This window comes from Streptomyces sp. NPDC045678 (assembly GCF_056432085.1).
Window position 1 is genome coordinate 767874 of the sequence record NZ_JBWKJS010000004.1, and the last position, 42560, is coordinate 810433.

Annotated in this window: 43 protein-coding genes (1 of these 43 only partly in view); 29 read left to right on the forward strand and 14 right to left on the reverse strand. The window is 70.5% G+C overall.

The window, feature by feature from the left end; genetic code table 11:
• Window positions 1–1611 carry the 3' portion of a beta-xylosidase/alpha-l-arabinosidase gene (locus AC07DO_RS17905; RefSeq protein WP_479060620.1) on the forward strand. Its footprint begins 867 nt before the window's first position, so the window shows 1611 of its 2478 coding nt (coding positions 868–2478); its start codon lies off the left edge, out of view; the stop codon is at window positions 1609–1611.
• A gap of 85 nt (window positions 1612–1696) precedes the next feature.
• On the opposite strand, the gene AC07DO_RS17910 is transcribed toward AC07DO_RS17905, so the two are convergent.
• The 4 genes from AC07DO_RS17910 to AC07DO_RS17925 form a co-directional block, all read right to left on the reverse strand.
• Entirely contained in the window at window positions 1697–3082 is a 1386-nt protein-coding gene (locus AC07DO_RS17910) for a glycoside hydrolase family 10 protein (RefSeq protein WP_479060622.1), read from the reverse strand.
• A 295-nt stretch (window positions 3083–3377) separates the two neighbouring features.
• Window positions 3378–3605: a hypothetical protein gene (locus tag AC07DO_RS17915; protein ID WP_479060624.1), complete on the reverse strand. Its 228-nt coding sequence runs from the start codon at window positions 3603–3605 to the stop codon at window positions 3378–3380.
• Between the two features lie 64 nt (window positions 3606–3669).
• Window positions 3670–3978, reverse strand: coding sequence for a hypothetical protein (locus AC07DO_RS17920; protein WP_123985553.1), 309 nt, complete (start codon window positions 3976–3978; stop codon window positions 3670–3672).
• Window positions 3978–4670: a hypothetical protein gene (locus AC07DO_RS17925; protein WP_479060625.1), complete on the reverse strand. Its 693-nt coding sequence runs from the start codon at window positions 4668–4670 to the stop codon at window positions 3978–3980. Before AC07DO_RS17925 ends, AC07DO_RS17920 begins: the two co-directional genes overlap by 1 nt.
• A 708-nt stretch (window positions 4671–5378) precedes the next feature.
• Between AC07DO_RS17925 and AC07DO_RS17930 the strand changes: the two genes are divergently transcribed.
• From AC07DO_RS17930 to AC07DO_RS17945, 4 genes are all read left to right on the forward strand, one after another.
• Window positions 5379–5990, forward strand: a complete 612-nt coding sequence (locus tag AC07DO_RS17930) for a hypothetical protein (protein WP_479060627.1) — start codon at window positions 5379–5381, stop codon at window positions 5988–5990.
• Window positions 5991–6466: 476 nt separating this feature from the next.
• Window positions 6467–7774, forward strand: coding sequence for a bifunctional 3-oxoadipate enol-lactonase/4-carboxymuconolactone decarboxylase PcaDC (gene pcaDC / locus AC07DO_RS17935; RefSeq protein WP_479060629.1), 1308 nt, complete (start codon window positions 6467–6469; stop codon window positions 7772–7774).
• A 55-nt stretch (window positions 7775–7829) separates the two neighbouring features.
• Window positions 7830–8462 carry an MBL fold metallo-hydrolase gene (locus tag AC07DO_RS17940; protein WP_479060747.1) on the forward strand — a complete coding sequence of 211 codons (633 nt, stop codon included), beginning with the start codon at window positions 7830–7832 and terminating at the stop codon, window positions 8460–8462.
• Between the two features lie 30 nt (window positions 8463–8492).
• A complete protein-coding gene (locus tag AC07DO_RS17945) occupies window positions 8493–9272 on the forward strand; it encodes an exodeoxyribonuclease III (RefSeq protein WP_479060631.1) in 780 nt (259 codons plus the stop codon).
• 4 nt (window positions 9273–9276) lie between these two features.
• Here AC07DO_RS17945 and AC07DO_RS17950 read toward each other — a convergent pair whose 3' ends face one another.
• From AC07DO_RS17950 to AC07DO_RS17980, 7 genes are all read right to left on the reverse strand, one after another.
• Complete coding sequence (locus AC07DO_RS17950; RefSeq protein WP_479060633.1) at window positions 9277–11082, reverse strand: SGNH/GDSL hydrolase family protein; 1806 nt, start codon at window positions 11080–11082, stop codon at window positions 9277–9279.
• 118 nt (window positions 11083–11200) lie between these two features.
• Window positions 11201–11323: a hypothetical protein gene (locus AC07DO_RS17955; RefSeq protein WP_479060635.1), complete on the reverse strand. Its 123-nt coding sequence runs from the start codon at window positions 11321–11323 to the stop codon at window positions 11201–11203.
• A gap of 218 nt (window positions 11324–11541) precedes the next feature.
• Window positions 11542–11967, reverse strand: a complete 426-nt coding sequence (locus tag AC07DO_RS17960; RefSeq protein ID WP_479060637.1) for a PRC-barrel domain-containing protein — start codon at window positions 11965–11967, stop codon at window positions 11542–11544.
• Window positions 11964–12575 carry a PRC-barrel domain-containing protein gene (locus AC07DO_RS17965; protein WP_479060638.1) on the reverse strand — a complete coding sequence of 204 codons (612 nt, stop codon included), beginning with the start codon at window positions 12573–12575 and terminating at the stop codon, window positions 11964–11966. Before AC07DO_RS17965 ends, AC07DO_RS17960 begins: the two co-directional genes overlap by 4 nt.
• The gene (locus tag AC07DO_RS17970) at window positions 12572–12718 is read right to left on the reverse strand and encodes a hypothetical protein (RefSeq protein ID WP_479060640.1); all 147 of its coding nucleotides are present in this window, start codon (window positions 12716–12718) and stop codon (window positions 12572–12574) included. Before AC07DO_RS17970 ends, AC07DO_RS17965 begins: the two co-directional genes overlap by 4 nt.
• A gap of 112 nt (window positions 12719–12830) precedes the next feature.
• Complete coding sequence (locus tag AC07DO_RS17975; protein WP_479060642.1) at window positions 12831–13241, reverse strand: ATP-binding protein; 411 nt, start codon at window positions 13239–13241, stop codon at window positions 12831–12833.
• A gap of 106 nt (window positions 13242–13347) precedes the next feature.
• Window positions 13348–14514, reverse strand: a complete 1167-nt coding sequence (locus tag AC07DO_RS17980; protein ID WP_479060644.1) for a PP2C family protein-serine/threonine phosphatase — start codon at window positions 14512–14514, stop codon at window positions 13348–13350.
• Between the two features lie 109 nt (window positions 14515–14623).
• Between AC07DO_RS17980 and AC07DO_RS17985 the strand changes: the two genes are divergently transcribed.
• The 11 genes from AC07DO_RS17985 (at window position 14624) to AC07DO_RS18035 (ending at window position 23209) form a co-directional block, all read left to right on the forward strand.
• Window positions 14624–15127, forward strand: coding sequence for a MarR family winged helix-turn-helix transcriptional regulator (locus tag AC07DO_RS17985; protein ID WP_479060645.1), 504 nt, complete (start codon window positions 14624–14626; stop codon window positions 15125–15127).
• Window positions 15128–15306: 179 nt separating this feature from the next.
• Window positions 15307–16188: an STAS domain-containing protein gene (locus AC07DO_RS17990; RefSeq protein WP_479060647.1), complete on the forward strand. Its 882-nt coding sequence runs from the start codon at window positions 15307–15309 to the stop codon at window positions 16186–16188.
• Complete coding sequence (locus AC07DO_RS17995; protein WP_479060649.1) at window positions 16185–16592, forward strand: STAS domain-containing protein; 408 nt, start codon at window positions 16185–16187, stop codon at window positions 16590–16592. The genes AC07DO_RS17990 and AC07DO_RS17995 overlap by 4 nt, the downstream gene beginning before the upstream one ends.
• Entirely contained in the window at window positions 16576–17055 is a 480-nt protein-coding gene (locus tag AC07DO_RS18000) for an anti-sigma regulatory factor (protein ID WP_479060651.1), read from the forward strand. The genes AC07DO_RS17995 and AC07DO_RS18000 overlap by 17 nt, the downstream gene beginning before the upstream one ends.
• The gene (locus AC07DO_RS18005) at window positions 17052–18062 is read left to right on the forward strand and encodes a SpoIIE family protein phosphatase (RefSeq protein WP_479060653.1); all 1011 of its coding nucleotides are present in this window, start codon (window positions 17052–17054) and stop codon (window positions 18060–18062) included. The genes AC07DO_RS18000 and AC07DO_RS18005 overlap by 4 nt, the downstream gene beginning before the upstream one ends.
• Window positions 18059–19363, forward strand: coding sequence for a PP2C family protein-serine/threonine phosphatase (locus AC07DO_RS18010; RefSeq protein ID WP_479060655.1), 1305 nt, complete (start codon window positions 18059–18061; stop codon window positions 19361–19363). The genes AC07DO_RS18005 and AC07DO_RS18010 overlap by 4 nt, the downstream gene beginning before the upstream one ends.
• Before the next feature lie 72 nt (window positions 19364–19435).
• Window positions 19436–19879, forward strand: coding sequence for a DUF6278 family protein (locus tag AC07DO_RS18015; RefSeq protein ID WP_479060656.1), 444 nt, complete (start codon window positions 19436–19438; stop codon window positions 19877–19879).
• Window positions 19880–19993: 114 nt separating this feature from the next.
• The gene (locus AC07DO_RS18020; protein ID WP_385935045.1) at window positions 19994–20737 is read left to right on the forward strand and encodes an amino acid ABC transporter ATP-binding protein; all 744 of its coding nucleotides are present in this window, start codon (window positions 19994–19996) and stop codon (window positions 20735–20737) included.
• Window positions 20738–20756: 19 nt separating this feature from the next.
• Window positions 20757–21689 (forward strand): glutamate ABC transporter substrate-binding protein, encoded by a 933-nt coding sequence (locus AC07DO_RS18025; protein WP_479060657.1) that lies wholly within the window; start codon window positions 20757–20759, stop codon window positions 21687–21689.
• A gap of 9 nt (window positions 21690–21698) precedes the next feature.
• On the forward strand, window positions 21699–22343 hold the full coding sequence (locus AC07DO_RS18030; protein ID WP_479060658.1) for an amino acid ABC transporter permease: 645 nt from the start codon (window positions 21699–21701) through the stop codon (window positions 22341–22343).
• Complete coding sequence (locus AC07DO_RS18035) at window positions 22340–23209, forward strand: amino acid ABC transporter permease (RefSeq protein ID WP_479060659.1); 870 nt, start codon at window positions 22340–22342, stop codon at window positions 23207–23209. Before AC07DO_RS18030 ends, AC07DO_RS18035 begins: the two co-directional genes overlap by 4 nt.
• A 38-nt stretch (window positions 23210–23247) precedes the next feature.
• Here the strand turns inward: AC07DO_RS18035 and AC07DO_RS18040 are convergent, their stop codons facing one another.
• From AC07DO_RS18040 to AC07DO_RS18050, 3 genes are all read right to left on the reverse strand, one after another.
• On the reverse strand, window positions 23248–24849 hold the full coding sequence (locus AC07DO_RS18040) for an alpha/beta fold hydrolase (protein ID WP_479060660.1): 1602 nt from the start codon (window positions 24847–24849) through the stop codon (window positions 23248–23250).
• A gap of 116 nt (window positions 24850–24965) precedes the next feature.
• Window positions 24966–26150, reverse strand: coding sequence for a L,D-transpeptidase (locus AC07DO_RS18045; protein WP_479060662.1), 1185 nt, complete (start codon window positions 26148–26150; stop codon window positions 24966–24968).
• Between the two features lie 134 nt (window positions 26151–26284).
• Window positions 26285–27040: a hypothetical protein gene (locus tag AC07DO_RS18050; RefSeq protein WP_479060664.1), complete on the reverse strand. Its 756-nt coding sequence runs from the start codon at window positions 27038–27040 to the stop codon at window positions 26285–26287.
• A 104-nt stretch (window positions 27041–27144) separates the two neighbouring features.
• On the opposite strand from AC07DO_RS18050, the gene ggt reads away from it, so the two are divergent.
• The 13 genes from ggt (at window position 27145) to AC07DO_RS18115 (ending at window position 42426) form a co-directional block, all read left to right on the forward strand.
• A complete protein-coding gene (gene ggt / locus AC07DO_RS18055) occupies window positions 27145–28980 on the forward strand; it encodes a gamma-glutamyltransferase (protein ID WP_479060666.1) in 1836 nt (611 codons plus the stop codon).
• A 135-nt stretch (window positions 28981–29115) separates the two neighbouring features.
• Window positions 29116–29367, forward strand: a complete 252-nt coding sequence (locus AC07DO_RS18060) for a helix-turn-helix domain-containing protein (RefSeq protein ID WP_479060668.1) — start codon at window positions 29116–29118, stop codon at window positions 29365–29367.
• Window positions 29368–29571: 204 nt separating this feature from the next.
• On the forward strand, window positions 29572–30816 hold the full coding sequence (locus AC07DO_RS18065) for a hypothetical protein (RefSeq protein WP_479060670.1): 1245 nt from the start codon (window positions 29572–29574) through the stop codon (window positions 30814–30816).
• 194 nt (window positions 30817–31010) lie between these two features.
• A complete protein-coding gene (locus AC07DO_RS18070) occupies window positions 31011–31853 on the forward strand; it encodes a nitrilase-related carbon-nitrogen hydrolase (protein WP_479060671.1) in 843 nt (280 codons plus the stop codon).
• Entirely contained in the window at window positions 31850–33133 is a 1284-nt protein-coding gene (locus AC07DO_RS18075) for an aspartate aminotransferase family protein (protein WP_479060672.1), read from the forward strand. Before AC07DO_RS18070 ends, AC07DO_RS18075 begins: the two co-directional genes overlap by 4 nt.
• Before the next feature lie 85 nt (window positions 33134–33218).
• A complete protein-coding gene (hydA, locus tag AC07DO_RS18080; RefSeq protein ID WP_479060673.1) occupies window positions 33219–34610 on the forward strand; it encodes a dihydropyrimidinase in 1392 nt (463 codons plus the stop codon).
• Window positions 34611–34907: 297 nt separating this feature from the next.
• Window positions 34908–35816, forward strand: coding sequence for an aromatic prenyltransferase (locus AC07DO_RS18085; protein WP_479060674.1), 909 nt, complete (start codon window positions 34908–34910; stop codon window positions 35814–35816).
• Window positions 35817–35909: 93 nt separating this feature from the next.
• Window positions 35910–36944: a mevalonate kinase gene (gene mvk, locus AC07DO_RS18090; protein ID WP_479060676.1), complete on the forward strand. Its 1035-nt coding sequence runs from the start codon at window positions 35910–35912 to the stop codon at window positions 36942–36944.
• Entirely contained in the window at window positions 36934–37989 is a 1056-nt protein-coding gene (mvaD, locus tag AC07DO_RS18095; RefSeq protein ID WP_479060678.1) for a diphosphomevalonate decarboxylase, read from the forward strand. The genes mvk and mvaD overlap by 11 nt, the downstream gene beginning before the upstream one ends.
• The gene (locus AC07DO_RS18100) at window positions 37986–39101 is read left to right on the forward strand and encodes a phosphomevalonate kinase (RefSeq protein ID WP_479060679.1); all 1116 of its coding nucleotides are present in this window, start codon (window positions 37986–37988) and stop codon (window positions 39099–39101) included. The genes mvaD and AC07DO_RS18100 overlap by 4 nt, the downstream gene beginning before the upstream one ends.
• A complete protein-coding gene (gene fni, locus AC07DO_RS18105; protein ID WP_479060680.1) occupies window positions 39098–40189 on the forward strand; it encodes a type 2 isopentenyl-diphosphate Delta-isomerase in 1092 nt (363 codons plus the stop codon). Before AC07DO_RS18100 ends, fni begins: the two co-directional genes overlap by 4 nt.
• Window positions 40186–41247, forward strand: coding sequence for a hydroxymethylglutaryl-CoA reductase (locus AC07DO_RS18110; RefSeq protein WP_479060682.1), 1062 nt, complete (start codon window positions 40186–40188; stop codon window positions 41245–41247). The genes fni and AC07DO_RS18110 overlap by 4 nt, the downstream gene beginning before the upstream one ends.
• A 3-nt stretch (window positions 41248–41250) precedes the next feature.
• Window positions 41251–42426, forward strand: a complete 1176-nt coding sequence (locus AC07DO_RS18115; protein WP_479060683.1) for a hydroxymethylglutaryl-CoA synthase — start codon at window positions 41251–41253, stop codon at window positions 42424–42426.
• Window positions 42427–42560: the final 134 nt, after the last annotated feature.

Below are 42560 nucleotides of genomic sequence, written 5' to 3' on the forward strand. Positions count from 1 at the left end.
TCCGCCGCCGACGGGCAGCTGCTGACCGGCCTGCTCCGTGACACCTGGGGCTTCGAGGGGACCGTGGTCACCGACTACTTCGGCATCGCCTTCCTGAAGACGTTGCACGGTGTGGCGGGGACCTTCGGCGAAGCGGCCGGTGCCGCACTCGAAGCGGGTGTGGACGTGGAACTGCCCACCGTCAAGGCGTTCGGCGGCCCGCTGACCGAAGCGGTCGCCGAGGGGCTCGTCCCCGAGGCGCTGGTGGACCGTGCGGTACGCCGAGTGCTGGCCCAGAAGGCCCAGTTGGGGCTGCTGGACGCGGACTGGCGGCCCACGCCGTCCGCGCTCGTGGAAGCCGCGGACTCCGCGGACCGCACCGCGGGCGGGAACTCGGCGGCGCTGCGCGGAACCGTCCGTCTCGACACCGACGAGAACCGCGCCCTCGCCCGCCGCGTCGCCGAACAGGCCGTCGTGCTCCTGCGCAACGACGGCACCCTGCCCCTGGCGGCGGGCCCGGCCCCCGGGGCCCCGGCCCGTATCGCACTCGTCGGGCCCAACGCCGACACCCCGACGGCCGTCCTCGGCGGCTACGCCTTCCCCGTCCACGTCGGGGGGCAGCACCCCGAGACCCCGCTCGGCATCGAACTGCCCACCCTGCGCGAGGCACTGGCGGCGGAGTTCCCGCTCAGCGAGATCGTCACCGCGCAGGGCGCGGACATCGACGGCCCCGCCACCGACGGGTTCGGCGCGGCCGCCGAACTGGCCGGGGGCGCCGACCTCGTGATCGTCGCCCTGGGCGACCGGGCCGGTCTCTTCGGGCGCGGCACGAGCGGGGAGGGCTGCGACGCGGAGGATCTGGCACTGCCCGGCGTCCAGGAGCAGTTGCTCGACACCCTCCTCGACACGGGCACCCCCGTCGTCGCCGTGCTGCTCGCCGGACGCCCCTATGCCCTCGGGCGCGCGGTGGAGGAGGCGGCGGCGATCGTGCAGTCGTTCTTCCCCGGCGAGGAGGGAACGAGAGCCATCGCCTCGGTGCTCAGCGGCCGCACCGAACCGTCCGGCCGCCTCCCCGTCAGCGTTCCGCGCCACCCCGGCTCCCAGCCCTCCACCTATCTGGCGGCGCGGCTCGGCCACTCCAGCGATGTGTCCAGTGTCGACCCGACCCCGGCGTTCGGGTTCGGCCACGGCCTGACCTACACCGCCTTCGAGTGGAGCGACCTCGTCGTGGAGCACGGACGAGCCTCCACCCAGGGGGAGTTCACGCTCTCCTGCACCGTGCGCAACACCGGCGATCGGGAGGGAACCGAAGTGGTACAGGTGTATCTCCACGACCCGGTCGCCTCGGTGGTCCAGCCGGTGCAGCGCCTCGTCGGCTACGTACGCCTCGGCCTGCGACCCGGACGGGCGGCCAGGGTGCGGATGACGGTCCCGGCGGACCTCGCGTCCTTCACGGGCCGCGACGGCCACCGGATCGTCGAACCGGGCGATCTCGAACTGCGGCTGAGCGCGTCGAGCACCGACCCGCGCCTCACGGCCCGCTTCACGTTGACCGGGCCGGTACGCACGGTCGACCACACGCGTCGGCTGCACATGGCTGTCGTGACGGAGCCCCTCACGGACGCGCCGTAGCCCGGCGCCCACCGACCCGAAGGGCCCTCGCGGAGGGGACGACCACCGCGAGGACCCTTCGTCCTTCTCCCCGTATCGCCGTTCGTCAGGACGCGGTGCAGGCGCCGATGGTGGGCGGCGCCGTATCACCGTTCGTCATGACGGTGAAGCCGAAGCTCGTCGTCCCGCCGGCCGCCAGGCTGCCGTTGCCGCTCGGGGCCATGGTCATCACCTTTCCGGTGCTGTCCCAGCTCGGTGTGCCGTTCCAGGTGGCCGAGATCCGCTGCGCCGAGGAGACCGTCACCCGCACGTTCCAGCCGCTGATCGCCGAAGTACCCGCCGTGATGGTCACCTTGCCGTTGTAGCGGTCACCCCACGTCTCCTGCTTCGCGTACGAGACGGTGCACGTGCGGGTGCCGTTTCCCCCGTCACCGCCGCCCGTACCGCCCAGGGCGGACAGCACCGAGGCGTAGGCCGGCTTCTTGTTGTAGTTGCCGTCGAAGAGCAGCGGGGTGCCGCTCGCGCGCCAGGAGTACTTGTCGGTGACGCCCCATACGGTGAGGCCCGTGCAGCGCGTCACCGCGAGGCACGCCTTCACCACGTCGGCGTAACTCGTGGCCTGCGAGGACCCGGACCCCTCGATGTCGAGCTCCGTGATCTGCACGTCGACGCCGAGGTCGGCGAAGCGCTGGAGGTTCTGCCGGAAGTCGGCGGGGACGGGGGACTGGCCGTTGAAGTGGCTCTGGAAGCCCACGCAGTCGACGGGCACACCGCGCTGTTTGAAGTCCTTCACCATGGCGTACACGGCGTTGGACTTCGCGTTCACCCCGTCGGTGTTGTAGTCGTTGTAACAGAGCTTGGCGGCGGGGTCGGCGGCCCGCGCGGTGCGGAACGCCTCCTCGATGAAGCCGTTGCCGAGCTTGTCCTGGAAGGGCGAGCTGCGGCGCGCTCCGCTGCCGCCGTCCTGGAACGCCTCGTTGACGACGTCCCACGAGTGGATCTTCCCCTGGTAGTGCCGCATGACCTGGGTGATGTGGTTGTTCATCGCCGTACGGAGGTCGCCGGCGCCCAGGGACCCCACCCAGCCGGGCAGCTGGGAGTGCCAGACCAGGGTGTGTCCCCGCACCTTCATGCCGCGGCCCTGCGCGTGGCTGACGATCCGGTCGGCCGCTGCGTAGGTGAATGATCCCCGGGAGGCCTCCACCGCGTCCCACTTCATCTCGTTCTCGGGGGTCACCGAGTTGAACTCGGTGTTCAGCGTGGCGGCGTAGGGCGCCTCACCGAGGTGGTTCGCGGCGACCGCCGTGCCGAAGTACCGGCCCTTCGCGGCCGCCGACTCGCCGAGGGTGGTTGCCGCCTGGGCGGTGCCGGACAGGGCGACGACACCGGTGGCCGCGAGGAGCCCGGTGACGGAGAGGGCCAGGGCTTTGCGGGCGTGGGCGCGGAGGGGGGTGCGGCCTTTCCCGAAGGCGCTCAAGGTTGTTCTGATCATGACAACTACATCCTTCCGTGAGGGGTTGGTGAGGTGTTCGGCGTTGATCCCTGCGTGATGTCCGCGAAAGCTTTCAGGGCCCGACTGGTCCACCCCTACCGGCTGCAGCGCGGAAAGGTGACTGCCCAACAGATCCTGAGTGATGCGCGTTGTCGAAACAATGGCGCGTCACGCCCGAAATAGTTTCGGTCCCCACGGCCTACGTGCAGCCGATCCGGCTCCGGTGTCCGAGGCCTACGGTGGGATCGCAGGTGAGACGTGTTTGACCGAGTTGGGAACTTGCAGTCCAGGTCCGTCAACGCTGTTGGTGACTCGGGCGTGACAGATGTTGACCCCTGTCGGCTTGTTTCGGTGGGGGTTTTAACTTGCCGTCAGGATCGGCGTGGATGAGCGGGTTGTTGTTGCCATACGTGTAGCCGTGCATCTGCTGGGGATCAGCCGTGTCGATGATGAGCCAGCGGCTGGGGCGGCCGTCGGCAGGCGCGACGGCCGCCGCGGTGTGCGCCATGGCGATGCTGTTCATCTGACGTCGCACACGCCGAGAGGCCGGGCCCGCCAGGGACCCGACCTCTCAGAAGGTGCCGCTCCTACCAGTAGGTGCGCGTGACCGCGTCGGGCAGCCGCCCCTGCCGCTCCTTCTCCATGAAGAGCACCGCCGCGATCTTCAGGAAAGCGGTCCGGACTCCCGGGTCCGGGTCGGGGTTCTGCACATTCCCGACCCTCTTGTCGAGCAGCGTGTCACCGAGAGGATCTCCCGCCGCCGTACAAGGACGGGCGATCACCCCTTCCGGGTCGATCAGGATGTTCCCGGTGATCCCCTCCACGGTCGTCCACGCGTAGACGCCCGCTCCGGTGTCCAGGGAAGCGATCATTTTGCAGCTGAAGGACGCTGTCATCACCGGAACCCTATCCCGTCGGCCGCGGGCGCGTTCTCGTCCCAGACATGGCCCGCGTCCAGGATCGCCTTGTGAGCCCGGCGGTAGTTCTGGTCGCCGTGCTCCCGCATCCAGCTGGACTCGTACAACCCGTGGGCCAGCAGGTCGAGGTCGCTGGGGTGCGGGTTTCCGTCCTGGAGCCATTCCAAGGCCCTGGCGATATAGGGGTTGGAGTAGAACCGCTGCACGCCGTCGTCGAGTTGGTGCGTCTCGATGAATAGGTGCCGGTAGATCTGGTTGATATCGGCGGCAGAGTAGCCGGACGCGGCGGACTGGGCGACCCGGTCGAGCCGGGCGTCGGCGCGGATCGCGTCGTAGGCGTGGTCCGCCCACTCCATCCAGAAGTCTGTCTCGCTGCGGGGCCCGCGAAAGGACGTGCCGCCGGACTGGAGTTCCCGCTCCGTGGCGACGGCGGTCCGCCGCCACCCCGTGAGGCCGCCGACACCGGAGAGGACGAGCTGCTGGACGAGTTCGTCGGCGGTGTCGGAGTACAGGTCGGCGAGGGCGTCGCAGCCCTGCTGGCGGAGCATGTTCTCGGCGCGGTAGAGCCGATACGCGGGACGGACGGGCAGGTACTTGTCGACGAACCCGCCCGCGCCGCCGTTCTCGCCGGTGGCGGCGTCCTTCAGGTCCTTCTCACGAAGAAGCGGCACCAAGTGTCGCCCATGCGGGACTACATGAACGCCCGCGAGCGGACGGCCAAGGGTGGCACGCCTCACCGCCTGCCCGAACCGGTGAGCGGCAGGCGTGAACACAACTATCCGGGGGGGCGGGGCGTCGACGTACAGCGGCCTGTGGCTCTACGTGATGGACGAGGCAGTTGATCGCAGGCCCTCCGGAGCTCGGCTCCCCCGAGCAGGAACGTTCCCCCTTCGCCCTCTCCGACCCGACGTCGAAATCCGGTCGCACCCGTATCCCCGCTTCGGCAGCTTCACCTGCCTTCCAGCGGCAGCTGGAGATCGCGGCTCTCGTTCATGGTGCCGGGGAAGCGCTCAGGGACTCCCCCCTCAGACACGTCCAGGACCCCTGGTTCCACATCACGCCGTTTATCAATAGGTGGCGCCGAAAAGTCCAGGTGAAGCGGCTCACGTGGCCTCTGGCGTGTGAGGCACCTGATCGTCGACGAGCTTGCTTCGGGTACACCCCCGTCCACAGCGCCCAGCAACTGCAGCGCTCGGAGCGCGACCTGCAAGTGCAGCTCCTGAACCGCTGTCGGTGCGGGCAACGGATGCGTATGACTGACTTCGGCACGTCCTCGCGAGACGAGGTTCCCGTGAATCGTATGCTCGTCTCCGGACTCCTCTATGGTGGCGGCAATGGGGCCCTGGAGCCCCAACCTCGCCTTGTAGGAGGGCACTTGCATGTTGTGGTCCGAGAGTCTGCCGGAGGTCCTCACCCGGTCCGACTTCGCCGGGATGGTGGGGCGCGAACCGCGCAGCATCGAGCTGATGGCCAGCCGCGGACTCATCGCGAGCCCGACGCACAGCAACCGCGGGAAGTTCGTCTGGGAGGAGGAGCTCGCGAGGGGATGGTTCCGGACGCTGCACGAGCACGCCGTGGTCGTGCCCGCGAACGACCTGGCCGAGGAGGAACTCGCCGAGTACGTCGCCTATCTCTGTCCGCTCAGCAGCAGCCACGTCGGACTTGCCCGCCCCCAGCTCCTGGTGATGTACCGGCCGGGCGGCCAGGGGCAGATCTTTGACGTCATCGCGGTGGAGACCATCCACCAACAGGTTCCCGGAACCCGGGATACCTCTGCGGCGACCCAGAGCATCGTGCGCGACGGTGAGACGTTGAACGACTCCGGGAAGCCGTGGACCGTCTTCTACCTCATCGAGCTCGGTCCGATCGAAAAGATCACGCCGGTGATCCAGCAGGGACGGTACCTGCCCGTCGACCTGGTCCGGAAGTCGCTGACGTCCGGCCACCTCGTCGTTCCTACGCTCAACGAGGCATTTCCCGCCAGGAAGTGACGCCACCCTGATCGGGCAGTGGAGTGTTTTCCACGAAGCCAGCTGCGCCGATCATGGAGAGGATCGTGGTCGAGTGGGTGGCGTGACGAGCTACTACTCCCGGTGGGAATGGATGTGGGTTCCCACCGCCTGGGAGGGCTTGCACGGGGTTGCGGCGGAGGAGCAAGCGTGATCCTCGTGGTGTCCACCAGCCGAGCGCTCTGCCTCGCCCTATGGTGAGTGGATTGAGGGGCACGCAAAGTCCGTCTTCTGGCTGTGGACCGACAGTAGAGACTGGGGGATCCAACCGGCTGTGGCCAAGTCTTCCAACCGGCCCAGGGCTGGCCTGGGAAGGTCTCCAGATGGTCCCGGTGAGCCTCGTCCGTGCCACTACACTCTCGTTCCGGCAGCGACTGGCCTGCCGTCGCGAGAACCCCAGTCCCGATAGGTTCACCCCGGCGATGTGACTTTTCGTGACTGATGAGAGGGTCGGGCGGGTGAGTGAGACACCGAAGAACACCCTGCAATACCGCTTTGACGGGCCAGAAGACGCTCCAGTCCTGATCCTGGGTGCCTCACTGGGTACCACATGGCACATGTGGGACCGGCAGATACCGGAGCTGGTCCGGCAGTGGCGGGTGTTCCGCTTCGACATGCCGGGGCACGGCGGCGCGCCCGCGCACCCGTGCGGGTCCGTCGGAGAGCTCGCCGACCGGCTGCTCGCCACGCTCGACGAGCTCGGCGTGCACCGCTTCGGCTACGCGGGCTGTGCCTTCGGCGGTGCCATAGGGGCCGAGCTCGCGCTGCGGCACCCGCACCGCGTCGCCTCGCTCGCGCTGATCGCCGCATCGCCGCGGTTCGGCACCGCCGACGAGTTCCGGCAGCGCGGCGTCATCGTGCGCAGCAACGGACTCGACCCCATCGCACGCTCCGCCCCCGACCGCTGGTTCACGCCCGGTTTCGCCGCCGCCCAGCCCGCGATCACCGACTGGGCCGTGCAGATGGTGCGCACCACCGACCCCGGCTGCTACATCGCCGCCTGCGAGGCCCTCGCCTCCTTCGACGTGCGCGCCGAGCTCGGCAGGATAGGCGTGCCCACGCTCGTGCTCGTCGGCTCCGAGGACCAGGTCACCGGGCAGGGCGAGGCCCGTACGCTCGTCGCCGGGATCCCGGACGCGCGGCTCGCCGTCGTACCCGGCGCCTCGCACCTCGCCCCCGTGGAGCAGCCGGCCGCCGTCACGGACCTCCTCGTACGGCACTTCTCGACGGCCTGGCAGCCCGCCCCCGACGCCACCATGGGCGGCCAGTCGGCGCTCGCCGCCGCGCCGCCCAAGCCCGTCCTCGGCCCGTCGCCCGCGCCCGTCTCGCCCGTCGCCGAGATCGGTCCGGTGGAGCAGCCGGAGGCCGTGCCGGGCAACGCGGCACCCGACGTGTACGACGCGGGGATGAAGGTGCGCCGCGAGGTGCTCGGCGACGCGCACGTCGACCGCGTGCTCGCCGCGGCCGACGACTTCTCCGGCGACTTCCAGGAACTCGTCACGCGCTACGCGTGGGGCGAGATCTGGAACCGCCCCGGCCTGGACCGCCGCTCCCGCAGCTGCGTCACGCTCACCGCGCTCGTCGCGGGCGGCCACCTGGACGAGCTGGCGTTCCACACCAGGGCGGCGCTGCGCAACGGCCTCACCCCGGCGGAGATCAAGGAGGTCCTGCTCCAGGCCGCCGTGTACTGCGGCGTCCCCGCGGCCAATTCCGCCTTCAAGGTCGCGCAGGCCGTGATCCGTGAGGAAACCACGCCGCAGGAGTAGCAGGATGGGAGACATGACGACATCTCCCGACAGCAGGACCGGGCGCACGCCGCGCATGACGTTCACGAAGAAGTCCCACGCGTGCGTGCGGCTCGAAAAGGACGGGCGCACGCTCGTCGTCGACCCCGGCGGCTTCAGCGAGGAGGACGCCGCGCTCGGCGCCGACGCCATCCTCGTCACGCACGAGCACCCGGACCACTTCAACGAGGACCGGCTGCGGGCCGCCATGGAGGCCCGCCCCGGAGCCGAGATCTGGACCCTCAAGTCGGTCGCGGACCAGATCTCGGCGGCCTTCCCCGGGCGCGTGCACACCGTCGGGCACGGCGACACGTTCACCGCCGCCGGATTCGACGTCCAGGTCCACGGCGAACTGCACGCCGTCATCCACCCGGACATCCCGCGCATCACCAACGTCGGCTACCTCGTCGACGGCTCCGTGTTCCACCCGGGCGACGCGCTCACCGTCCCCGACCAGCCCGTCGAGACGCTGATGCTGCCCGTCATGGCCCCCTGGAACAAGATCTCCGAAGTGATCGACTACGTGCGCGAGGTCAAGCCGCAGCGTGCCTACGACATCCACGACGCGCTCCTCACCGACCTCGCCCGGCCGATCTACGACAACCAGATCGGCGCTCTCGGCGGGGCCGAGCACGTGCGTCTGACGCCGGGGGAGTCGGCGGATCTGTGACTGTCAGTGCCGCCCGGTAGGTTGTGAGGCATGCGCATTGCGACCTGGAACGTGAACTCGATCACCGCTCGTCTGCCGAGGCTCCTGACCTGGCTGGAGGCCACTGGCACGGACGTGCTATGCATCCAGGAGACCAAGACGACGGCCGAGCAGTTCCCCGCCGAAGCGCTCCGCGAGCTGGGGTACGAGTCGGCGGTGAACGCGACGGGGCGGTGGAACGGCGTCGCGCTGGTCTCCAAGGCCGGCCTCGACGACGTGGTCAAGGGCCTGCCGGGCGGGCCGGGGTACGACGGGGCGGAGGAGCCCCGCGCGATCTCCGCGACCTGCGGCCCCCTCCGCCTCTGGTCGGTGTACGTGCCGAACGGCCGCGAGGTGGACCACGCCCACTACGCGTACAAGCTCCAGTGGTTCGAGGCCCTGAAGACGGCGGTCGCCGCCGACGCGGCGGGTCCCCGCCCCTTCGCCGTCCTCGGCGACTTCAACGTGGCACCGACCGACGACGACGTCTGGGACCCGGCGCTCTTCGTCGGTGCCACGCACGTCTCCGAGCCCGAGCGCGCCGCCCTCGCGGCCCTGCGCGAGACGGGTCTCACGGACGTCGTGCCCCGCCCCCTCAAGTACGCCCACCCGTTCACGTACTGGGACTACCGCCAGCTCGGCTTCCCCAAGAACAGGGGCATGCGCATCGACCTCGTCTACGGGAACGAGCCGTTCGCGAAGGCCGTCTCCGACTCGTACGTGGACCGGGAGGAGCGCAAGGGCAAGGGCGCGTCCGACCACGCGCCCGTCGTGGTCGACCTCGACGTCTGAGGCCTCACGGCACGAGCAGGCGCAGGTCCACCGAGTCCGCGAGCGCCGCGAGGCCCGTGTCGCCCGGATGCAGATGGTCCCCGCTGTCGTAGGCGGGGAGGATCCGCGCCGGGTGCGCGGGGTCCCGCAGCACCGCGTCGAAGTCGAGCACGGCGTCGAAGTCGTCGCTGCCCCGCAGATAGGCGTTGACGGCCTCCCGCTGCTGGTTCGCGGCGGCCGTGCACAGGGACTCGCCCTCGCACGGCGCGATCGTCGCCGCCACGGTCCGCAGCCCGCGCGCCCGCGCGCGGTCCGCGATCTCCCGGAGCCCCGCGATCACCTGGTCCGCCGAGGCGCCCCAGCGCACGTCGTTGACGCCCTCGAAGACGACGACGGTACGTGCCGACGTCTGGGCGAGGACGTCGCGGTCCAGGCGGTGCAGGGCGCTCACGCCGCCCGTGTCGGTGGAGACGCCGTCCCCGGGATAGCGGTCGGCGACCACGCGGTTCGCGGAGATGCCCTGGTTGAGGACGCCAAAGGACGGTACGTCGGACTGGTTCAGGAGCCGCGTCGCCAGGACGTTGGGCCAGCGCCGGTTGGCGTCCTGCGTCGACTTCACGCCGTCGGTGATCGAGTCGCCGAGCAGCACGACCGAACCGGGCCCGCCGCCGACGTCGACGCCCGTGAGCAGCGGCCACGTCGTGATCGTCGAGGTGTACGCCGCCGGGGAGCCGTCCGCCGTGTGGTCGCCGGGGCCGCTGACGTACGAGCGCTGAATGGCCTGGCTGTGCACGGGCGCCGCCGCGACGGGGCCGGGCAGATGGAAGCTGACCAGGAGGTTCGCGTCGGCCGGCACGTCGAAGTCGAGGGGGTCGCTGAACGCCTGCGCGCCCGCCGGGAGCTCCGTGCCCGGGACACCGCGGAACGACAGCGGCCGCGGTGCGCCCCGCGCCCCCGCCCCGGCCTCCTGCACCGCCACCGTCGCGCTGCCGATCCGCACCGGGGCCGCCGCGAAGGTGTTGTCGAGCCGGATGCGCACCCGCGGCCCGCCCGTACTCGTGTGGACGACGAGCCGCACGGTCCGGTCGGCCCACGGCCCCACCGCCGGGTAGCCCGCGGTCGACGCCGACCAGGTGCCCGTCCAGCCCTTCGTCGCGGCCCGCACCGACAGGGCGAACACGTGCAGGTCCGGGGCGCCCGGGTCGCGCGGCAGGCCGACCGACGCGACCTCGCGTCCGCGGGCGAGCGGCACCGTCACCATGTACACCCGTGCCTTCTCGGCGAGTTGACCGCCGGGCGTGTTGATGTGCGGCAGGGCGACGGACTTCGTGGCGAGCGGTCCCGCGCGCCAGTCCGGGGCGGTGAGCCGGTAGGTGCCGCGCGAGCCGTCCCGATAGCGGACCGTTCCCGTGCCGCTCGCCTCGCCGCCCGTGCCGGCGACCAGGAAGGCGAGGGCGTCGCCGCGCCCGCGCACCCGTACCGACTGGCCGTCGGCGCGCACGTTGTCCGGCCTGCCCGGCGCGGTCCGCGGCCAGGTCAGCCGGGCTCCTTCGATGCCGAGCGTCCGCCCGGGCGTCCAGCCCGCGGCCGTCAGGTCCCGTGCGGACAGGGAGCCGCCCGAGCCGTCGAAGTCCGCGGCGGCGGGACGGTCGTCGTCGCTGACCGCGCGGTTGTCGAAGAGCCGCTCCAGAGGGAGCGGCCCGGGTCTGTGCGGTGCCGCGGCCTGCGCCGACGTCACCGGCACGAGGCCCGTGAACAAGGCGAGCACGGCGGCTGTTCCCCAGATACGTCGGCGCACGACAGTCCCCTCCCGCGGTGGCAGATGCGCCATGAAGCTAAGGAGGCACGGGAGGCGAGTCAATGAGGGACGCGTGAACACGACGCGAACTCACCGGACCGGTCCGTCGGAGGCTCGGTCAGCGGTACGTCGGCGGCCCGGCCGCACTCCGTCAGGACGTGGCCGACACCAGCCCCTTCTCGTACGCGACGATGTCCGGGGCCTCGGTGATGACCATGCTCAGGGCGGTGCGGACCGGGGCCTGGTCGTCGACCAGCAGGACGCGGATCGTCATCGGGCACCCGCCGTGCAGCCCGGCCGGCGTCTCCCGCCCAGCCTTCTCCACCGCGATCATCTACGTCGCGACGTACGAGGAGACCGTCAGCAACCAGGAAACGGCCACCCACAGACCGGGCGGCGCATGCTTGAGCAGGGAAGTCGCACGGGGAATCGATCCACAGGTGTACGACCACGGTCGACAGCCGTCCCGGTACGTGTGGCGCCGACGCTCCGTCAGATGCGTATCACCACGGCGTACGAGCCGACGCCGAGCAGGTGACGGCCGGGGACGCGGTCGCCGCGCGAGGTGTGGAGGGTGTCTATGCGGCCGGACCCGGGGTCGAAGGCGACGTCGGTGAGGGTTCCGGCGGCGTCGCCCAGCTCCGTCAGGAGCCGCTTGCCGAGCAGGTCCTGGCTCCCGGACGATTCCGTGGACGCGAACCGTGCCGCCGAGGCGGCTCTGACGACCAGTGCGTCCGGTCCCACCGCGTGCACGTCCGCCCAGGCCACGACGTCGCCGCCGTCCTTGGCCCCGTCCAGCCGGACCGCGGTGATCAGGGCGTCCTCCGGAGCGAGGACGAGACCGGCCACCGTGCCGATCTGCGCGGCGTCCGACGAGCTCACGACGGGGCGGCCCACGGCCTGGCTCAGCAGCATCACGAGGTCCGCTCCTCACCGGTCACGCCACGCCCGCCGGGACCCGCGAGCCGCTTGCGCCACAACGCCGTGGCGAGTTCGCCGAGTTCCCCGACGGCGTGCTCCGTGTCCTGCGCGGGCACCACCAACGTGTCGCCGGTCAGGGCGGGGCGGTCGCCGAGCGGCAGGAAGACCTTGCGCCCGTGCCGGCCGAGCGCCTCCGTGGACGACATCTCCACGCCGACCACCCGGCCCTCGCGGCCCGCCTCGACCACCACGTCCAGGACGGTGCCCACCCGCACCCCCTGGTCCGTCAGGACGCGCGCCCCGCGGACGAGGCCGCCGGAGGCCTCCTGCCAGGAAGCGACGGCCGACTTGTCCTCCAGGGCCTCGGCCGAGGTGATCATCACGGCGTCCACCCCCAACGCGTGCACCGCCGCCCACGGCAGGCTCTTGCGCAGCGGGCCGGACAGCAACCCCCGCCCGGCCAGCGTGAATCCGGCGATCCGGCCGCCCGCGCCGTCGAGCACGACATCCTTGACCTGGGCGACCGCCTCGCCGCCCAAGGTGACCACCGGACGCTTGGTGAGGTCGCCGGCCGACATCAGTGCCGCGGGCACGGAGGACGTCATCGCACCCTCCCTCGCCCGGGCCGCCGGCCGCGCCGCACCACGATCACGCCACCGCTGCGCCGCCGGGCCTGCACGCCGACCACCGCGGCGCCCAGCAGACCCACCACGACGACCACGGCGATCAACCACGCCCACCACACCATCGTCCACCTCCCGGAGCGACCAGGACCGAACCCACGGGGACCGGATACCCCCAGCCGGGAAACAGTCACCCGGTCCCTGAAAGCGGCCCCCCGGCCCCCGGCGGCCGCCCGGCTACCGCGCCAGTTCCGCCCGTATCGTCTTGCTCGACGCGTCCAGGCTCACGGTCACCACCCGGGCCAGGCGCTGCACCATCGGCCAGCCGAACCCACCCGTATTGCCCTTGAGGTCGGGCGTGCGTTCCTGCGGGGGCCGCGGGTCCGCGTCGGAGACGGCGACCGTGACGCCGTCCCTGCGGGCCTGCAGACGCAGGGAGCACAGGGTGCCCCGGGCGTGCCGGACCACGTTGGTGACGAGTTCGGAGACGACGAGCTCGATGCTCGACGCGTGCCGGTCCTCCACCGCCGGGGACAGCCCGGCGACGAAGGCCCGGGTGATGTCCCGTGCGTCGGCGACCGCTTCGGGTCTCTTGTCGAAGGTGGCCGTTTCCGGCGGTCGGGTGAGCGGTGCGCGCTGCGTCCGCATGAGACTCCTCCTCCCTGGGGACGGCCGTCCCGTCCGGAAGGAACATCTGCCCGAGGAACGGCGTAATCAACGCCTCCGTTCCGGCCGATGTGCGCGGCTTCCCGCCTCAGGGGCGGCCCCGCCAGTCCAGGCAGAGAATCATGGCGTCGTCGTCCGCGGCGGTGGGGCCGCGGTGCCCGGCGAGCTCGTGGAGCACCGCGCGCGGGACCTGTGAGGGCGGCAGGAGGCGGGTGCTGGTCATCGCCCGGGTGAGGGCGCGCTCGCTGTAGCGCTCACCCGTCGGGGACGCCACGTCGTAGACACCGTCACTGACGAACAGCAGCCGGTCGCCGGGCTCGACGCGGAAGTGCTCCGCGCTGTAGGGCGTGTCCTCGGACATGCCGAGCGGCAGCTGCGCGTCCAGCTCCATGGGCTCGGCCCTGCCGCCGCGCACGCGCCACATCCGCGGGGAGCCCGCGTCGATGATCTCGATCTCGCCCGTGGCGAGATCGAAGCGCAGGAGCAGCATGGAGAGGTGGACGGCGCCTTGGTAGTGGCCGTAGACGGCCTGGTCGGCCAGGCAGGCCTGGTCGACCAGGGACAGTCCGGCCCGGCGGGCGTTGCGCAGCGCGTTGATGGCCAGGCTGGTGAGGAGCGCCGCCTCGATGCCCTCGCCCATGCCGTTGGTGACGGTGAGGGTGAGGTGGTCGGCGGAGGCCGACCAGTCGAAGTTGTCGCCGTGGATCGCGTACGCCGGTTCGAGCTGGGCGCCGATGTCGTACTCCGGACGGGAGCAGGAGCGGCCGGGCAGCAGTTCCCACTGCATCTCGGCGGCGAGGGTGAGCCGGTCGGCGCGCCGTGCCTGGAGGTAGAGGTCGGTGTCCCGTTCGGCCACGACGATCTCGTGCCCGAGGATCTCGGCGAGGTCGCGGAGCTCTTGCACGGTCTCGGCGTCGCAGGCCTCATCGGGGAGGCGGACGCTGAGGATTCCGGTGCGGTCGCCGCGCACGCTCACCGGCAGGTGGACGGTGACGGGCTCGCCGTCGGCGCCGGTCTCGATGTGCGGTTCCTGTGCGCCGAAGGCGCGTCCTGCGGGGCTGCCGTTGATCGCCACGGGCGCCGCCGTATGCGGCAGCGCGTCGACCGGTTGGAGTATGGTCATCGCGTAGTCGGCCATGAGCAGGTCGACCGAGCAGGCTGTGTAGCGGCCGATGAGCGCGTTCCGCACTGTTTCGAGAAGAGCGTGCGGTGCTGAGGTGCGCAGGGCTCGCTCCACAGCCATGAATCTGTCCACGTGTTGGGTACCACCTGTTCCGGTTCGGGTCGGGAGTGCGGGAAGGGGCCGGGTGTCCGCCGTGTCTCAGCGACTGACAGGGCCATTGCGAAGTGTCACAGTTGAGGCCATGGACTCCGAAACTTCCATCAGGGGCGGTCAGGATGCGGCCACGCATGCTGCCCGGGAAGTCATCGAACTGCTCGAGGTGCTGTGGAGCAGAGGCAGGGACATTGCCTCGACAGCACCCGTGTCGTCGTCGCAGCTACGTGTGCTGTACGTCCTGGACGGCGCGCAGGGCATCAACCTGCGGACGCTCGGTGAGTGCCTGGGGTCGGCGCCGTCTTCGGTGAGTCGTATGTGTGACCGCCTTCATGCCCTGGGCTTCATTGAGCGAGCTCTCAGTTCAGCCAGCCGTCGCGAACTCGAACTGCGCTTGTCGAGCCAGGGCAAAAATTACCTCAACGAACTGCGGGCCCGCCGGGAGAGTGCGTTGCTCGACGCCATTTCGGCGATGCGCCCCGCGGAGCGCTCCGCGCTGGTGCGCGGCCTGAGCGGCTTTCAGCGGGCGGTGGAGGACACCGCCCCCGGGCAGCGGCCCCCCGCGCGGGACGGCACCGCCGAGTCCGCCTGACACGAGGTCCGGTCGGAGGCGGAGGCGTGCCGTAACGGTTCGCCCGATCACGTGAGTTTACTCCTGGCGCATCCAGGTACTCGCGTACGTCCAGCAGTGACGTACCCGACTTCCGCCTTCGAAGATCGCATCCCTCGGCTAACATTTGCCGTGCGACAACAATTGCTAAGGTGGATGGAATGAACTCCAGTGAGTCCGAAGCCCGGTTGCGCGTCAGCGCCGCCCTGCGCGAGCAGGGCGAGAAGGTGGCCGACCGTTGGGTGGAGCTCCAGTCGGAACAGGCGGTCCTGGAGACCGGCGTCACAGAGGCGGAGCTGAACGAAGAAGCCGACTCCTTGGTCGAAGCGCTGCTCGCCGGCCTGGAGACCGACCTGCCGGTGCAGGACGTGGTGGCTTCCCACCCCCAGCTGCGCCAGTGCGTCACCGACCTGTCGCTGCGCCGCGCCAGAGGCGGAGCCACGCCCACGGCGACCTCGCAGGCCGTACTGACGCTCAAGGAAGCGTTGTTGGAGGCGGTCCAGCACGAGACGCGGGACGTGACCGCGCTGTACCACGCCGCGCTCTTCATCAACCGCCTGCTCGACACCGCGGGCGCCATGTCCTTCGACATCTACGTGGACGGGCGCGAGGAGATCATCCGGCGGCAGAGCCGTCAGCTCCTCGAGGTGTCCACCCCGGTGGTGCGCCTGTGGGACCACGTGCTCGCCGTACCGCTGATCGGGACGCTCGACACGACCCGTACGCAGGTCGTGATGGAGAACTTGCTGGAGGCGATCGAGCGGGACGAGGCGCAGGTCGCGATCATCGACATCACCGGTGTGCCCACCGTGGACACCGCCGTGGCGCACCACCTGATGCAGACGGTCAACGCGGTGCGGCTGATGGGCGCCGACTGTGTGATCAGCGGCATCCGCCCGCCGATCGCCCAGATCATCGCGCAGCTCGGCATCGACCTGTCGGCCATCCTGACGCGTTCGACGCTGGCCGACGCGCTCGCCGCCGCCATCCCGCTGCTCACGGACCAGCCGACGCAGCGGGCCTCTCTCGCGGATGCGCGGTGAGCGGCGATTTGAGCGGCGTTCCGATCCTGCGTCTCGGCGATGTGCTGGTCACCGGCCTCCTCAACGAACTCGACGACAAGGCGGCCATCGCCGTCACCGAGGAGCTGACCGAGCGCATCGTCGCCGACCGTGCGCGCGCGATCCTGATCGACATCTCACGGCTGGAGATCATCGATTCGTTCGTGGCCCGCACGCTGATGGAACTGACGACCACGGCCCGGCTGCTGGGAGCCCGGGTGATCGTGGCCGGCATGCGGCCGGCCGTCGCCATCACCCTGGTGGAACTCGGCCTGGAACTGTCCGGTGTGGAGACGACCCTCAACGCGGAGCAGGGCATGATCGCGTTGGGCTGGCAGCCCGCTCCTCGACCCCCAAAGGGGGCCCGCGTTGTCCCTCTACGGTGATCTCGACAAGGCGACCACCCTGCCCACCCCGATGCGCTCCGGCAGCACCCCGGAGGACGACGTCCGTACCGTCCACGCCATCCGCTCGGAGGAGGACCTCCTCGCCGTGCGGCACGCCGTGCGGGACGCGACGCAGCGCGCCGGCTTCGGGCTCGTGGACCAGACGCGCGTCGTCACCGCCGCCAGTGAACTGGCCCGCAACGCCTACGTGCACGGCGGGGGCGGCACCCTGGCCCTGCAGACCGTCGGGCAGGGCGACCGGCGCGGGCTCCGGCTCGAGGTGAGCGACCAGGGGCCGGGCATCGCCGACCTCGACCAGGCGTTCACCGACGGATACACGACCGGCGCCGGACTGGGGCACGGCCTGGGCGGCGCCCGCCGTCTCATGCACGAGTTCCACGTGGACACGTCGCCGGGCCTCGGCACCACCATCACGGCCCTGCGCTGGAACGAACGACGATGAACACCGGCTCGACCGTACGCACTCTGCACATCGCCATAGACCATCCGAGCGCCGTGCAGAGCGCGGCCGACCAGGCCCGCTCGCTCGCGACCGCCTGCGATATGCCGGGCGCGCTGCCCGACCAGGCGGCGGTCCTCGCGAGCGAGCTGGCCAGCAACATCATCAAGCACGCGCGCAACGGCTCCCTGTTCGTCCAGCGCTCGCCCCTCGTGGGCGGCATGGACGTCATCGCCGTCGACAGCGGACCCGGCATACGCGACATCGGACTGAGCCTCAGGGACGGGTACAGCACCACCAAGACGATGGGAGCCGGCCTGGGCGCCGCACGCCGCATCGCCACCGACTTCGCCATCCGCTCCACCAAGGAACTCGGCACGCTCGCCCACGCCCGCATCGCCCCGCCCGGCGCCGCACGGTCCGCGGGTGACACCGGAGCGCTGTGCCTGCCCGCCGACGGGGAGGACGCGAGCGGCGACGGATACGCCGTCGCCGAACAGGACGGCATACGCACCGCGTTGGTCGTCGACGGCCTCGGCCACGGGCCCGAGGCGGCCGCGGCGACCCAGCGGGCCGAGCGCACGTTCCTCGCCCACCCCCACGCCCCGCTGGCCGAGATCATGACCGCGCTGCACAGAGCACTGCGACACACCCGCGGCGCCGCGGTCGCCGTCCTCCGCGCCGCCCCCGGACGCGCCGAATACTGTGGTGTGGGCAACATCCGTGCCGTGACGCTGACCTCCGAAGGCGTCAACCACCAGCTCACCGGGCAGGCGGGCATCGTCGGATACACCCTGCCCACCCCGAGGAGCCGGTTCGTGGACCTGACCCCGCACACCAGTGTCGTCCTGCACACCGACGGCATCGACCACCGGTGGGCCTACGCCGCCACGGCCGCGCGCCTCACCCTGCCCCCGGCACTCATCGCGGCCTCGCTGGTCCACACGCACCGACGTCGCCGCGACGATGCCACCGTCCTCGCTCTTGGCCCCCACCTGGGAATGAGATGACCCGCGAAACCGTCCGTACGCTCGCGGCGCTGCGGCACACCGTACGAAGCATCGCCCTCGGACACCGCCTGCCCGCCGACGAGCGGGCCCGTCTGGTCCAGTCCCTCAGCGAAGTCGCCGCCCCCGTCCTCGGCGGCGGCCGCCCCGTCACCCTGCTGAGCGGGCGCGGCACCGACGAGGACGGCGAACGCCGGCTGACCCTCGCCCTGCGCCTGCCCCACCAGGCCTCCGGCACGGAGCCGGTGGTGGACCCCCTGCCGCACGGCGCGCAGGCGCGGCCCGACGGGACGGTCGTGTGGAACCTGCCGCTGCCCGACGGACAGTCCACGAGCCGCCCCGCGGCCCTGCGCGCGGCCGCGGTGCGGCACGACGACGCCGACGTCGCGCTCCTGGAGGAGGAGCTCCGCGCGGCGCTGGCCCGCGCCGACGCGCTCGCCGACGAGCACCGCAGGCTCAAGGACGAACTGGCCGAGACCAACAGCGGGGTCCTGGCCCTCTACGTACAGCTCGAAGAGCGCGACGAGCAGCTGCGCACGGCGCACGGACGCACCCTGCGCGCCCTGGAGGACGCCCTGCGTCCCAGGCCCCTGCACGTCGCGGGCCTCGAACTCGCGGTGCACTACGCGCCTGCCAGCGACGAGGCCCCGACCGGCGGGGACCTGTACGACTGGTTCACCCTCCCGGACGGCACCGTCCACATCACCGTCGTCGACGCGCTCGGGCACGGCATCGCCAGTACGCGCACCGCGCTGACCGTCACCCACGCGGTGCGCACCCTCGCGCTCGAAGGCCACCCGCTGGAGAGCATCGTGGCCCGCACCGACAGCATCCTGGCGCCCTTCGACCAGAGCGTCATGGCGACCCTGCAGCTGGCCCGCCTCAACCCGGCCGACGGCCGCCTCGACCTGGCCAACGGCAGCCACCCGCCGGCCCTCCTCGCCCACGGTGACGGCACCGCGACGTATCTGGAGGTGCGCGGGCGCGGCGTCGGCTTCCCCCTGCCCGGCAGCGAACGCGTCCTGTCCACGCGGCTCGGGCCCGACGACGTGCTGCTGCTCTACACCGACGGCCTCACCGAGAGCCGCAGGGACCCGTGCGAGGGTGAGGCCAGGCTCAAGGACTCGCTGTGCCGCCACCGTGCCGAGCCGACCGAGCGCATCCCGGGGCTGGTGGCCGAAGAGCTGGTCAGCGAGGTGCTCCATCAGGACGACACCCTCGCGATCGCCGTGCGGCGCACGGGACCGACGCCCCTGTTGAAGGAGGACCCGGAGCCTCCGTCGTCTCCGTCGCCTCCGGAGTAGGGTGATTCGCCCGATTCCGTGATCAACTGATGCAAGAGACATTCTTGGAAAAGGGACACGGAGAGGTCGATCATGAACATCCCGTTCCTCGACAAGTGGCGCAGGCGGCACCCCGTGACGGGCCGGGCCCAGGGGCTCGCGGCCGTGTTCGAAGAAGACCCGGACGGCGTGGCCGCCCTGCTGTCCGAGTGTGAACTGCTGCGGTCCCAGGCCAGTGGCGCGGGTCTCGAACTCGACGACTCACCGGCGTCGTTGGCCGCCCTCGACCAGCTCCTGCCGCGCTGGCGCGACGACCCCGAGCTGCTGCCGTGGCTCGGCAACGACGCGGGTCTCTATCTGGGCACCGTGGTGGTGCGGACGGTGCCGGGCGCGACCTGGCACGTGTGGCCCGGCGGCAGTCCCGTCGTACGACTGAAGACCGGGCGGGACATCCAGGTGGTCGAGGCGGGACTCGACTGGGCGGTGCACGGCGCTCCCGAGCTGTCGCAGGTCTACGGCGAGGCGTCGGAAACGTAACCCGAATTGCCTCAAATACGGTTAATGCCCATAAGTGCGTGTCGTCCAGTAAGTCCCGTTTCGACGTGGATAGTTTGCGCGGACGAACACAGCTGAGAGTGGGCAGGTCTTGCCATGGCCGTCGATCCTTTGATCGAGCTGCGTGATGTGAACAAGTACTACGGAGAGCTGCATGTCCTCCAGGACATCGACCTCACCGTCGGCAAGGGGGAGGTGGTCGTGGTCATCGGCCCTTCGGGGTCGGGCAAGTCGACGCTGTGCCGGACGATCAACCGGCTCGAGACCATCCAGTCCGGAGAGATCAGACTCGACGGGCGGCCGCTGCCCGACGAGGGGAAGGCGCTCGCGAGGCTCCGTGCCGAGGTCGGCATGGTCTTCCAGTCCTTCAACCTCTTCGCGCACAAGACGGTCCTCCAGAACGTCTCCCTCGCGCAGATCAAGGTGCGGGGCCGCAAGAAGGACGAGGCGGAGAAGCGTTCCCGCGAACTCCTGGAACGCGTGGGCCTCTCCGCGCACGCCGAGAAGTACCCGGCGCAGCTCTCCGGCGGCCAGCAGCAGCGCGTGGCCATCGCCCGCGCGCTCGCCATGGACCCCAAAGCGCTCCTCTTCGACGAGCCGACCTCGGCCCTCGACCCCGAGATGATCAACGAGGTCCTCGAAGTCATGCAGCAGCTCGCGCGGGAGGGGATGACGATGGTCGTCGTCACCCACGAGATGGGCTTCGCCCGCTCCGCGGCCAACCGGGTCGTCTTCATGGCCGACGGCCGCATCGTCGAGGACAGGACCCCCGAGGACTTCTTCACCCGCCCGGAGAGCGAGCGCGCCAAGGACTTCCTCTCCAAGATCCTCAAGCACTGACGGGGGAGGGGACGTGCTCGTGAAACGACACACCACGCGCGACACCGCGCGTACGACGCGCCTGCTCGCGGCGCTCGTGCTCGCCGCCTGCGCCGCCGCCGCGTGCGGCAAGGAGGGCAGCCCGCCCACCAAGGGCCCCTCCGCGGAGGAGCTGCCGAAGTACCGGATCGCCACCGGCTTCCGGCTGCCCGAGTCGGGGACCTGGAAGAAGGCGAAGAGCCGCGGCCGCTTCGTGGTCGGCGCCAAGGAGGACCAGCCCTACCTCGGCGAGAAGGACCCGGCGAGCGGCGCCTACTCGGGCTTCGACATCGAGATCGCCAAGATGATCTCGGCCTCGCTCGGCCTCGACCCGAAGAAGATCGAGTACAAGACCATCGCGTCGGCCAACCGCGAAACCGCCCTGCAGAACGGGCAGATCGATTTCTACGTCGGCACCTACACCATCAACGACAACCGCAAGAAGCTCGTCGGGTTCGGCGGCCCCTACTACATGGCGGGCCAGGGCCTGCTGGTCCGCACCGACGAGAAGGACATCAAGGGCCCCGGGGACCTGGCAGGCAAACGCGTCTGCTCGGCCGCCGGATCCACGCCGTACCAGCGGATCCAGAAGGACTACCCGAAGGCCACCCTCGTCGCCTACGACACGTACTCGATCTGTGTCGACAACCTGCTGACCTATCAGGTCGACGCCGTCACCACCGACGACGCGATCCTGATCGGCTACGCGGCGAAGGCGCCCGACGAGCTCAAGGTGGTCGGCAAGCCGTTCTCCGAGGAGCCGTACGGCGTCGGGGTTCCCCGGGGCGACAACGCCCTGCGGTTCGCCGTCGACGACGCCCTCGCCGCCCGCGAGAAGGACGGCGACTGGAAGAAGGCCTACGACGCCACCCTCGGCCTCTCCGGGGTCCCGGCGCCGAAGCCGCCCGCCATCGACCGCTACCCGGCGAACTGAGGAGGCGTCGTGGACGTACTGACAGACAACTTCTCCACGTTCGGCAGGGGATTCCTCGGCACCGTCGAACTCACCGTCTACGCCTCGCTCCTGGCCCTCGCGCTCGGCTTCGTCATGGCGTCGTTCCGCGTGGCACCCGTCGGGTCCTTCCGGGCCTTCGGCACGGTATGGGTGACGGTCCTGCGCAACACCCCGCTCACCCTGCTCTTCTTCGCGGTGCTGCTCGGACTGCCGCGCTTCGGCCTCGTGCTGCCCTTCAAGGTGTTCGCCGTGCTCGCCCTCGGCTGCTACACCTCCGCCTTCATCTGCGAGGCGCTCAGGTCGGGCATCAACACCGTGCCCAAGGGGCAGGGCGAGGCGGCGAGGAGCCTCGGCATGAGCTTCGGCCAGACCCTGTCGATGGTCGTGCTGCCGCAGGCCTTCCGGTCCGTCATCGCGCCGGTCGGCTCCAACCTCATCGCGCTCGCCAAGAACTCGGCGATCGCGGGCGCGTTCAGCGTCACCGAGCTGCTCGGCTCGTACAAGACGCTCAGCGAGCTGGGCTACAACATCATCTGGACCTTCGTCTGGATCGCCCTCGGCTACCTCATCATCACCCTCGCCATCAGCGCGATCTTCAATGTCCTCGAAAAGCGCTGGGGAGTCGCCCGATGAAAGCCCTCTCCCACGATTCGACCGCCCTCTACGACATCCCGGGCCCGAAGACCGTGCGCCGGCACAGGCTGTACGGCATCATCTCCACCCTGATCGTGCTGGCACTCGTCGGGTGGATCCTTTATCTGCTCTTCGACACCGACCAGTTCACGGCCACGAAGTGGACGCCCTTCGAGTACAAGGGCATCCAGGAACTGCTCCTGCGGGGCCTCGGCAACACGCTCAAGGCCTTCGCCATCTCCGCGGTCTTCGCGCTCGCGCTCGGCGGACTGCTCGCCATGGGGCGGCTCTCCGACCACCGCCCCGTGCGCTGGCTCGCCACGCTCGTCGTGGAGTTCTTCCGCGCCATGCCGGTGCTTGTGATGATCTTCTTCGTCTTCGTCGCGCTGAAGGTCCAGCCGCTGCCCGCACTGGTCGCCGGACTCACGCTCTACAACGGCTCCGTACTCGCCGAGGTCTTCCGATCCGGCGTCAACTCCGTCGAGAGGGGACAGCGGGAGGCGGCCTACGCGCTCGGAATGCGCAAGACACAGGTCATGGGACACGTCCTCGTACCGCAGGCCGTGCGGGCCATGTTGCCCGCCATCATCAGCCAGTTGGTGGTGGCCCTCAAGGACACCTCGCTCGGATATCTGATCACCTACGAGGAGTTCCTCCATGCCGGGAAACTCATCGCTTCGAACCTCGACTACGATTTGCCCTTCATCCCCGTTGTCATGGTGATCTCACCGATCTACATCGGGATGTGCATGTTGCTGTCGTGGTTCGCCCAGTGGGTGTCGAAGCGGCAGCGGCGCAGTCCCAAGACCGAGGCCGCGGACGTGGCCCCGGCGGAACCAGGGACGCTGCTGCCAGGTACGCAGTAGCCAACAGGGCCAACGCCCAACCCGGCAGCAGCCGGAGATCACTGCTCGCGCAGGGGGACGGACACGTACGACGGGTCCGACTCCGGCGAGGAGAAGGTCAGCTGCGCGCCGGACGGGTTGTGCTCGATGTAGAGCGGGTCGACCGTGTCGACGACCAGGGCGAGCCTGTGCCCTGCCGGTACGTCGTAGGCCGTGGAGAACAGCTCCAGGTCCGCGCCGAACGGCTTGCCGGGCGTCTTGCCGTGGAACGTGTACGGCGCGTTGCTGACCAGCTTGCCGAGGCCGAGCGGGCCCACGTCGTAGAGGTATGCGACGAGGGTGCCGCTCTCCTTGGTGCTGGTGAGCGTCGTGTGCAGCTTCGCGGTCCCGCGCACCCGCTGGGCGGACGCGTACCTCTCCGACTGCCAGACGCCCGTGTAGCGGCGCGGGAGCAGCGGCACCGATGCCGTCGGCGGGATCTTGAGGAACTGGTCGAGGGCGTTCGACAGGATGGCTATGCCGCCGTTGGCGCCCGAGTCGACGTTCGTGCGGATCGTGGTGGTGCCCGCCATGTCGATCTTCTCGCGGGTGGGGCCGACCGACTTCCAGTCCGGGTAGCCCTCGTAACCGCCGTCCGAACGGGACTTGAGCTGGACCGGCTTTTCCTTGTCGATGCCGTTGTCCGCGCCCTTGAGGTAGTGGTCGAACCACCGCTGGGTGGAGGTCCAGGTGTCGTTGGGCAGGCCGAGCAGGCCGGTCGCCTCGGCCGTCGCGTGGTCGCCCGGGCGGAACTCCAGGCGCTTGGGGCCGGTCAGGCGCTCGTAGAACTCGGCGTACTGGTTGGGCGGGAAGAGCGTGTCGCCCCAGGCGTTGCCGAGCATGATGGCCGCGCCGTTCTCGTTGATCTGATCGAGGTGGGTCACGGGGGAGCGCTTCGCGCCCCACGCGATCATCTCGTCCTCCTTGTCCAGGTCGGACCCGAGGAAGTCCTTGAGGGTCTGCTGGAGTTCGGCGCTCGGGCGGCCCGTGAGCGCGCCCGCGCCGCCGAGCAGGGCGGCGGCCTGCGCGTGCTGGGTGCGTCCGCTGTAGATCGAGTCGATGAGGTCGGCCCAGCCGCTCAGGGCGGCCACGGCCTTGATCCGCTTGTCGTGCCCGGCGGCGAGCAGGCTGATGCCCGCGCCGTAGGAGACGCCCGCCATGCCGACCTTGTCAGGGTCGGCGGGGGTGTTCGCCAGGGTCCAGTCGATGACCTTGGAGGCGTCCGCGATGTCCTTCGGGCCGGCCGTCTCGATCTCCCCGCCGGACTGCCAGAAGCCGCGGGAGTTGTAACTGACCACGACGTAGCCGGAGTTCGCGAGCTTCTGGGCCTGGGCGACGTACTCGATCTGGGGCATGGCCCAGCTGGTGGGCAGCACGATCGAGGGGTATCTCGTGCCGGGCCTCGCGTCCTTCGGGGTGAAGACGTTGGCCTTGAGGACCGTGCCCCCGTCGCCGGGGATGTCGACGAAGCGGACGTCCGCGGCGCTGGTGGCCCGCGGCCCGGCGGCCGGTGCCGCCTGCGCCGTCGGGGCCAGGCCGAAGGCGGCGCCGGCGACGAGGGTCGCCGAGACGGCGCCCACGGTGGTCGTGCGCAGGACGCGGTGCGGGTGCGGATGGCTCACGGGTCACTTCCTCACTCGTTGAAAGTGCAAAGTGACCCGACGGTAACCGCGAACCCTTACCGGGGGTAACCCGTCGGTAAGTTACACCCCGGTAACGATCGTTGAAGCGTACACGCTTACTTCAGCGCGCTCTTCGCCTGCCAGTCGGACCAGGAGATGTTCCACTCGCCGTAGCCGTTGCCCGGGTCCGGGACGCCCTTGGAGCCGCTGCCGGTGACCTCGAAGGGGTCGCCTATCTGGGCCTGGCCGTAGAGCCATCCCGCGTCGCCGTCGCTCATGCCGACGCAGCCCGAGCTGTGGTTCGTGTTGCCGAAGTACGAGGCGTTCCAGGGGGCCGCGTGCGCGTACATGCCCGACCAGGTCAGGCGCATCGAGTAGTCGACCATCTTGTCGTAGGAGTCGCCGAGGCCGACGGTCTCGGAGCGCATGTTGATCGTGCCCTCCTTCGACATCAGGACGGAGGTGCCGCCCCAGGAGGCCTTGTCGCCGCCCGGCGTGCCGGCCGACATCGGCAGCGACTTCACGGTCTTGCCGTCGCGCGTGAGCGTCGCCGTCTTGCTGTCCAGGTTCACCTTGACGACCTGGCTCCTGCCGATGGTGAAGTTCGTCGCGTAGTCCCGTACGAACCAGTCGTCGCCGCCCGAGTCGATGCCGTTGAGCTGTGCGTCCAGCTTCACCTTCGTGCCGGACTTCCAGTACTCCTTGGGCCGCCAGTCGACGCGGTCCTTGCCGTCGTAGTTCTTGATCCAGCCCCAGGAGCCCTCGGTGTCGTTCGAGGTCGTCACCTTCAGGTGCTTCTCGACCTCGGCCTTGTTCCGCACCGGGTTGTCGAAGGTGATCGACAGGGGCTGGGCGATGCCGACCGTGGTGTTCTTGCCCGGGGCGAGGGTCACCTTGTTGACCTTCTCGGGCGCGGCCGTCCTGAACGACGACTTCGCGCTGCCGCCCTCGGCGGTGGTCGCCTCCACCTTGTAGGCGGTGCCGGGCGCCGCCTTGCGCTCCGATGTCCAGGTGGTGCCGTTCGCCGACACCTTGCCGGGCAGGGCGGCCCCCTTGTCGTCGGCGACCGTGACCTTCTTCAGCTTGCCGTCGGCGAGGCTGACCCGCACGGGCTTGCCCGCCTCGGCCTGCGGGCCTGAGAGGTTCACCTTGATCTGCGGCTTCTCGGCGGCCTCGGCGGAGGACGACTCGCCGCCGCCCGAGCAGGCGGTCAGGGCGGCGGTGAGCACCGCAAGGCCCGCGGCCGCCGCATGGCGGGTGCGAAGCGGGCGTCGGCGGCTCGTGGAGCTCTGGGGGGTCAAGGAACGTACCTCCGTGCGAATGTGGAACTGCACGGAGAGAGCCCTGAAGGCGCCTTCAGGTTGCCCGATGTGCGGAAATTGCCTGCTAGGTCACAGAAGAGCCCCGAGGGTATCGGCGCACGGTGAGCGCGGAGTCACTTGGCGCGATGGGAGGTGCGGACCGACGGTGTGGGGATCGGGGTCTGGGCGGCACGTGTCACATCCGCGACGAGCTCGACGACGTCGGGTCCGTACGCCTGCGAATTGACGACCTTCAGAAGCAGGACGAAGGAGTTGTTGCCGTGCTTGCGGGCGAGCTTCTCGTGGTGGCGTGCCAGATAGCGGGTGGCCGCCTGGCTGGTGACGGCGCGCTGGCCGCAGAAGAGGAAGACGGGTCTCGCCTCCTGGCCCTGGCCGGCGGTGAGGCGGGCGAGGATCACGTACTCGGTGAGGCCGGCCTCGAGGCGGTAGCGCTCGCTGCCGATCTGGAAGGCTCCGCGGTCGGGCACGGGATCCGGCTCCGAGTTCACACGGACGCCGGGCAGCAGGGAGTGCATGTGCGCGGCCATGCGGCGGTTCGCCACCGGGTTGCCCACGCAGAACTCCGTGCGCTCGCCGAAGCCCTGCTGGGGCGCGTCGTGCGCCACGACCTGGGCGTGCGCACCGCACTCCTTGATCACGGCGGACAGCTCGATGAGCGCGAAGACGTCCTGGCGCACCACGGTCGGCTCGGGGCCGCCCGCGTCACGGTTCACCACGAGCAGCGACTCGGAGTTGTCGGGCAGCCCGAAGAAGGCCTGCCTGCGGCGGAGCCTGCGCTTCCACAGGTAGCCGCGGGCGAGCCAGCCAAGGACGGCACTGACGCCGACCGCGATCAGGCCGAGGACGAGGTTGCGCACGTCTTCAGTCATGGGGGCGCATGCTAGCGGGCCGCCGGACCCGTGTTCGAAGAGGTCCTGACGCGACGGGCGCCGCGAAGTTACGCTGCGCAGACGCTTGTTGACTGGAGGTACGAATGCGTCGCGCTGTCGTACGGAATCTGACGCTATTGGCGGTCGGAGGGGTATTGGTATCGGTCGGTGCGGCCGCGCCCGCTTCGCCTACGCGCTCAGCGGAACCGGCTTCGCCCACGAGCCCGGCGGAACCGGCCGCACCGGCGAAGACGCCGGTCGCCGTCGGCCACGGCGGCGCCGTCGCCAGCGTCGACCCCGACGCCTCGGCGGCCGGCATCGAGGTCCTCAGGAAGGGCGGCAACGCCGTGGACGCGGCCGTCGCCACCGCCGCCGCGCTCGGCGTCACCGAGCCGTACTCGGCCGGCGTCGGCGGCGGCGGATACTTCGTCCACTACAACGCGAAGATCCACAAGGTCAGCACCATCGACGGCCGCGAGACCGCCCCGCGCACCGCCGACTCCGGCCTCTTCCTGGAGAACGGCAAGCCGATCCCCTTCGACCAGGCCGTCACCAGCGGCCTCGGCGTCGGCACCCCCGGCACGCCCGCCACCTGGCAGTCGGCGCTCGACGCCTGGGGCAGCCGAAGCCTGGGCGCCCTGCTGAAGCCCGCCGAGCGGCTCGCGCGCGACGGGTTCACCGTCGACCCGACCTTCCGCTCGCAGACCGAGTCGAACGAGAAGCGGTTCAGGGACTTCCCCGACACCGCGAAGCTCTTCCTGCCCGGCGGCAAGCTGCCCGTGGTCGGCTCGACGTTCAAGAACCCCGACCTGGCGCGCACCTATCAGGAGCTGGGCCGCAAGGGCGTCGGGGCGCTGTACCGGGGTGACCTCGCCAAGGACTTCGTACGGACGGTGAACAAGCCGCCGGTCGACCCGGCGGCCGACCGCGAGGTGCGGCCCGGCGACCTCTCCCTCAAGGACCTCAAGGCGTACGCGGTCAAGCGCCAGGCCCCCACGAAGACCTCGTACCGCGGACTCGACGTGTACTCCATGGCACCGTCCTCCTCCGGCGGCACGACCGTCGGCGAGGCGCTCAACATCCTGGAGCGCACCGACCTCTCCCAGGCGTCGAAGGCCACGTACCTGCACCGCTACATCGAGGCCAGCCGCATCGCGTTCGCCGACCGCGGGCGCTGGGTGGGCGACCCCGCCTTCGAGGACGTACCGACGAAGGAGCTCCTCTCGCAGCGGTTCGCCGACTCGCGGGAGTGCCTGATCAAGGACACGGCGGTGCTCAAGAGCCCGCTCGCGCCCGGCGACCCGCGCCGGCCCGAGGCGTGCGGCAAGGGTGACGCGGCGGCCCCGACGACGTACGAGGGCGAGAACACCACGCACCTCACGGCCGCCGACAAGTGGGGCAACGTCGTGGCGTACACCCTCACCATCGAGTCGACGGGCGGCAGCGGCATCACCGTCCCGGGCCGCGGCTTCCTGCTCAACAACGAGCTCACCGACTTCTCGTTCGCGCCCGCCGACCCTGCGGTGCACGACCCGAACCTGCCCGGGCCCGGCAAGCGGCCGCGCTCCTCGATCTCCCCGACGATCGTGCTGAAGCACGGCAAGCCGGTGGTGGCCCTCGGCTCGCCGGGCGGCGCGACCATCGTCACGACCGTCCTGCAGACCCTGACGGGCTTCGTCGACCGCGGCCTCCCGCTGGTCGACGCGATCGCCGCGCCGCGCGCGAGCCAGCGCAACGCCGCGCAGACCGAGCTCGAACCGGGCCTCTGGAACAGCCCGCTGAAGGGCTCGCTGGAGGCCATCGGGCACTCCTTCAAGCAGAACCCGGAGATCGGCGCGGCCACGGGCGTGCAGCGGCTGCCGGACGGCAAGTGGCTCGCGGCGGCGGAGAAGGTCCGCCGGGGCGGCGGCTCGGCGATGGTGGTGCGCCCCGAGAAGTGAGTGAGATCGGCGCCGGGGGCCGCACGGCGCGGCGGCCCCCGGCGCTCCAGCCGGGCGAGGGTGAGCGCGCGGACGGGGGCGGTGTACCGGTATTTGAATGCCGGTATACAAATGGGTTCAGGGTAGGGTGGGGGCATGGTTCGGACTCCTTTGACCCCGGAAGAGCGCGAGCGCGGCGAGCGTCTCGGGGTGCTCCTTCGTGAGGCCCGCGCGGAGCGGAGCATGGTTTCGGTCGCCGCGGAGGCGGGCCTCTCGGCGGAGACGCTGCGGAAGATCGAGACGGGGCGCGCGCCCACTCCCGCGCTGTTCACCGTGGCGGCGCTGGCGTCCGTGCTGGGCCTCTCGCTGGACGAGCTGGTGCTCCGGTGCGAACTGGTGGTGGCGTGAGCGCTGACGGGCGTGGTGCGAGTGGTGGCGGACGTGGTGCGGGAGGTGGCGGTTGCGGTCCGAGCGTCGACGGCTGCGGCCCGAGCGTCGGCGGCTGTGGCCTGAGTCATGCGTGCCGAAAACTGCATGTAGTCGTCCCGTAACACGTCTGGTGTTATCTTCCGGACCGGAAGACTCCAGGCTTCACGGGACGGTGCTGGTCACATGGCGGTGGGACAACTCCCGGTTCAGGTCAGGGAGTTCGCGAGATACCTGAGTGAGCTGCTGGGACGGCTCGACCAGTCGGCGGGCTGGTGCGGCGTGTTCTGGCAGCGCGACCCGGACGGCATGCGGGCCTGTCTGGAGGGCGCGGAGGTGCCGCCCTGGGACGTGGTGCAGGCGCTGCTCCACGACCTCGCGGCCGACCGCGGCATCGCGGAGGCCGAACGCGAGACCGACACGGCACGCATGCTGCACCGGGCCTCCGTCGCCGCGTACGACGCCCGGCCCGGCGGCCGCGAGCTCCTCGGCGACCGGCTCGACATGATGCTCACCGAGCAGCGGATCGCCCTGGAACGGCAGGCCGACCTGACGCGACAGCTGGGCACGGCCGCGGACCCCGACGACATCGACCGCATCAACCTGGACCTCGCCTGGGTCCGCGACGACCACGACCGCGCGACGGCCCGCTGCGCCGAGATCCAGGAGCGGATGGACCGCCTCGTCGACGCGGAACGCCCGTCGTGGGTCGACCTCGGGGCGGCGTCGGGCGACGGGTTCGGGGTGTTCCCGGCGGCGTCCACCGCCGAGGGCCGCAGCCCGGACCGGAACCCGGACCCGGGCTCGTTTCCGGACCCCGGCTCGTTTCCGGACGGCGGACCGCATGTACCCCGACAGGACTCCGCGCTCGCCGCGGAGGCCCTCTACGGCGCCCGGCCCGAGCCCGAACCCGAACCCGTGTCCGACGCCGTGCGGGAGCTCATCAAGCTGCGCGGCGAGGGCCGCAGCGGCGAGGCGCACGGCGTGCTCGTGGAGGCCGCCGGCTGGCCCGCGGACCGACTGCCCGGGCTGGCCGCCGAGCTGCACCGCGCGGGTCTCGCCGCCGACTGGGCGACGCTGCTGTGGGAAGCCGCGTCCCTGCCGCCGGACCGGCTCGTCGCCCTGGCCGACGCCCTGGCCGGCTCCGGCCGCGCCGACGACTGCAGGAAGCTGCTGCGGCAGGGCGTCGCGCGCCCGGCGCCGGAGATCGCCGAGGCGATCGTCGCGCTGCTCGACGCCGGCCGGGAGCGCGAGGCCCGCGCCCTGCTCGACTCCTACCTCCGCGTCCGCACCCCCGAGGACGTGGCCCGCTGCGCGCACACCGACCCGCACCGGCTCATACCCCTGCTCCTCGAGACGGCACGGGGGGTCTCCGAGGAGCACCACTGGGACCTGGTGCACGCCCTGCGCGTGGCCGGATTCAGCGCCTGACCGGGTCCTGCGCGCGTTTCGGCCGGGAGCGACCGTCGCCCGCACGGGTGCGAAACATGATCGTCTCCGCCGGTTGACGGCGATGGTCTTGCTCAGCCCCTCGGGGGAGGCATACGTTTTCCTGATCCACGCAGCAGATCTACGTGCGTAGAGGCTCTCTGACGTCCTCTCAAGGGCATACGAAGGAGCAGCTCATGGCCAACGTCGTACGCGCCGCACTGGTCCAGGCGACCTGGACAGGCGACACCGAATCCATGATCGCGAAGCACGAGGAACACGCCCGCGAGGCGGCCCGGCAGGGCGCGAAGGTGATCGGCTTCCAGGAAGTCTTCAACGCCCCCTACTTCTGCCAGGTCCAGGAGGCCGAGCACTACCGCTGGGCCGAGCCCGTGCCGGACGGCCCCACCGTCACCCGCATGAAGGAGCTCGCGCGCGAGACCGGCATGGTGATCGTCGTGCCCGTCTTCGAGGTCGAGCAGTCGGGCTTCTACTTCAACACCGCCGCCGTCATCGACGCCGACGGCAGCTACCTCGGCAAGTACCGCAAGCACCACATCCCCCAGGTCAAGGGGTTCTGGGAGAAGTACTACTTCAAGCCGGGGAACCTGGGCTGGCCCGTCTTCGACACCGCGGTCGGCAAGGTCGGCGTCTACATCTGCTACGACCGCCACTTCCCCGAGGGCTGGCGCCAGTTGGGCCTGAACGGCGCCCAGATCGTCTACAACCCCTCCGCCACATCCCGCGGCCTCTCCGCCTACCTCTGGCAGCTCGAACAGCCCGCGGCGGCCGTCGCCAACGAGTACTTCATCGCCGCGATCAACCGCGTCGGCCAGGAGGAGTACGGCGACAACGACTTCTACGGAACCTCGTACTTCGTCGACCCGCGCGGCCGGTTCGTCGGCGAACCCGCGAGCGACAAGGCGGAGGAACTCGTCGTCAGGGACCTCGACTTCGGCCTCATCGAGGAAGTACGCCAGCAGTGGGCGTTCTACCGCGACCGCCGCCCCGACGCCTACGAAGGGCTGGTGCAGCCGTGACCGAACTGTACGACCGCCACCGGGCCGTGCTGCCCGACTGGCTCGCGCTCTACTACGAGCGGCCCATGGAGCTCACCCACGGCGAGGGGCGCCACGTCTGGGGCGCCGACGGCAGGAAGTACCTCGACTTCTTCGGCGGCATTCTCACCACCATGACGGCCCACGCCCTGCCCGAGGTCACCAAGGCGGTGAGCGAGCAGGCCGGGCGGATCATCCACTCCTCGACGCTCTACCTCAACCGCCCGATGGTCGAACTGGCCGAGCGGATCGCGGCGTTGTCCGGCATCCCCGACGCCCGCGTCTTCTTCACCACCTCGGGCACGGAGGCCAACGACGCGGCCCTGCTGCTCGCCACCGCGCACCGCCGCTCCAACCAGATCCTGGCGATGCGCAACAGCTACCACGGCCGGTCCTTCACGACCGTCGGCATCACCGGCAACCAGTCGTGGTCGCCGACCAGCCTCTCACCGCTCCAGACCCTGTACGTCCACGGGGGCGTCCGCAGCCGTGGCCCGTACGCCGCCCTGAGCGACGCCGAGTTCACCGCCGCCTGCGTCGCCGACCTGCGCGACATGCTCGGGCAGGGCCGCGGGGGAGTGGCCGCGCTCATCGCCGAACCGGTCCAGGGAGTCGGCGGCTTCACCTCGCCGCCCGACGGGTTGTACGCCGCGTTCAAGGAAGTCCTGGACGAGCACGGCATCCTGTGGATCGCCGACGAGGTGCAGACCGGCTGGGGACGCACGGGCGACCACTTCTGGGGCTGGCAGGCCCACGCCGGGAACGGGCCGCCGGACATCCTCACCTTCGCCAAGGGCATCGGCAACGGCATGTCGGTCGGCGGCGTCGTGGCCCGCGCCGACGTCATGAACTCCCTCGACGCCAACTCCATCTCGACGTTCGGCGGCTCCCCGGTCACCATGGCGGCCGGCCTCGCCAACCTCGCGTACCTCCTGGAGCACGACCTTCAGGGCAACGCGCGGCGCGTCGGCGGGCTCCTCATCGAGCGGCTGCGCGCCATCTGCGCCCAGCTGCCCGTCGTGCGCGAGGTGCGCGGGCGCGGCCTGATGATCGGTATCGAGCTGGTCGAGCCCGACACGGGCGGGCCGAACCCGCAGGCGGCCGCCGCCGTCCTCGAAGCGGCCCGCGAGGGCGGACTGCTCATCGGCAAGGGCGGCGGGCACGACACCAGCGTGCTGCGCGTGGCGCCACCGCTCTCGCTGACCGTCGCGGAGGCGGAGGAGGGTGCCGCCATCCTCGAACGGGCGCTGCGCGGCGCCTAGTTCGGATCCGCGCAGTCCTCGTAGGTCCGCAGGTACCTGAAGGTCCGCAGAAGCTCGCAGGTCCGCAGGAAAGGGAGCGCACCACATGAGTACCCGCACTCTGATCACCGGCGGCCTGGTCATCACGGCCTCCGACGAACTGCCCGTCGACGTCCTGGTGGAGGACGGCCGCGTCGCCGCGCTCGCCACCCGCGACGGCCACGGCTGGACGGCCGACCACGTGATCGACGCGTCCGGGAAGTACGTCATCCCGGGCGGCGTCGACGCCCACACCCACATGGAGATGCCGTTCGGCGGCACCCTCGCCGCCGACACCTTCGAGACCGGCACCCGTGCCGCGGCCTGGGGCGGCACGACGACCATCATCGACTTCGCGATCCAGCCCAAGGGCGGCACGCTCGCGGAGGGCCTCGACACGTGGCACGAGAAGGCGGCCGGGCGGTGCGCGGTCGACTACGGCTTCCACATGATCATGTCCGACGTGAACGAGTCCTCGCTCAAGGAGATGGACACCCTCGTCTCCTCCGGAGTCACCTCGTTCAAGCTGTTCACCGCCTACCCCGGTGTCTTCTTCTCCGACGACGGACAGATCCTCCGGGCGATGCAGCGCGCGGGCGCGAACGGCGGCCTCGTGATGGCGCACGCGGAGAACGGCCTCGCCATCGACGTCCTGGTGGAGCAGGCGCTGGCACGCGGGGAACGGGATCCCCGCTACCACGGAGAGGTCCGCAAGGCGCTCCTCGAGGCCGAGGCGACGCACCGGGTCATCCGGCTCAGCCAGGTGGCGGGCGCCCCGCTGTACGTGGTGCACGTGTCGGCGCAGGAGGCCGTCGCCGAACTGACCCGGGCACGCGACGACGGGCTGCCCGTCTTCGGCGAGACGTGCCCGCAGTACCTGTTCCTGTCGACCGACAACCTCGCGGAGCCGGACTTCGAGGGCGCGAAGTACGTCTGCTCGACCCCGCTGCGCCCCAAGGAGCACCAGGCGGTCCTGTGGCGCGGGCTGCGCACGAACGACCTCCAGGTGGTCTCCACGGACCACTGCCCGTTCTGCTTCAAGGGGCAGAAGGAGATGGGCCGCGAGGACTTCTCGAAGATCCCGAACGGCATGCCGGGCGTCGAGAACCGCATGGACCTGCTGCACCAGGCCGTCGTCGACGGGCACATCAGCCGGCGCCGCTGGATCGAGGTCGCCTGCGCGACACCGGCCAGGATGTTCGGCCTGTACCCGAAGAAGGGCACGATCGCGCCGGGCGCCGACGCCGACATCGTCATCTACGACCCGCACGCCGAACAGATCATGTCGGCGCGCACCCACCACATGAACGTGGACTACTCGGCCTACGAGGGCAAGCGGGTGACGGGACGCGTGGAGACCGTGCTGTCCCGGGGCGTCCCCGTGATCGACCACCGCACGTACGCCGGGCGTGCGGGGCACGGGTCGTTCCTGGAGCGGGGGGTCTGCCAGTACGTGTGACCCGGGTCACTTTGGGGGCCCCTTGGCCCGAAGGTGCCGCCCGTGTCACTATTTCTGCGCGCCGACTCTGCCCAAAATCCGCCGTGAGGCCCTGAGTCGAGTGCCGTAGCCGCCGGTTCGTACAGGCGAGGCCGAGTCCTCTCTCGGCGCAGTACCGACTCCCTTTCACATCCCGTCGCGTGTGACGGTCCCCTCCCCCCTTGCCGCGCTTTTTCGCGGACCGCGGGGACCGACAACCCCACGTTGCGCCGCGGCCCCGGCGATCGACAGACGCCAAGATCGATAAGTGGAGGAATAATGTCAGAAACCACCGACTTGAAAGAGCTGTACTCGATCATCGAGAAAACGGCTCAGGTGGTGGATGTTACCGCTTCGCACGACAAGGTCTGGCCCATCCTGAATGCCTTCCAGGATGTTTTCGGTCGGGCTGTGATCTCTTTCCGGGCGGCGACGGGAAGAACCACGGACGAACTCGACTGCCGGTTCACGATGCTGCCGAAGGGCCTCGACCCCTACGCCCGCGCCCTGGAGCACGGCCTCACCCCGAAAACGGACCACCCGTCCGGCAGCCTGCTGAAGGAAGTCCACCAGAACCTCCCCATCGACAGCTGTGGCGTCGACTTCGGTGTCGTCGGCGGTTTCGCGAAGACCTGGTCCTTCCCCAGCGCGACCAACCTGCTGTCGATCGACCAGCTCGTCGAACTTCCTTCGATACCGGGCGCCGTGGCCGAGAATCGCGACTTCTTCAAGAAGTACGGCCTCGACGACATCGTGAGCACGGTCGGGATCGACTACAAGAACCGCACCACGAACCTGTACTTCGGGGCGGGCGGCGGGCGTGAGGTGCCGGCCGACTGCTTCGAGGCGCAGGGCGTCAGGGCGATCCTGGCCGAACTCGGACTGCCGGAGCCGAGCGAGGAGCTGCTGAACCTCGCCGAGCGGGCCTTCTCCATCTACACCACCATGAGCTGGGACTCCCCGAAGATCCAGCGGGTCAGTTACGCCGCCATGACGCCGGAGCCGTGCGGCCTCGCGGTCGCGATGACGCCGGTATTCGACCGGCTCCTCGAGAACGCCCCGTACAGCACGGAGGGCCACAACTTCGTCTACGGCATCGCGTCGACGCCCAAGGGTGAGTACCACAAGGTCGCTTCCTATTACCAGTGGCAGTCGACCGTGGAGGGACTGCTCCATTCAGAGTCCTGACACACATATAAAGAACCAGGGCTTGTGGAGAAGCAGCGAACTGCTTCTCCACAAGCCCTTTTTTATCCCAGAAGACCGGATGGCGCGATCTCCATGCAGAAAAGACAGAGGGAGCTGAGTGCATTGTCGCCGACATCGGCGGAGGGGGTGTCGGAAATCCGCCGCGAAGGGTCGATCGGTATCGGTCGCGCTCATGCGAAAGTCATTCTGTTGGGAGAGCACGCGGTCGTCCACGGCGCGCCCGCACTCGCGCTCCCCGTGCCCCAACTGCCGGTCACGGCGAGCGTCGGCTGGTCCGCCACCTCCACGGCGGGCGCCGGTGCCGTGTCCCTGACGACGACCGGCTCCGCCTCGCGCCCGCTCGTGACGCAGGCCTCCGCATGGCTCCAGCGGCTGACCGCCGAATTCCGGGCCACCATGGGCGTCACCGAAGACATACACCTCGACGTGATCCTGGACGGCGCCGTCCCGCCGGGCCGCGGACTCGGCTCCAGCGCCGCGGGCGCACGCGCCGTGGTCCTCGCCCTGGCGGACCTCTTCGGCCGCGACATCGACGCACAGACCGCGTTCGACCTGGTGCAGACCGCCGAGAACGTGGTCCACGGCCGCGCGAGCGGCGTCGACGCCACCGCCGTGGGCGCCACCGGCCCCCTGCTGTTCCAGCGGGGCAGGTCCGAGCAACTGCCCGTCGGATGCGACGGGTTGATCATCGTCGCCGACAGCGGCGAGACGGGCAGGACCAAGGACGCGGTGGACCTGCTGCGGGACGGCTTCCGGCGCGACGAGGGAGCGCAGGACCGGTTCGTGCGCCGTGCGACCGAACTGACCGACCGGGCCGGGCACGCCCTGGCCGACGGGCGGCCGGACGACGTCGGCACCTGCATGACGGAATATCACGAGCTCTTACAGAGAGCCGGATTGAGCACGGCGCGGATCGACGCGCTGGTCGACGGGGCGCTCGCGGCGGGCAGCCTCGGCGCCAAGATCACGGGGGGTGGCATGGGCGGCTGCGTGATCGCGCTGACCCGGTCGGAGCAGGCGAGAGCGGTGACCCGGCGACTGCACGAAGCCGGCGCCGCACAGACATGGGTCGTACCGCTGAGGGGGAGCGCCGGACATGAGCACTGAACAGCAGACCACCGCGGTTCGTACCGCACCGCGAGCGGCGGAGGGCACCGCGACCGCGGTGGCACACCCGAACATCGCGCTCATCAAGTACTGGGGCAAGCGCGACGAGCGGCTCATCCTGCCGCGCACCGACAGCCTCTCGATGACCCTGGACATCTTCCCGACCACCACCAGCGTCCGACGGGTGCCCGGGGCGGACCAGGACGAAGTGGCGCTCGGCGGCGCACCGGCGGAAGGGGAGGCGCGGCGGCGCATCGTCACCTTCCTCGACCTGGTGCGCGAGCGCGCCGGAGTCGCCGACCGCGCCGTCGTCGACACCGAGAACACCGTCCCCACCGGGGCGGGCCTCGCGTCCTCGGCGAGCGGCTTCGCCGCCCTCGCCGTCGCCGCGGCCGCCGCCTACGGTCTCGACCTCGACGCCACCGCCCTGTCCCGCCTGGCCCGGCGCGGATCCGGGTCGGCGTCCCGCTCCCTCTTCGGGGACTTCGTGGTCTGGCACGCCGGACACCACGAGGGCACCGAGGAGGAGGCGGACCGCAGCTCGTACGCCGAGCCGGTCCCCGCCGGGCCGCTCGACCCCGCCCTGGTCGTCGCCGTCGTCAACGCCGGACCCAAGGACGTGTCCAGCAGGGCGGCCATGCGCAGGACCGTCGACACCTCACCGCTCTTCGAGCCGTGGGCCGTCTCCAGCAAGGACGACCTGGCCGACATGCGCACGGCCCTCGGCCGCGGTGACCTCGAAGCGGTCGGCGAGATCGCGGAGCGCAACGCGCTCGGCATGCACGCCACGATGCTGGCGGCACGCCCCGCGGTGCGCTACATGTCGCCCGCCTCGCTCACCGTCCTCGACAGCGTGCTGCGACTCAGACGGGACGGCGTCCTCGCCTACGCCACCATGGACGCCGGACCCAACGTGAAGGTGCTCTGCCGCAACGCGGACGCCGACCGGGTCGCGGGCGTCGTGCGCGGCGCGGCGCAGGGCGGCGCAATCCACATCGCCCGCCCCGGCCCCGGCGCCCGGCTGCTGACCGGGGACGGACGGTGACGCGACGGCCGACGGTCGTCCGGCGCGCCCCGGGCAAACTGTTCGTCGCCGGCGAGTACGCGGTGGTGGATCCGGGCAACCCGGCCGTCCTGATCGCCGTCGACCGGTACGTCACCGTCACCGTGTCCGACCCCGGCGACCCCGGCGTCGTACTCTCCTCCGACCTCGCCCCGCGCCCGGCGCACTGCCGATGGCGGGACGGCCGGCTCGGCGGGACGGAACCGCGGGACGAGCAGCTGCTCCACGAGAGCTTCGGCCACGTGGCGGCGGCCATCGAGACCGTCGGCCGGCTGCTCGCCGAACGAGGTCTGCCCGCACCCGCGCTCGACGTGTCGGTCAGCAGCGAACTGCACGACAACGGCACCAAGTTCGGGTTCGGGTCGAGCGGCGCGGTCGTCGTGGCGACCGTCGCCGCCATGGCGGCCCACTGCGGCCTCCACCTGACGCGCGACGCCCGCTTCCGGCTCGCGATGCTCGCCACGGCGGGCCTCGAACCCAAGGCCTCCGGCGGCGACCTCGCCGCCGGCACCTGGGGCGGCTGGATCACCTACCGGGCACCCGACCGGGCCGCCGTCCTCGACCTGGCCGGCAGAGCGGGCATCGAGGAGGCCCTGCGCGTGCCCTGGTCCGGCCACGAAGTGCGCGCGCTGCCGCGGCCCGCGGGCCTCGCACTGGAAGTCGGCTGGACCGGGACACCCGCCTCCACCTCGTCCCTCGTCTCCGGCCTCGACCGGCGGACCTGGCGGGGCAGCGCCTCGCACCGCAGGTTCGTGGAGACCAGCAACGACTTCGTGCGGGCATCGGTCGACGCGCTCGAGGGCGGTGACGGCGAGGGCCTGCTGCGGCAGATCCGGCGCGCCCGGCACGAGCTGGCCCGCATCGACGAAGAGGTCGGGCTCGGCATCTTCACCCCACGGCTGACCGCACTGTGCGAGGCCGCCGAAGCCGTCGGCGGCGCCGCCAAACCCTCGGGAGCGGGCGGCGGCGACTGCGGCATCGCGCTTCTCGACGCGGAAGCGGCACAGGACATCGCTCAGGTACGGAAACGGTGGACCACGGCGGGCGTGCGGCCCTTGCCGATCCGTCCCGCCATGGAAGGGAACGCACAATGATCTCTCAACGCAAGGACGACCACGTCCGGCTGGCTGTCGAGCACCAGCGTCAGCACAGCGGACACAACCAGTTCGACGAGGTGTCGTTCGTCCACCACGCCCTGGCCGGCATCGACCGGCCGGACGTGTCCCTGGCCACGACCTTCGCCGGCATCTCCTGGCCGGTGCCCCTCTACATCAACGCGATGACCGGCGGCAGCGTCAGCACCGGCGTCATCAACCGCGACCTGGCCATCGCCGCCCGCGAGACCGGCGTCGCCGTCGCCTCCGGGTCCATGAGCGCGTACTTCAAGGACCCGTCGTGCGCCGACACGTTCAGCGTGCTGCGCAAGGAGAACCCCGACGGGTTCGTGCTGGCCAACGTCAACGCGACGGCGTCGGTCGACCGGGTGCAGCGCGCCATCGACCTCGTACAGGCCAACGCCCTGCAGATCCACATCAACACCGCGCAGGAAACGCCGATGCCCGAGGGCGACCGGTCGTTCTCCTCCTGGGTGCCGCAGATCGAGAAGATCGCGGCGGCCGTCCAGGTCCCCGTGATCGTCAAGGAGGTCGGCAACGGCCTCAGCCGGGAGACCGTCCTGCTCATCGAGAGCCTCGGCGTCCAGGTCGCGGACCTCGGCGGCCGCGGCGGCACGGACTTCGCCCGCATCGAGAACGGCCGGCGCGCACTCGGTGAGTACGCGTTCATGCACGACTGGGGACAGTCCACCGCGGCCTGCCTCCTCGACACGCAGGACGTCGGCATCCCCGTCCTCGCCTCCGGTGGTGTGCGCAACGCGCTCGACGTCGCCCGCGCGCTGGCGCTCGGCGCGTCCGGCGTCGGCGCGTCCGGCGGGTTCCTGCGCACCCTGAAGGACGAGGGCGTCGCCGCGCTGATCGCGCAGATCTCGACGTGGCTCGACCAGCTCGCCGCCCTGCAGACCATGCTCGGCGCCCGCACCCCCGCCGACCTGACGCGCTGTGACCTGCTGATCCACGGCGAACTCCGTTCCTTCTGCGCCGACCGAGGCATCGAGACGGGGCCGTTCGCGCAGCGTTCGCGCTCCGCCGAAGCCGCCCACCAACTGACGGGAAGCACCCGATGACCGAGACACACGCGATAGCCGGCGTTCCGATGCGGTGGGTGGGCCCCCTGCGCATCACCGGAAACGTCGCCTCCGTCGAGACCCAGGTTCCGCTCGCCACCTACGAGACACCGCTGTGGCCCTCCGTGGGCCGCGGCGCGAAGGTCTCCATGCTCGCCGAGAACGGCATCGTCGCCACCCTCGTCGACGAGCGGATGACCCGCTCGGTGCTCGTGGAGGCGACGGACGCGCAGACCGCGTACGTCGCCGCCCGGGCCATCGAGGCGCGCATCGACGAGCTGCGCGAAGTGGTGCGCGGCTGCAGCCGGTTCGCCCATCTGATCGACATCCGGCACGAGATCAACGCCAACCTGCTGTTCATCCGGTTCGAGTTCACCACCGGTGACGCGTCCGGGCACAACATGGCGACGCTCGCGTCCGACGCCCTCCTGAAGCATCTGCTCGACACCATCCCGGGCATCTCCTACGGCTCCATCTCCGGCAACTACTGCACGGACAAGAAGGCCACCGCGATCAACGGCATCCTGGGCCGCGGCAAGAACGTGGTCACGGAGCTCCTGATCCCGCGCGACGTCGTCACCGACGTCCTGCACACGACGGCCGCGAAGGTCGTCCAGCTGAACATCCGCAAGAACATGCTCGGCACCCTGCTCGCCGGCGGCATCCGCTCGGCGAACGCCCACTACGCCAACATGCTGCTCGGCTTCTACCTCGCCACCGGCCAGGACGCGGCCAACATCGTCGAGGGCTCGCAGGGCGTCACCATGGCCGAGGACCGCGACGGCGACCTCTACTTCGCCTGCACCCTGCCGAACCTGATCGTCGGCACGGTCGGCAACGGCAAGGGGATCGAGTTCGTGGAGACCAACCTCGCCCGGCTCGGCTGCCGGGCCGAGCGCGAGCCCGGCGAGAACGCCCGCCGCCTCGCGGTGATCGGGGCGGCGACGGTCCTCTGTGGCGAGCTCTCGCTCCTCGCCGCACAGACCAACCCCGGTGAACTGATGCGTGCGCACGTCCAGTTGGAGCGCGGCGACAAGACGGAAAAGGTAGGTGTGTAGAGCATGGCCAGTGAATCGGGCACAGGAATCCACGACCTGTCGTTCGCGACGACGGAGTTCGTGCTGCCGCACACGGCGCTCGCCGAGTACAACGGCACGGAGATCGGCAAGTACCACATCGGCATCGGCCAGGAGTCGATGAGCGTGCCGGCGGCCGACGAGGACATCGTCACGCTGGCCGCCGCCGCGGCCGCCCCGATCGTGGAGCGGCACGGCGGCGACCGGATCCGCACGGTCGTCCTCGCCACGGAGTCGTCCATCGACCAGGCCAAGTCGGCCGGTGTGTACGTCCATTCGCTGCTCGGGCTGCCCTCGGCGGCGCGCGTGATCGAGCTGAAGCAGGCCTGCTACGGGGCGACCGCCGGGCTCCAGTTCGCGCTGGGCCTGGTGACCAGGGACCCCTCGCAGCAGGTCCTCGTGATCGCCAGCGACGTGTCCAAGTACGAACTGGACAGCCCCGGCGAGGCCACGCAGGGCGCGGCCGCCGTCGCGATGCTGGTCGGCGCGGACCCGCAGCTCATCAGGTTCGACGGCCCGTCCGGGCTGTTCACCGCGGACGTGATGGACTTCTGGCGGCCCAACTACCGGGACGCCGCGCTCGTCGACGGGCAGGAGTCGATCTCCGCGTACCTCCAGGCCGTCGAGGGCTGCTGGAAGGACTACTCGGAGCAGGGCGGGCACTCACTCGACGAGTTCGCCGCGTTCTGCTACCACCAGCCCTTCACCAAGATGGCGTACAAGGCCCACCGGCACCTGCTCAACTACTGCGGGCACGACACCGACAAGGACGCCATCGAGGGGGCGCTCGGGCAGACCACGGCGTACAACCGGGTCATCGGCAACAGCTACACGGCGTCCGTGTACCTCGGCCTCGCCGCGCTGCTGGACCAGGCCGACGACCTCACGGGCCGCTCCATCGGCTTCCTGAGCTACGGGTCGGGCAGCGTCGCGGAGTTCTTCGCGGGCCAGGTCGTCCCGGGCTACCGCGACCGGCTGCGCACCGCCGAGCACCGGCAGGCCATCGCGCGCCGCACGGTCCTCGACTACGCGGGCTACCGGGAGCTGCACGAGCGGTCGTTCCCGACCGACGGCGGGGACCACCCGACGCCGGTGCAGAACGGCGGGCAGTTCCGTTTCGCCGGGCTCCGCGACCACAAGCGGATCTACGAACGGCGGTAGGCACGAAGGTGGCCGTGGGAAAAAGGCGCGTGTCCCCGCCCCCCCCCCCCTGGGGTCCTCCTCGCCCCCCCCCCCCCTCTCCCCCCTGGTCAGCCGAAACTTCCCCGACAACATTCCCTTCCCTCCCCCCTCCG

Bases quoted from the DNA above. Each gene is read 5' to 3' on its own strand.
- AC07DO_RS17975 (WP_479060642.1), bottom strand. From the start codon at position 13,241: ATGCGGACGCAGCGCGCACCGCTCACCCGACCGCCGGAAACGGCCACC.
- AC07DO_RS18050 (WP_479060664.1), bottom strand. From the start codon at position 27,040: ATGACTGAAGACGTGCGCAACCTCGTCCTCGGCCTGATCGCGGTCGGC.
- AC07DO_RS18035 (WP_479060659.1), top strand. From the start codon at position 22,340: ATGAAAGCCCTCTCCCACGATTCGACCGCCCTCTACGACATCCCGGGC.
- AC07DO_RS18115 (WP_479060683.1), top strand. From the start codon at position 41,251: ATGGCCAGTGAATCGGGCACAGGAATCCACGACCTGTCGTTCGCGACG.
- AC07DO_RS17965 (WP_479060638.1), bottom strand. From the start codon at position 12,575: ATGACGTCCTCCGTGCCCGCGGCACTGATGTCGGCCGGCGACCTCACC.
- ggt (WP_479060666.1), top strand. From the start codon at position 27,145: ATGCGTCGCGCTGTCGTACGGAATCTGACGCTATTGGCGGTCGGAGGG.
- AC07DO_RS17950 (WP_479060633.1), bottom strand. From the start codon at position 11,082: ATGGCGCATCTGCCACCGCGGGAGGGGACTGTCGTGCGCCGACGTATC.
- AC07DO_RS18020 (WP_385935045.1), top strand. From the start codon at position 19,994: ATGGCCGTCGATCCTTTGATCGAGCTGCGTGATGTGAACAAGTACTAC.
- AC07DO_RS17930 (WP_479060627.1), top strand. From the start codon at position 5,379: ATGTTGTGGTCCGAGAGTCTGCCGGAGGTCCTCACCCGGTCCGACTTC.
- hydA (WP_479060673.1), top strand. From the start codon at position 33,219: ATGAGTACCCGCACTCTGATCACCGGCGGCCTGGTCATCACGGCCTCC.
- AC07DO_RS18065 (WP_479060670.1), top strand. From the start codon at position 29,572: ATGGCGGTGGGACAACTCCCGGTTCAGGTCAGGGAGTTCGCGAGATAC.
- AC07DO_RS17920 (WP_123985553.1), bottom strand. From the start codon at position 3,978: ATGACAGCGTCCTTCAGCTGCAAAATGATCGCTTCCCTGGACACCGGA.
- mvk (WP_479060676.1), top strand. From the start codon at position 35,910: ATGCAGAAAAGACAGAGGGAGCTGAGTGCATTGTCGCCGACATCGGCG.
- AC07DO_RS17915 (WP_479060624.1), bottom strand. From the start codon at position 3,605: ATGAACAGCATCGCCATGGCGCACACCGCGGCGGCCGTCGCGCCTGCC.
- AC07DO_RS17990 (WP_479060647.1), top strand. From the start codon at position 15,307: ATGAACTCCAGTGAGTCCGAAGCCCGGTTGCGCGTCAGCGCCGCCCTG.
- AC07DO_RS18070 (WP_479060671.1), top strand. From the start codon at position 31,011: ATGGCCAACGTCGTACGCGCCGCACTGGTCCAGGCGACCTGGACAGGC.
- AC07DO_RS17910 (WP_479060622.1), bottom strand. From the start codon at position 3,082: ATGATCAGAACAACCTTGAGCGCCTTCGGGAAAGGCCGCACCCCCCTC.
- AC07DO_RS17940 (WP_479060747.1), top strand. From the start codon at position 7,830: ATGACGTTCACGAAGAAGTCCCACGCGTGCGTGCGGCTCGAAAAGGAC.
- AC07DO_RS17955 (WP_479060635.1), bottom strand. From the start codon at position 11,323: ATGACGATCCGCGTCCTGCTGGTCGACGACCAGGCCCCGGTCCGCACC.
- mvaD (WP_479060678.1), top strand. From the start codon at position 36,934: ATGAGCACTGAACAGCAGACCACCGCGGTTCGTACCGCACCGCGAGCG.
- AC07DO_RS17970 (WP_479060640.1), bottom strand. From the start codon at position 12,718: ATGGTGTGGTGGGCGTGGTTGATCGCCGTGGTCGTCGTGGTGGGTCTG.
- AC07DO_RS18010 (WP_479060655.1), top strand. From the start codon at position 18,059: ATGACCCGCGAAACCGTCCGTACGCTCGCGGCGCTGCGGCACACCGTA.
- AC07DO_RS17985 (WP_479060645.1), top strand. From the start codon at position 14,624: ATGGACTCCGAAACTTCCATCAGGGGCGGTCAGGATGCGGCCACGCAT.
- AC07DO_RS18110 (WP_479060682.1), top strand. From the start codon at position 40,186: ATGACCGAGACACACGCGATAGCCGGCGTTCCGATGCGGTGGGTGGGC.
- fni (WP_479060680.1), top strand. From the start codon at position 39,098: ATGATCTCTCAACGCAAGGACGACCACGTCCGGCTGGCTGTCGAGCAC.
- AC07DO_RS18015 (WP_479060656.1), top strand. From the start codon at position 19,436: ATGAACATCCCGTTCCTCGACAAGTGGCGCAGGCGGCACCCCGTGACG.
- AC07DO_RS18085 (WP_479060674.1), top strand. From the start codon at position 34,908: ATGTCAGAAACCACCGACTTGAAAGAGCTGTACTCGATCATCGAGAAA.
- AC07DO_RS18060 (WP_479060668.1), top strand. From the start codon at position 29,116: ATGGTTCGGACTCCTTTGACCCCGGAAGAGCGCGAGCGCGGCGAGCGT.
- AC07DO_RS18005 (WP_479060653.1), top strand. From the start codon at position 17,052: ATGAACACCGGCTCGACCGTACGCACTCTGCACATCGCCATAGACCAT.
- AC07DO_RS17945 (WP_479060631.1), top strand. From the start codon at position 8,493: ATGCGCATTGCGACCTGGAACGTGAACTCGATCACCGCTCGTCTGCCG.